Consider the following 57,671-nt stretch of genomic DNA (forward strand, 5'->3'; position numbering starts at 1 on the left):
ATGAAGCTGAACACCAGTGCGGTCACCAGCAGCCACCCGCCCCAGAGAATGAGCGAGGCACGTTGTTGATCGGTTCGGGTGAGCTTGCCGCGCAGGGTGATTCCCGCGACGAGCGCGATAAGCGCCGCCGGGATGAGCCACGCGATCTGACCGCCCTGCGCGGGCTCGAACATACGCATGAGGCCGGTGTCGCCCCACATCCCGTTGCCGCCGGGTGGAAGTTCGCCACCGGGGCCGACGCTGCCGTGCTCGTTGCCGTTCAGCCTGCCGAGCCCGTTGTAGCCGAGGGTGAGCTCCAGGATCGAGTTCTCCTGCGAGCCACCGATCCACGGCCGTGACGAGGTGGGCCACAGCTCTACCGTCAGCAGCCACCAGCCCGCGGCCACCACCATCGCGGCGCCTGCGGCGAACAGTTGTACAACGCGGGTGCCGAGTTTCGGCGGACCCGCGATCAGGTAGGTCAGAGCCAGCGCGGGAACCACCAGCAGCACTTGTAATTGTTTGGCGAGAAAGCCGAATCCGATCAGTACGCCGGTCAGTACCAGCCAGCGCCAGCGCCCGTCCGCCACCGCGCGCGTCATCGCCCAGGCCGCGGCGACCATCAGGAATACCAACAACGCCTCGGGATTGTTGTACCGGAACATCAGCGCCGCGACGGGAGTCACGGCCAGCACCACTCCGGCGAGTAAGCCGGCGGCCGGGCCGAACGGCCTGCGCACGGTGGCCCACATCAGCGCGACGGTGGCCACGCCGAGCAGCACCTCCGGCACCAGGATGCTCCAGCTGTTGAGCCCGAATATCCGCACCGACAGCTCCATCAACCACAGTGCGGCGGGCGGTTTGTCCACTGTGATCGAGTTCGCCGCATCCGATGATCCGAAGAAGAACGCTTTCCAAGACACCGAGCCCGCCTGCACTGCGGCGGAATAGAAGGAGTTCGCCCATCCATTCGCCCTCAGATTGCACAGATAGGCCACTGTTGTGCCGATCAGGAGCGCTGCCAGTGCTGGATACTCCCAGCGGGGCCGGGTGTGCGTCCGTGGTGTGTCCGCGACCGGTGGCGCGGTAAGCGTCGCCGTCATCGCCGATCTTCCTTTCTGTTCAGGTCGGCGCAGGTGTTGTCGCGAAACACCCACCGCAGCCCGACGAATCGCAAAAGTGTTGCCACCGAATTGGCGATGACCAGCACGAACAACTCCACATGCACCGAGGCGTCCGGAACCGAGTGATGCAGCGCGAACAGCGATCCGCTGGTCAGCGCCAATCCGATCCCGAAGATCACCAGCCCCTGGAACTGGTGTGCGACGGCTCCGGCCTGCCCACGCACGCCGAAGGTGAAGGCCCGATTGGCCGCGGTGTTCGCTACCGCCGTGATCAGCAGCGCCGCGAAGTTCGCCACTTGCGCACCGGCCATCGGTTGTAGCGCGACATAGAGCAGCAGATAGGCCACTGTGCTCAGCACGCCGACGATTGCGAACCGCACCAGCTGCCCAACCATGCCCAGCGGCACACCGGACACCAAGGGTTCGCGGCCCACCGACCGGCGCAGTGCGTCCAAGGGCAGCTCCCCGGTGGCCAATGCGCGGCCAAGCCGCCAGATACCGAGCAGGTCTTTGCGCGCCGTGTCGATGATGTCGACCCGGCTGTCCGGATCATCGATCCAGTCCACCGGCACCTCGTGGATGCGCAACCCGGCCCGCTCGGCCAGCACCAGCAGCTCGGTATCGAAGAACCACTCGCCGTCCCGTACCAGCGGCAACAGGCGGCGCGCTACATCGCTGCGCATTGCCTTGAACCCGCACTGCGCATCCGAGAAGTGCGCCCGCAGCGTGGCTTTCAGCAACAGGTTGTAGCAGCGGGAGATGATCTCGCGCTTGGGTCCGCGCACCACCCTGGACGCGGCATCGAGCCGGGTGCCGATCGCCAGGTCGGAATGCCCGGTGACCAGCGGAGCGACCAGGGGAAGCAGCGCGTTCAGATCGGTGGACAGATCGACGTCCATATAGGCGACCACCTGTGCGTCGGAGCATTCCCACGCGGCGCGCAATGCCCGGCCCCGCCCCTTGACGGCCAAGTGCACGACGCGGACGCCATCCAGTTCCTCGGCGAGCGATCGGGCGATCTGAAGCGTGGCATCGGTGCTCGCGTTGTCGGCGATCGTGATACGGGCCGGGAACGGGAAACCGTCGCGCAGATAGGCGTGTAGTCTGCGCGTACACCCACCGAGGTCGGTTTCTTCGTTGTAGACGGGGATCACCACGTCCAGCACGGGCGCAGCCGTGGTCTCGGTTCGTTCCGCCGTCACGACGGTCGCGGTCTCGGTCATGCGACCACACTCGACGCTCACGCTGCTATGGAGCTGGGCCTACGCTGTGAGGTTCCTGTCAGTGGATCGGTGGTGCCGGAGCACGCCGGATACTGCTATCCGCTGAGCCGATGGGTTCGTTCAGCTTCGCGTGCGTGTCTTTGCGTGCCCGCCGGATATAAAACGGTCGCGGATGCCGAGCCGGTATATCAACCCTCGGCGCCGGGCATCTGGTTACACGCCGTCCAGATCTCGATACTCGCTGCAGGGCAACCACTGTCCCTTCCCGAGACCGGTCGGTCGCAGATCCGGGACCGGAACAGGAAACCCGGACCGGGGATTCGTTTCGAAACCGCGACCAGGAATTCATTGCGGAACCGCCACCGCCAGTGGCTTACTGGGTATAACAGTGTCGCGACCGCACCGACATCTGTTGCAAGACAACCTCTTATCCCCTGTTCGGAGGTTCCCGATGGCGCCCGTGCTCACCTCGCTCAACCCCAGCTTCGGTCCGACCTCCGGCGGCAACACGGTGGAAATCTTCGGCAGCGGATTCACCGGTGCAGGCCCGCTGGCCGTGACATTCGGTGCGACGGCGACCACGTTCACCATCGTTTCCGACACTCAGATCGACGCCATCGCCCCACCCGGCACCGGCACCGTCGAGGTCACCGTCGCAGCCCTGCTCGACGGCACCAGCAACCCACTGCCCTACACCTACGACGGCGCAGGCCTGCTGTTCTTCACCGATGGCAACACTACGGTGTATTCGGTGCCGCGGACCGGCGGCATACCGACCCTGCTGACGGCAGGACTGAGTGCTCCCCAAGGTCTGGCCCGGGTCGGCAACCTCCTCTACATCTGCGAGGGTACGGCCGGTCAGGTGTCGACGGTGCCGACAACCGGTGGCGCACCGACCCCGCTGGTGACCGGCCTATCGATCCCTACGGGTGTCACCGTCTCCGGCAGCACCCTGTTCATCGCCGACCAGGGGACCAGCCAGGTGGTGTCGGCGCCGATCACCGGCACCGCCACCCCCACCGTGGTCGCCACCAGCCCCACCGGCACCTTCGGGATCACCGACGGGGCGCCCACCCAACCAGGGTTCGCGGCGGTCGCGGCGGCCCTGCTGGCAGTACCGGTGCTCACCTCGCTCAACCCCATTTCCGGTCCCGAATCCGGCGGCAACACCGTGGAGATCTTCGGCAGCGGGTTCACCGGTGCCGGTCCGTTGACCGTGCGATTCGGGGCGACGGCGACCACGTTCACCATCGTCTCCGATACCCAGATCAACGCCATCGCCCCACCCGGCACCGGTACCGTCGGCGTCACCGTCACCTCCGTGGACGGCACCAGCAATGCGCTGTCCTACACCTACGGTGGCCTGCTGTTCTTCACCGACGGCATCCCGGCTACCGGCAGTGTGTATTCGGTGCCGGTGGCCGGCGGCGCACCGACCCTGTTGGCGACCGGCCTGGCCCTTCCCCTGGGTCTCGCCCGGGTCGGTAACCTCCTCTACATCTGCGAGGGTGCGGCCGGTCAGGTATCGACGGTGCCGGTCACCGGTGGCACACCGACCCCGCTGGTGACCGGCCTGACGAACCCTCCGGATATCACCGTCTCCGGCAGCACCCTGTTCATCACCGACGCGGGTACCGGTCAGGTGGTGTCGGCGCCGATCACCGGCACCGCCACCCCCACCGTGGTCGCCACCAGCCCCACCGACGCCTTCGGGATCACGACCTGAGCGTCGGCCTGACCGCCGAATCCTGTGGCCTGATCACTGAACGGTGTGGCACGGTCGATATCTCGGACCGCTGAGTAACACCATTCGCCCCGAGAGCTCATCGCAGGCTATCGCTGCGAATCACACGTCCTAGCGTGTGAAAATCAGCGTCGATGCAGCCGCCACAGGGGGGACGCCGGTCCGTGGCCCGCGCCGAGATCGTAGGACGCGGCAAGGCAACGGCGGGTCCATTCCTTGGCGAACTCCACTGCTTCGGGAACCGAATGACCGTGTGCCAGTGCACAGGCGATCGCGGCGGCCAGCGTATCGCCGCCGCCGTGGTCGTTGCCGGTGGCCAGGCGCGGTGCGGTGAACTCGAGGAACTGATCGCCGTCGAACAGCAGGTCGGTGCTGTACTCCGAGGAACGCAAGTGCCCGCCCTTGACGATCGCCCAACGCGGCCCGAGCTTGTGCAGTGCCTCCGCCGCGCGCCGCGCCGAATTCTCGTCGTCGACATCGATCCCGGTGAGCAGTCTGACCTCGTCCAGATTCGGGGTCACCACGGTCGCGAGCGGAATCAGAATATTGCGGACCGCGTCCAATGCCTCTGCATGTAACAGCGCATCACCGTGCATCGAAGCCGCGACCGGATCGACGACCAAGGGAGTCGCGCCATCGCGGCCGATACCGACTTCCTGACATACCGCGGCCACCGCCTCGATAATCGCGGTAGAAGCCAGCATGCCGGTTTTGGCGGCGTCGACACCGATATCCCCGACCACCGAGCGCACCTGATCGGCCACGATCCCCGGTGGAATCTCGTGGAAGCCGCTGACCCCCAAAGAGTTCTGCACGGTCACCGCCGCCACTGCCACCAGTGCGTGTACCCCGCACAATGCCATGGTTCGGGTATCGGCCTGGATTCCGGCGCCTCCACCGGAATCGGTACCGGCAATGGTGAGCGCCCGGACGGGAGTCTGCCCCTCAGCGGGCAACGGCAGCAATTTCACGCCCTAGACCCTACGGATGTCCGGAAGGGGCCTCGCCGGCAACCGGACCCGGCTGCCATCCGCTTATCGGGCGCTGAGGAACAAGGTCTGTGTACTGCGGCCCAGCGGGCCCTTCTCGTCGTAGAGCGCTGATTCGGCCAGACCTATGCCATACGGTTGGGGATGGGTGACGGCATCGAGGCAGACCCATTCGCCTTCCGGTTGACGGTGCATGGTCACCGTCAGGTCAGTGTTGATGAACAAGTAGCGCGACCAGTCGAGTACCGAGCTGACACCATTGCCCGAATCAGCGGCCGCGAGGGTACGTTCCAGCGGGCTCGGTTCGGTACCCGCGACGATAGGGTGTTTGATCCTGATCCAGCAGAGTGCTGGGCCGGGTTCGATGAACGAGCCGGTGACGAAACGGTATTCGATGGCGGTGTGGAAGCCGACCGGCTGGTCGGAGGGGAACCGCGCGGATATCCCCTGTTCGGGGCCAGGGCGTATACCGGTGGGTATGCTGTGCGCGGGGATGGGCAATTCCGGATCTGCGCGTTTGAATCGCCAGGCATTCGCCCGCATTACCGGCCCACGATCGGTGGACAGGGTGGCTTCGATCAGTTCCACGCTGCGGCCGGGGCGGACGACGCGGGCCACCGCCGTCACCGGAGCCAGTGGTACCGGGCCCAGGATTTCGACGGCGACACGTCCGATCTGGAACCCGGGTCGTGGCTCACACCGTTCGATCACGTGACCGAGTAACGCCGAGGGCGGGCCGGCGTGCTGGGCGTCAGGAGACCATGGGCCACGGGTGTGCTCGGTGGAGAGGAACCGATCCGAGCGTTCTGGATCAGGCAGGTAGAAAGCGTCGGTCACGTCGTTGTCGTCCTTCAGGCCGAGCGATCGGTCGGATACTTACCGTAACCGACATTACGGTGAGGGCATCGGTCGGGCTCGGGCGAGTACGTGGGCGGGATTGTGTCCCCGGCCCGAGGTCCGGTGGGCGTTGCGCATGACTCGAGGTGCTGCCGGAGATCGTGCTGATCGCGCCGCCGCAGCCGCCGCCCGCCGGAACATGGCGGGCGGCGGGCAGCTGTTATGAGACGACCGGCAGGTAGACCGCGTTGCCGTTATCGGCGAATTCGGCGGACTTCTCCGCCATGCCCGCCGTCAGTGCCTCGGTTTCGGTCAGCCCCTGCTTGGCGGCGTATTCGCGCACATCGGCGGAGATCCGCATGGAGCAGAACTTCGGCCCGCACATGGAGCAGAAGTGCGCGGTCTTGGCCGGCTCGGCAGGCAGTGTCTCGTCGTGGTATTCCCGCGCGGTGTCCGGGTCGAGTGAGAGCGCGAACTGATCACGCCAGCGGAACTCGAACCGCGCCTTGGACAGCTCATCGTCACGGCTTTGCGCGTGCGGATGGCCTTTGGCGAGGTCGGCGGCGTGCGCGGCGATCTTGTAGGTGATCACGCCCACTTTCACGTCGTCACGGTTGGGCAGGCCGAGATGTTCTTTCGGGGTGACGTAGCAGAGCATGGCGGTGCCTGCCTGCGCGATGATCGCGGCGCCGATGGCCGAGGTGATGTGGTCGTAGGCGGGGGCGATATCGGTGGCGAGCGGGCCGAGGGTGTAGAACGGCGCCTCCTCGCACAGCTCTTCCTCCAGCCGCACGTTCTCCACGATCTTGTGCATCGGCACATGGCCGGGGCCCTCGATCATCACCTGCACGCCATGCGATTTCGCGATGGTGGTCAGTTCGCCGAGGGTGCGCAGTTCGGCGAATTGGGCCTCGTCGTTGGCATCGGCGATGGAGCCGGGGCGCAGTCCGTCACCGAGGGAGAAGGTGACGTCATAGCGCGCGAGGATCTCGCAGAGTTCCTCGAAGTGTGTGTACAGGAACGATTCCTGGTGATGGGCCAGGCACCACGCCGCCATGATCGACCCGCCGCGGGAGACGATGCCGGTCACTCGCTTGGCGGTCAGCGGAACATAACGCAGCAGCACGCCCGCGTGCACGGTCATGTAGTCGACGCCCTGTTCGCACTGCTCGATCACCGTATCGCGGTAGATCTCCCAGGTGAGGGCGGTCGGGTCGCCGTTGACCTTCTCCAGCGCCTGGTAGATCGGCACGGTGCCGACGGGAACAGGAGAGTTGCGCAGAATCCACTCGCGTGTTTCGTGGATGTTCTTGCCGGTGGACAGATCCATGATGGTGTCAGCGCCCCAGCGGGTCGCCCACACCATCTTCTCCACTTCTTCGGCGATGGAGGAGGAGACGGCCGAGTTGCCGATATTCGCGTTGATCTTGACCAGGAATTTCTTGCCGATGATGGTCGGCTCCAGTTCCGGGTGCTTGTGATTGGCCGGGATCACCGCGCGGCCCGCGGCCACCTCGTCGCGCACCAGCTCCGGCGAAACCCCTTCGCGCGCGGCGATGAACCGCATCTCCGGGGTGATGATGCCGTGGCGGGCCCAAGCCAGCTGGGTGCGCGGGCCTTCGACCCGGGGCTTGGTCCAGGTGTCGCGTAGTTTCGGTAGACCGGCTTCCAGATCGATGGCCGCCGTATCGTCGGTGTACGGGCCCGAGGTGTCGTAGACGTCGAAGTGCTCGCCGTTGGTGAGGTTGACCCGGCGCACCGGAATGCGCAGATCATCGACCTCGAGATAGTGCTTGACGCTGCCCTCGATGGGGCCGGTGGTGACGCTGTCGACGGGCGCGTGCTTGCCATCGGACGCGGTGGTGGACGCCATATCTTCCTCCCTACGCCGGCATTATCCGGTCAGGTTCATACGGTCGACGGCCCTGGCGCCTCTCGGCTAGCCGTCCTCTCAGCCCGCTGGTGCGAGCCCCCGTTGGTCGTAAATTTCCCTCCCGACCATACCGGGGCAGCTCATCTATGTGCCGGGTGCTTCGGCTGGAGCAGGGGATCGCCTGGTCGAGCGGCTGCCCGGGGTGTCGGGCGGTATCCGGCTGTCGGCGCGACCCGACTCGTCACACGGTGGACTACACGCCGATGCCCGCGGGCGGAACAGATGTGTCGGATCCGCGGAGTTCACCTGGAATTCCTCAGCGGGCTGGACGGATACGGCCGGTGACCTCGCCCAATCCGATCCGGGCCGATCGGGGGCCTGGAGCCGTTGCGGTGATGGTGACCTCGTCGCCGTCCTCCAGGAAGGTGCGCTCCTGATCGTTCACCCGAACGGGTTGGCTCCCACCCCAGGACAGTTCGATGAACGAGCCGCGTTCGTACGAGGCCGGACCGGAGATGGTGCCGGAGGCATACAGGTCGCCGGTGCGGGTCGACGCGCCGTTCGCGGTGAGGTGAGCCAGCATCTGTGCCGGCGACCAGTACATCCGGGCATAGGGCGGATACGCGACCGATTGGCCGTTCCACACCACGGTGAGATCGATGTCGAGGCCCCAGTGCTGTGCTCCGCGCAGATAAGGTAGTGGGGCAGGGGATTGGTCCGGCAGTGGTATCCGGGCGGCCTCGAGGGCGGCCAGCGGGGTGATCCACGGCGACATCGAGGTGGCGAAGGATTTGCCGAGGAACGGGCCGAGCGGCTGGTACTCCCATGCCTGGATATCACGGGCGGACCAGTCGTTGATCAGTGCGACACCGAAGACCCGGTCGGCGAATTCATCGATATCGACCGGTACGCCGAGCTCCGAACCGCGACCGATCACGTAACCGAGCTCGGCTTCGATGTCCAGGCGCAGTGCGGGTCCGAAATCAGGTGTGCCCGAATCGGTTCTACGCTGACCGCGGGGCCGCACCACATCGGTGCCCGAGACCACCACGGTGCCAGCTCTGCCGTGATAGCCGACCGGCAGGTACCGCCAATTGGGCAGGAGCGGATCACCGTCCGGGCGGAACATCCGGCCCAGGTTCGTCGCGTGCTCGATGCTCGCGTAGAAGTCCACGTAGTCGCCGATCCGCACCGGCAGCCGCAATGCCACATCGGCAAGCGGGTATACCGCGTCCGCGTCGATCTCACCGTCGACGAGTTCGCGCACCCGTTCACGTACTTCGCGCCAGCGGTCCGGGCCCTTGGCAAGGAAGGCGTTCAGCTCCGGTGCCGCGAATACCGGAGCATCGAGTGTCGCGGCCAGATCGATGACCTGATCGCCGTACCGTACCCCCACCCGGAAATCCTTTCCGGCCGGGGCGAACACTCCATAGGGCAGATTGTCCGGTCCGAACCGGGACTCGGCGGGCACCTCGATCCGGGTCCTCATGCAGGCCCCTGCCCGGACCAGGTCCACGCGTAGTTCGGGTCTTCGCAGGCCAGCGCGCCCTCACCCAGTTCGAGCGGTCGGAAGGTATCGACCATAACGGCCAGTTCATCGAAATACTCGACACCGATGCTGTTTTCGTACGCACCTGGCTGCGGTCCGTGGGCGTATCCGCCTGGGTGCACCGATACCGAGCCCTGAGTGATCCCTGACCCCTTCCGCGCCGCGTAGTCCCCGCCGCAGTAGAACATGATCTCGTCGGAGTCCACATTGGAGTGGTAGTACGGCACCGGAATCGATAGGGGGTGGTAGTCCACCTTGCGCGGTACGAAATCGCAGACGACGAAGTTGTTGCCCGCGAAAGCCTGATGCACGGGCGGCGGTTGATGGATGCGGCCGGTGATCGGTTCGAAGTCGGCGATATTGAAGGTGAACGGATACAGGCAGCCGTCCCAGCCGACCACATCGAACGGGTGCGTGGCGTAGACCATGCGGGTGCCGAGGACCTGCCCGGCGGGCCGGTGTTTGACCAGGACCTCCACTTCGGTACCGGTCGCGGTGCTCGGTTCGGCCGGGCCGTGTAGATCGCGTTCGCAGTACGGAGCGTGTTCGAGCAGCTGACCGAATCCGGACAGATACCGCTTGGGTGGGGTGATGTGACCGGTGCCCTCGATCACATACGCGCGCAATGGTTCCGCACCGCCGGGCAGCCAGCGATGGGTGGTGGCGCGTGGGATCAGCACGTGGTCGCCCTGCCGCGCGGACAGCGGTCCGAAGACGGTTTCGACCAGCGCGGTACCGGATTCCACGTACACCAGCTCGTCGCCGATGGCGTTGCGGTACAGCGGTGATCCACGTTCTGCCACCACATAGGAGATGCGCACATCCGGATTGGCCAGCAGTAGCCGCCGTCCCGTGACCACATCGGTCTCGGCCGCAGTGGCACCGGGGAACAGTTCGTGCAGACGCAGATGTCGATGGCGCAGTGGATGATTCGGTGTAGTCGACTGATCGGGCAGCTCCCATACCGTCGAATCGACGAGCGCCGGAGGCAGGCCGCGGTGATAGAGCAGGGCGGAGTCGCCGGAAAAGCCCTCTTCACCCATCAGCTCTTCGTAGTAGAGCCTGCCCTGCTCATCGCGATGCTGTGTGTGTCGTTTCGGCGGTACCACACCCACGTGCCGATAGAACGCCATGCCCGTTCCTCCGCAGGACGGTGGTCGGATAGTTGATCACCATCGTAATGATCGGGGCCGGTGGCCGGAGCGAAATCAGATGCTGTCCACATTAATTTCGCCGAATTCATCCGCGTTTGCCTGTGGAACTATCGGTCGATCTCGGTATGTGTCGAATAAATTGTTGTCAGAGCTGGACGGTGTGGCGCATCCGTGGCCCGCCGGGGTTACTCAACCCGCGGCGAACTCGGCGATCACCGGAGCGTGATCGCTGGCGCCTTTACCTTTGCGCTCCTCGCGGTCGACAGCCGCTTCGGTCACGCCCGCCGACAGCGCCGGGGAGGCGAGGATGAAATCGATGCGCATCCCTTCCTTCTTCGGGAAGCGCAGCTGGGTGTAGTCCCAGTAGGTATAGACACCTGGCCCCGGTGCGAACGGCCGCATGACATCGGAGTACCCGGCATCGACCACGGCGTGGAAAGCATCGCGTTCGGGCTGGGAAATATGTGTTTTGTCGGCGAAGTACTCCACCGACCACACATCGTCGTCGGTCGGCGCGACATTCCAGTCGCCCACCAGGGCGATCTTCGCCTGCGGGTCCTCGGCCAGCCAGCGGGCCGCATTGTCTCTGAGCGCGGCGAGCCAGGCCAGTTTGTAGGAGTAGTGCGGATCGTCCAGTGCGCGCCCGTTGGGCACATACAGGCTCCATACTCGCAGATCGCCGCAGGTCGCCCCGATCGCGCGCGCCTCGACCGTCGGATTGTCGAGCAGCGATTCCCCCGCGTCCTTGTCGAACCCCGGTTGATCCGGGAAGGCGAACTCGATATCGGTGAGGCCGACCCTGGAGACGATCGCCACACCGTTCCACTGGTTGATGCCCAGATGAGCCACTTCGTAGCCGAGTTCGTCGAAGCGCTCGAACGGGAACTGGTCATCCCGGCATTTGGTCTCTTGGATGGCCAGGACATCGATGTTCTGCCGGTCGAGCCAATCGGCGACCCGGTCGATCCGGGAGCGGATCGAGTTGACGTTCCAGGTGGCGAGACGCACGGTGACCTTTCGGGTATGTGAGGTGGCAGGTGGGTGAGCGGTGCCGGGTCCGTTCTACCCCGGACTGTCCGATTCGGCGAAAGGCGCGGGTGCCGCGTAGCGGTAGGTGTGATGTTCGAGGAAGCCGAGCCCGCGGTACATCGCGAGTGCGGCCGTGTTCGTAGCCGCCACCTGGAGGTAGGCGTGTGTCGCACCACGGTTGCTACCCCAGCGCACCAGTTCGGCGCAGATCAGCGCGCCGAGGCCGTGCCCGCGGTGCGCGGCGGCGACGGCCACGCAGGAGAGGCCGATCCAGCGTCTGCCATCCGGTGCGGTGGTGAGCGCGCCGCGGCCGATCGCCAAGGAACGGGGCAGGCCGAGTGAGGCGAAGCCGAGTTCGCCGTCGTGGATGGCGGTGAGCACATCGGGGTCGGGTACGGGGGCCGAAATCGCTTGTCCGGTGGGGTCCTCGCCGGTGTAGCGGTGTGTGTCGAGCCAGCTGTCGTCGGGTTCTGTGGCGATGCGCACCATCGAAGGCCCTTGTGGCAGGACGAAATTATCGATATCCATGGCCAGGACGAGTGTTTCGCCCTCGCTGCGCCAGCCGTGCGGGACCGTTACCAGCCGATCGGGTAGGGCGAATCGCATGGGCAGGCCTTGCGCGGTGTACCACGCGCCGATCCGATGCAGCGTCTGCGTGGACAGCACAGCGGGCTGTGCGGAGCTGCCCAGCGGTACCGCGGAATTCGCGCGCCTGGTGTAGCCATGGCCCGCGCGCGCCAACCAGCCGTCGATCCAGGTGTGTGTGGTGCCGGGCCAAGCCGAGGCGGCGGCGGCCTCCAACGCACGGATCTCGGCGGTGCGAATCGGCCTCGGGCCGATGGCCTTCAACGCGACTACGCGGTCGGAGGTCACCGAGACGACCCGCCCGCCGGTACCACGCACCGTCGGCGGATCAAGGCAGACGAGTTCGCCGATCACATCGGTCAATGGCTGGGGGTACCCCGCCGGCAGCCGGTAGCGCAGCACTACCCGGCGGCCGAGCGGGATATCCGGCAGGTGAGCGCTCGGCTCAGTCATCGTGCCCGAACGGGTCGGGGTCGGTGCCGGGCAGCCAGTTCAGTCCAGGGGTGCCCCAGCCGTTGCGCTTGATCGCCTTCTTCGCCGCGCGCGCGTTGCGACCGATCAGCACATCCACGTAGAGGTATCCATCGAGATGGCCGACTTCGTGCTGGAGCATACGGGCGAAGAACCCCTTGCCCTCCACCTCCACCGGCTCGCCGTGTTCATCGGTTCCGGTCACCTTGGCCCATTCGGCGCGTCCGGTGGGGAACTGCTCGCCCGGCACCGAAAGGCAACCCTCTTCGTCGTCGGGATCGGGCATGGTCTCCGGAATTTCCGAGGTTTCGAGCACCGGGTTGATCACCGCCCCGCGGCGGCGGGTCGCGGTACCGTCCGAGGCCACGTCCGGGCAGTCGTAGACGAACAAGCGCAGCCCGATGCCGACCTGGTTGGCCGCGAGTCCGACGCCGTGTGCCGCATCGAGAGTGTCGTACATGTCCGCGATGAGCGGCGCCAATTCTTCCGGTGATCGGGTGACTCGCGCGGTCGGGGTGTGCAGAACCGGGTCGCCGACGATCACGATCGGGAGGATTGCCATGGGCCAATTATGGCCGTGGGGCTCCGGTCACAGCGCTCCGGGTACCCGGAGCGCGACACACCCTATGCGCAGGTAGCGAACACGCCGTGGCGTAGGCAGGGACATCGGTGGCCTGCGTGATCGAATGGCTGTCGTGGTTGAATGATCCGGACGCGCATGCTCCGGATGTGCATGGTCGAAGGTGTGCGTTATTCAGCGTGTGCGTGGTCCAGGCTGCGGAGCGGTCCAGGATGACGAGCACAGATTTCGTCTGGTGGTCACTCGGCGAGGGAGCAAGATGGACGGCGCAGCGGTACGGAATCCTTCTACGGTCGAGAGCGGTTCTTCCGTGGGCGAAGAGGCCACGGCGGGGGCCGACCTCGCAGGCGACATCACCGGTCTGAGTCGCCGTGAACTCGATATCCTGGCCTTCGAGCGGCAGTGGTGGAAGTACGCGGGCGCCAAAGAAGAAGCCATTCGCGAACTGTTCGGCATGTCGCCAACCCGGTACTATCAGGTGCTCAACGCCGTTGTCGACCGGCAGGAGGCGCTGGCCGCCGACCCGATGCTGGTGAAGCGGCTGCGCAGGCTGCGAGCGAGCAGGCAGAAAGCGCGTGCGGCGCGGCGACTGGGTTTGCGGGTCTGAACGGCGATGCGGACCCGGATTCGCCCGGCAGGACTAGGCTCACCAGAGTGAGTTACCCGAATCCCACCTCCGGTGGGCCACCGTTGCGTGCGCTGGCGATGGTGCTGATCGCACTGGCTATCGTCTTCGCGGTCCTCGGCGCGATGTCGCTGTCGAATTCCGACGCGGATGTCTCCGATGCCTCGGGAACCGGCTCGGCCTCGGCGACGACTCGATCGGCGACCTCCAGCGTAGTCGCGACCACCAGTGTCGCGGCGAGTGCACCGCCGCCCGAGGTGCCGACCGCGGTCACCCCCTCGGCCCCGGCGGCACCTGCCGCGGGCCGAGCGGTCCGCTCGGTGCCGGTACGAGTACTCAACAACAGTCTGATCACCGGGCTCGCGGCCAAAACGGCCGATCGGCTCTCGGCGAGTGGCTGGACGATCGCGGAGACGGGGAACTTCTCCAGTACGAACATCCCGGAAACCACGGTTTTCTACGGTAGTTCGCCGGTAGAAGAGGAGGCGGCGCGAGCCATCGCCGCGGAGCTCGGCGCAGTGGTCGCACCGAAATCCGGGGTGGTCGGAAGCTCCGGGGCCGGTGTCACGGTTATCGTCACGGGTAACTGATTGTGCGGCCGTTATCGGAAGGTTCGCGTGGCTCGGCGTCGGCACAGCACACGGCCCTGTCGGGGCGCGGAAGGGCGGCCGTGGCATCATCTTGTCCGGTAACGAACCTGTCCGCTCAGCTTTACTCGTAAACTCGGTACTCGTAAAGGAGTTCCCCGAATGGTCTCGTCCACAACTCGTCGCCCGTCCTGGCGGACTGTGACCCCGATGCTCGCGGTCGCGGTCTTCGGCCTCGCCGCCTGCTCGAGCAATCAGGAGTCGAGCGACGTCCAGGGAACTACCCCGCCGGTATGGACCCCTTCTCCCGCTCCGGCAGGCCAGTCCGGGACCGGGCATGGCGCGCAGCACGGCGACAGCGCCAGTGAGCTGACGGTGGAACTGAAGGACCCGGCGGGCGCTTCGGTCGGTACCGCGAATTTCCGTGAGGACGGCGACTATCTCCGGGTCACCGTTTCGGCGCATGGGCTGCGCCCCGGCTTCCACGGCCTGCACGTGCATCAGGTGGGCAAGTGTGAAGCGGATTCGGTCGCACCCACCGGCGGGCCGGCAGGGGATTTCCTTTCCGCAGGTGGACATCTGCAGGTCGGCAGCGCCAACGCCCATCCGGCCAGCGGCGATCTGACCTCGCTCGAGGTGCGTTCCGACGGTATGGCCGAGCTTGTCACCACCACCGATTCGGTCACCTTGGACGACATCGAAGGCAAGGCTCTGATCATCCACGCGGATGCCGACAACTTCGGTAACATCCCAGGCCGTTACGGGCGCGAAGGCGGTGCGTCAGGCCCGGATGAGACCACCCTGGCGACGGGTGACGCGGGTGGCCGCATAGCATGCGGCGTCATCGAATAGAACTGGTGCCATATGGTCGGGGCAGGAATCGAACACGTTCCCTTCCACGGCTCGCCCCGGCCCACCATTGGGGTCGAGTGGGAGATCGCCCTGGTGGACAAGGTGACTCGCGATCTGTCGAATACCGCCGCGGCGGTATTCGACTCGGTCGGTGATCTGCGCGCGCACGACGGTACACCGCAGGTCACCAAGGAGTTGCTCCGAAACACTGTGGAAATCGTCACCGGCGTGCACGATACGGTCGGCGCGGCGGTCGAGGATCTGACCAACACTATGCGCACAGTGCGGCAGGTGGCCGACCCCCTCGGTGTCGATCTGTTCTGCGCGGGCACTCACCCGTTCGCACAGTGGTCGGCCCAGCAGTTGACCCGCTCGGAGCACTATGACGAGCTGATCGAGCGCACCCAGTGGTGGGGCCGCCAGATGATGATCTGGGGCGTGCACGTGCATGTCGGAATTTCCCATCGCGACAAGGTCTTTCCGATCCTGAACTCCCTGCTGCTGTCCTATCCGCATCTGCTCGCGTTATCGGCTTCCTCACCGATGTGGTCCGGATCGGACACCGGTTACGCCAGTAACCGGACGTTGATGTTCCAGCAGTTGCCCACTGCGGGCCTGCCGTTCCAGTTCGAAAACTGGACGCAATTCGAGTGTTTCGTATACGACCAGCTCAAGACCGGTGTGTTCACCCAGCTCGGCGGTATGCACTGGGATATTCGCCCGGCGCCGAAGTGGGGCACCATCGAGGTGCGTGTATGCGACGGGATCTCCACCCGCACCGAGCTGGCCGCGATGGCCGCGCTCATCCACTGCCTGATCGTCGAGCTGGATCAACGTGTGGAGAATGGTGAGATTCTGCCCACGTTGCCGCCGTGGCATGTGCAGGAGAACAAGTGGCGGGCTGCCCGCTACGGTCTGGACGCGATCATCATCACCGACGCCGATAGCAATGAGCGGCTGGTCACCGACGATCTCGAAGACCTGTTGAATAGGTTGGAGCCGACCGCAGCACGGCTCGGTTGTGCGGCGGAACTCGCGCTGGTCGCCGAGATCCCGAAACGGGGTGCCTCGTATCAGCGGCAGCGCCGGGTCGCCGCAGCCGCTCAGGGCGATTTGATCGCGGTGGTGGATGCGTTGGTCGAGGAGCTGCACCTGTAGTACAAGGGGCATCGCTCGGTTGTTGTTCAGTTGGCCCAAAGGGCGGTGTTCACCCTCCGTTTACTATTAGCGGCGTGCTTGTCGAGGACCCGCGTGCCGGATTAAGAGCAGTAGCGCCGAGCGGCCGGGGGTGGCGGACCGGCGCCCTGGTCGCGGTGGCGGTGGTCGCTGTACCTGTTCTGCTGATCGCGTTGCAGGTGATCGCAGCTCGGCAGGGATTCGAAGGCCCGTTGGCGAGTCTGTGGCGAGATTATCTGGGCACGCCGAAATCCATGTCGGTGCCGTGGGCTGGGCTGATTCTTGCGTTGGTGGGCATTTCGGTCCGGCGCAGGCTGTTCGCAGTAGGCATCGCGGTGGCCATCGATATGGTGTGGGCGGGCGTACGGTTATCGACGGGGGCGCCGTTCGCGATCGGCAACGGTCCGACCATCGTGCTCACTGCGCTGGGGTTGCTGGCCTGGTTGCGCTGGACAGGTATCGAGCGGCGCGATGCGTTGCGTTCGGTAGCACTCGGAGCCCTGCTCATCCTGGCTACCAAGGTCGGCGATGTATGGCTGCATATCACGGTGCTCGATAGTCCCGCGGTGCTCGACGAGTATGTGCTCTTGGCCGACCACGCATTGGGCGATCCGTCTTGGGTCCTCGGCCGGGTGATCGAGGCGCTCGGACCGGTGGCCTACGCGGTATTGCATTGGGTGTATATCGAGCTGCCGGTGGCGGCGATCGTCGTGGCCGTCTGGCAACTACGCCGGGTGCTGTCGACGCGGCAGTGGCCCGCGCATCATCTGGTGCGCACCTTCCTGGTGCTCGGGCTCATCGGTCCCCTGGTGTACGTGCTGTTCCCTGTTGTCGGTCCGATATTCGCATTCGGGCCGGATGGTAATGGGCTACAGGTAGGCAATTACTGGCCCGATATGGTGCCGCCGATCGATCGGGATCCGGAGCCACTGCTGTTCGACACGCAAACTCCGCGTAATTGCATGCCGTCCATGCACACCGCGTGGGCATTGGCGCTGTTCTTGCATACCCGGCGTGATATCGACGGCAGCCCCGCACCACGCTTGTTGCGCTGGGGCGGGACATTCTGGCTGGTAGCCACCCTGGCCGCCACCTTGGGTTTCGGTTATCACTACGGTGTCGATCTGATCGCGGGTGCGGTGCTCTGCCTCACGGTCGAGTCGGCGTTGCGTGACCCGGAGCGTGGCTGGGGATGGTTCCGGATCCGGCTGGTCGCCGGTGGCGTAGTGGTACTGGCCGCGCTGCTGTTGTCCTATCGGTATCTCGCGGTGGTCATGGCTGAATACCCGGTGCTCGCGGGCGCCATTGTGCTCGGGTTGCTGGCCGGGTCGATCGCGGCTTTCCACGCGACGTGGTTCTCGAGCGCGCGAGAGCAGCGGCAGGTCGATCCGGACCATGAGCACTATGCCCGGTGACGATCCGTTTCCGAGCCGCCCTCGGGGGGCGCTGTGTTCCGTGGCCGGAGTTTGTGTAGCGCGGCCAGTCCGACCGCACTGCCGATGGCGATAGCGAGTGCGGCACGTCCGGGCAGGGTCTCATGTATCTGCGCATCGTGGCGCCAGTCCGAGTGCATGTTCGGTATCGCCGAGACCACCGTGGGGAGGTAGAGGGCGGTGATCGCGAGAACGCCGCTCGGCGCGTAGCGCGGACGGGCCGTGCCGCAACAGTAGCCCGCTGTTATGGCGATGAAGGCACTGACCGCGGCGAATGCTACGGGTTCTGTGACTGCCGGGGTGAGCATGGCGACGATCGCGAGGATGATGATGAGCAGAATGGCAAGAGCGGCCGAGGACAACCGGGACCCGATCGCGACACCGATGGCCGTCAGCGTGAGCAGTACCACCGCGCCCCAACCGGACTGCACCGCATAACCCATCGCGCCGACCGCTGGGGTGAAGCTCACGGCCAGATATACGCCCGTGCCGTCGCGGCCGGGTAGCAGCATGGCCGCAGCCGTCGCGCTGACAAGCGTGGCTGCCACAACAACCCCGATCTCGATCGTATGGCTCGCCGCGGGCAGCTTGTCGTATTGCCTGCTGAGCCATGCGGTGCCGGCTAATACCGCCGAGGCGAGCACCATGGCGGCGATGATCGGTGCCACCGGCAGCGTAATCGACAGCTGTGGCTCTTTCGGCTCCCTGGTGTGTGCCCAGTTGCGGAAGACACTGATCACCAGCAGAGTCAGGGCTATCTCTAGCATCCAGTGCGGTGGAGTCTGCAGCATCGCGTACGGATTCCGTTCGATACCCAGAAATTCCGCGAGATCACCGAAACTGAAGAATCCGATACTGCCTACCGCGAGCGCCGCACCGGCCAGTGGTCGTCGCAGTACCGCGGCACCGAGCCCGCCGAGCACCACCCCGGCGCACATCGAATCGATGTAGTTCTGTGTGGTGAGCATCTCGGCTGTCGGAGCCCGCCCACCCGCGAAATCGTTGAGCAACTCCACCAGCATGGCCAGCATCGCCGCGATCCAGCCTGCCAGCGGTCGGGCGGTCATAGTGACCAGCACAGCCGTGGTAACCGCGATGACCACTGCCAGTGCCGCGCTGCGCGGCGCGCTGTCGAGCAAGCTGGCGATCTGATACGGCGTCGCCTCGCCATAGCTATCGATCGTGTCCGGCAGGAACAGCGTGACCCCCGCGACTGCGGCCGCTGTGCAGACCGTCGCCGCGTCGACCACCTCGCCGACTCTGCGCACGATTGTCGAAGATACCCGTGATTATCCTGGGAACCGGTGATTGCCGCAGATTTGCCAGAAAATATCTCGCAGCTAAAAGATTCGTCGAAGTCTGTTGCTGGATTCGCTCCGATGTTCGGCTCGGCTAGAGATAGCGGCTCTCGCTTCCCGCTGTCTGCTCGCGATTGCGCGCGTAGTGGCGCAGCGCATCGAGCTGAATCGGGTCGAGTGAGGGACGTGCGACTGTCTTGCCTGCCAGGACGTCTGCCGCGGTGACATCAGCGGCATCCACGTTCCGGCGCATCGCGGCGAGCGCCGCCTCGCGCAGTAAGGCGGTGCAGTCGGCGGCCGAGTATCCGTCCAGCTCCTCGGCCAGCGCATCGAGGTCGACATCGTCGGCCAGCGGCACCGACCGGCTCACGGTGCGCAGGATCTCGCGCCGGGCCGCGGTATCCGGTGGTGGTACGAAGACCAGTCGTTCCAACCTGCCCGGGCGCAGCAGCGCCGGATCTATCAGCTCCGGTCGGTTGGTCGCGCCGAGTACTACCACATCGCGGAGCGGTTCTACGCCGTCGAGTTCGGTGAGCAGCGCCGCGACCACCCGGTCGCCGACACCGGCATCGGCGCTCTGCCCACGGCGCGGAGCCAGCGCATCCACCTCGTCCAGGAAGATCAGCGAAGGTGCGGAATCGCGTGCTCGCTGGAATATTTCCCGCACCGCGCGCTCCGATGAGCCGACCCACCGATCCATGAGTTCAGCGCCTTTGACCGAGTGCACGCTGAGCTGGCCGCTGCCTGCCAGCGCACGGACCAAGAAGGTTTTGCCGCAACCGGGCGGGCCGTAGAGCAACACGCCGCGCGGCGGATCGATGCCGAGGCGAGCGAATGAATCCGGATGGCGTAGCGGCCACAGCACCGCTTCGGTCAGCGCTTGTTTGGTCTCCGCCATATCGCCGACATCATCGAGACTCAGGCTACCGATGGCGAGCTCCTCCATACCCGACCGTGACAGCGGCCGGATCACTTCGAGTGCCCCGAGCAGGTCCGGCTGAGTGAGCTTCGGTTCGCCGTGCTCCCTGGCCCTCGAGGCCGCGCGTAGCGCCGCCTCCCGGCACAAAGCCGCTAGATCGGATACTACGAAACCTGGTGTACGCGAAGCTATCTCATCCAGTTTGAGATCTTCTGTCGGTACCCGGCGTAGTAGCTGCTCCAAGAGGGCTCTGCGCACCTCGGCGGTGGGCAGTGGCAGCGCGAGCTCACGATCGCACAGGTCCGGCGCCCGCAATCGCTGGTCGATTCCGGCCGGATGCGCGGTGGTCGCCAGGAATGCGACGCCCGGTTCGGCGATCGCGGCACGCAGCTGGTCGAGAATGAGCGTGGCGACCGGCTCGGCGTCCACCGGCAGCAGGGCGTCGATATCGGTGATGAGCAGGACGCCACCCTGACCGGAACCGATCTCGGCCACCGCCTGGGCCACTTCGCGCAGCCGGGCGCCGCTCTCGGCCGCACCGATGACCGGACCGTCCAGCTCCACTATTCGCCGCGGCGAGCCCGCCGCACGTGCCAGCGTGGCCTTGCCGACCCCGGCAGGGCCGGTGATCAGCACACCGAGACGTGGTCGTGCGCCGAGTGTCCGTAATAATTCCGGCTCGTCCAAGGCCAGGCTGAGCCATTCGGTGAGCTTCGCGGCCTGGCTGCGCATACCGGCCATATCCTCGACCGATATCCGTGGTGTGCACCCTCTGGCCGCCGCTGTCCGGCCCGCCGTGGCGGCATTGGTGCCTGCCGCCGTGCAGAACGCGACGGCCTCGGTGGCTCCGCGCGATGCCTCGCCGACCGGGATCGGCGTTCCGGCCGATGCCAGGTCGGCGGCGGCCCGTGCGGCGACCGCCCCGGCACCCCAGACGACCGCGGTATTGGGTTGGATGCTCACCGGGCCGCGTGGATCGGTGGCGGTAACGGTGAGCAGTTCGGTGGTCCACGCGATGCCGAAAGTGCGGGAAAGGGCTTGGGTTGCCGCCGTGGAACTGATGTCAGGGCCGAGATCGCGCGGCAGCAGGGAGACCGCATCGCCTACCGTGACCACCTTGCCGAGCAGCGCCTGCCGCAGCGTCGCGGCTGGAATTGTGCGGGTGGCGTGCACCGAGCCGCTGACCGAGACTTGTCGCGCGCCGTACACCGTCGTTGGGGTGACCACCACCGTCGCGTTCTCGCGCAGCCCGGCGTTGGACAATGTGACATCGTCGAGCAGTGCGATCCCGGCGGGCGTTCCCCGGCCCGCGATACCGGCAACCGCAGCCGTGCGTCGCGCGCCGACCAACACGACTCCATCCCATTCCCGCAGACCGAGCGCGGTCAGTACTTCCGGATGTAACCGGACCACTCCGCGCCGAGCGTCGGCGGCGGAAGGGTTCAGTCGGGCGGTGAGCGCCAGTTCTGCCACGGTGCCATTCTGCCGTGTATGCCCGCATCAGGTCACGGCCTGAGGTCTGGGTATCCATATCCGGACGATCTCGGTCGCGGGCCAGGATACGCAAGAGCGGGAATAGCAGAAATGTTACTGTTGTCACATAAAGGGGGTGCGGGTGGTTGCGGCGTGTACCGCGGCGATCGACAGTCCGGAGCATTCATCCACTGCTGAATCTGCTCGATCCGCGGGTCGGCGAATAATGCGCTCGAATGCTGGAGCAAGGTATTTCCGCCGGATACTTCTGGTTTCGTGACAGGAAAACCGCTCCGGATACTCCGTGTGGCTATACGCGCGCAAATTGCTAATTCGGTTACGTACGCGGCAATCACGGTGGATGTCGAACGGAAAGCCCTGTGTGTCAACTACTTGCGGACGTTGTACAGTTTGCTGGCGGTCGGTCCACTGAGGGACCGTCCATTTTCCGGAGGGGAATCCTGAAATGAAGTTGCGTAAGTTCAGCACTGCCATCCTGATGCCCATCGCCGCTATCGGTATCGCGGCGGGCACCGCGCAGGCCCAGACGTTCACTGCTGATCAGCAGGTCGCGGTGGTAGCCGCTGCCCCGGTGGCCTCCGCCGCCGCGGTCTCCGCTCCGGTGCCGGTGGCCGCCACCGCGCCCACCGATACGGCGTTCCAGGCTGTCTCCGCCCCGGTGGCGGAGGTTGCCACCGCACCTGCCGCGGTCGCGCCGCAGGTCGAGCCGATCGCCGCCAGCGCGCCTGCCGCCATCGCGACCGACCCGAATGCGCAGAATCACGATCCGATCGCCAACGGCGCCGTCGCGGGCGCGCAGATCGGTGCGGTTCTCGGTGCCCTGAGCGGTGCTGTCGCTGGTCTGCCGATCGCCATCGTCGGCGCGGTGCCGTTCGCTCTCCTCGGCGCACTCAACGGCGCGATCAACGGTGCCATCGTCGGTGCTGTCGTCGGCGCGGTCGCGCCGGATGTCGTGCCGCAGGTGCTGCCCTGATCGCAGGCTGACGCGGGTAGTGGCTGAAGAGCGGACGCCGAGACGTCGGTGGCTCTTCAGTTGTTCCGGCCGCGTACCGATGGACGTAGGCACCGCGTTCCATCGGTACGCGGCCGGCCTGTATTCATATGGCCGATAGGCTACTTCGGCACGATTCCGGTCGCGATCGCGACGGGGGTGTCGTTCACACTCGACGACAGACACACCAGCTTGGCGGTGCCGAGCGCCACATTCGGGCTTCCTTCGAGCGGGTTGCCCGGATTCTCTGCCAGGATCTGCTCGATCAATGCCCGCTCGTCATCGGTGTCCAGCTCTTTGAACTTCCCGCATGTGGTGCTGGACGCGGTGCCGAGTGAGGGGGTGCTGGTATCCGCCGAGCCAGTGCGCGGGTTGTTCGCCTCGGCGGACTCCGCTGTTTCCCCGCAACCGACCAGCAGGAAACCCATCGTCCCGATGGCCGAGGCGATGACGAGATTTCGCTTCATATTCTGCTTTCCGGTGGATCGTGGTGCCGGAACGTCCGGCGTATCGGGTGCAGCGTACCGGTCGGTCCGTGGTGGGCTCCGCAGGCAGGATGTCATCGACCTACCGGGTCAGGAGTGGCCGTCCACGGTCGGTCCGGTATCGGCGCCGGTCGCGATCCGGCTCGGTTCGGGGCGGTGGAGTGGCAGCCGGACGGTAAAGGTCGTGGCGCCGGGCTCGGAATCCACTCGGATATCGCCGTTGTGCTTGTTCACCACGATCCGGAATGAGATGTCCAGTCCGAGACCGGTGCCTTGGCCCATCGGTTTGGTGGTGAAGAACGGCTCGAATATCCGGCTGCGCGCTTCGGTTGGAATGCCGGGCCCGGTATCGCCGATCTCCACGATGGCGCAGTTGTCATCGTGCCGGGTGCGGAGGGTCAACGTGCCCGCGCCCTGCATCGCGTAGACAGCGTTGTCGATCAGATTGGTCCATACCTGATTCAGTTCGGCCGCATGACACGGTAACGGCGGGAGAGCCGGATCGTACTCCTTGACCACCCGGATATCGTCGCCGATCTTGCGGTTGAGCATCACCAGGGTGCTGTCGAGCAGTTCATGGATATCGGCCACTCGAAATGGGGCCCGGTCCATCTGCGAATACTGTTTGGCGGCATCGACAAGCGCGGAGACGCGTACTGTCGAATCGGCGATCTCATTCATCAGCAGTTCGGTCTCGATGGTGTAGTTCAGCCAGCGGATAGCGCCATGGAAGACCTGCTCCGTGGCATTGTCCAGGGTCGAGGCCACTTGCTCCAGCCAGTTGATATCGAAGCCGGCTTGTACGAAATTGGGCGCGAGATTCCAGCCGTCGTCCACCCCGTGGTCGGCTAGCCACTCGCCGAGCAGATCCTCGCGGTCGGCGGCTTCCATCGGGGTGAGTTCGGGTGCCTTGGCCACCTGTACAACCGCCTCCTCTTGCAGGCGAACCAGTGCGCCGAGGGATTTCGGATCGAACGTGCCCTGCGCTACGAAGGCCAGTTTGTGCCGCATCCCGGCCACTCGATCGCGCAGGTCGGCAGTGGCGCGCACTGCGGCGGCGGCCGGGTTGTTCAGCTCATGGGTGAGGCCTGCCGATAGTGAACCGAGTGCGAGCAGCCGCTCGCGCTCACCGATACGCGCGTTGATATTGCGGCTGCCGAAGAACACGCCTTCCAGAAGGTGCACCGCCATCGGAAACCACTCGTGCATCAGCTCGGCGAAGGTCGCCGCGTCGAGCACGAAGAACTGTGAGGACCTGGTCACCTGCATCGAGTTGTTGTACGTCTGCTCGACTTTGTCACCCAGATAGGCCATCCAGGCACCCGCGTAGGCGCCGCGGTGTTCGGTGCGGACCAGCTCGATCTCCGCACCGCTCGACTGTTTGGTCAGCACCACTTCCCCGTCCATCAGCACGTAGAAGTAGGTGGCAGGCTCACCTTCCCGGAAGACCGAACCCGGCGCGATGGTCTCGATCCGGCCATCGACGCACAGCTGTTCCAGCTGTGCGTCGGTCAGTTTCTCGAACAGGAACAGGGTGCGCAGCTCGGCGGGGTCGCATACCTTTCTGCCGCGGCGCTGCGCGGACTGCTCGGTGGTCATGGCCTGCCTCTCGGTTACGCGAGATGTCTGTTGCGCGGAGGTATCTGTTACTCGAGGTATCCGCTATGTGAGGTATCGGTGTACGAGCATGACGGCCATCGCGCCCTCACCGACCGCGGAAGCAACGCGTTTGGCCGATTCGGCGTGTACATCGCCGGCCACGAATACGCCGGGCACACTCGTTTCGAGATGATGCGGTGGGCGGGACAACTCCCAGCCCGTCGGCCGTGCGTCATCGACGAACAGATCCGGTCCGGCGAGTACATAACCAGCCGCGTCACGTGTGACGACACCATCGAGCCAGCCGGTCTGCGGTACGGCACCGATGAACAGGAACAGCCGCTCCGCATCGGCTTTCTCTTCGGCGCCGGTCTTGTTGTCGCGCAGCATGATGTGTTGCAGATGCGCGGTGCCGTCGGCGGCGATCACCTCGGTATCGGTGTGCACCTCGATATTCGAGATCTGCGCGATCTGCTGGATCAGATAGTGCGACATGGACTGTTCCAACGAATCCGCCCGGACTACCAGATGCACAGTGCGGGCATGGCGAGACAGGAATACCGCGGCCTGTCCCGCCGAGTTCGCGCCGCCGACGATATAGACATCGTGGCCCGCGCATTCGGACGCTTCGGTCATGGCCGAGCCGTAGTACACCCCTCGTCCGGTGAAATCGTCGACACCGGGCGCCGGGTGGCGGCGGTAGTCGACGCCGGTCGCGATGATCACGGTGTGCGCGCATAGGCTGCCGCCGTCGGCGAACCGCACGGTGCGCGCGGATCCGTTCACCTCTAGCCCGACCACCTCACGGGTGGTGATGACCTCGGCGCCGAATTTCGCGGCTTGCCGTCGTGCCCGGTCGGCCAGTTGCGCACCGGACAGACCGTCCGGGAAGCCGAGGTAATTCTCGATCCGCGAACTCTGCCCGGCCTGTCCGCCGGTAGCGGTCCGCTCCACCAAGACCGTCCGCAGGCCCTCGGATGCGCCGTACACCGCCGCGCCGAGCCCGGCGGGACCGCCACCGACCACGATCAGGTCGTAGAACTCTCCCGTTGGGTTGACGGTGAGGCCGACATGCTCGGCCAGTTCGCTGTCGGAGGGCTGCAGCAGGGCCATACCCGACGAGGTGATCACCACCGGACAGCGCTGCGGGTCGGTTCCGGCGGCCTCGAGCAGCCGCATCCCCTCCGGCTCATCGGCCAAGTACCAGCGGTAGGGCAGTTGATTGCGGGCCAGGAATTCGCGGATCTGCGATGAGCGTGGCGACCAGCGGTTGCCGACCACTTTGGTTCCGGTGACCGGCCGCCGCTCGCTGCTACGCCAGGCGTCGAGCAGATCGTCCAGTACCGGATACAGTTTCTCCTCCGGCGGATCCCATGGTTTGAGCAGGTAGTGGTCCAGATCGATGACATTGATCGCGTCTATCGCGGCATTGGTATCGGCGTACGCGGTCAACAGGACGCGGCGCGCGAACGGGTGCAGGTCCATCGCCTGCTCCAGGAATTCGATACCGTCCATACCCGGCATCCGATAATCGGCGATCAATACCGCGACCGGCTGACCGCGCAGCTTCATCTCGCGCAGTGCTTCCAGAGCCTGGTGCCCCGATTCCGCACGCATGATCCGGTACTCCGCACCGTAGCGGCGGCGTAAATCGCGTACGACCGCTCTGGACACTCCCGGGTCGTCATCGACGCTCAGGATGGCCGGCTTGGTAGCAGCGGGTGAAGTCACCTGATGAGTATCGCGCCTTTCGATACAGTCCGGGCTGGATGTTCGCGGAGAGCTCAGAGCCGGTGATGCAGGACGAGATCGAGTTCGGTCGGAGTGAGCAGTCGTTCCAGACGCTCTTCTTTCGCGGCTACTCCGAAGCCATGCGATGACACCGATGTGTCACAGGACCGCCGCCCATCCTCGGATTCGGTAGCAGGCAGTAACGGAACCTGTTTGGCAGGTCGACGATGCAGCAGGGAACGCAGTTTCACGGCCGATCACCTCACGTTGGGACGCCGAAAGTCGGAGGCAGTGTCTGATGCTTCATCTATCTGCCATTGTGCGCCGCGCATTACACCGGCCGCCGTCCCGGCAGTGAAAATGTGACGTAAACGTCTTCCCATCTAAAATGTGTGTTAGTAGTCAGACCCCGTCTGGACGGACCTTCGGTGGCCCGTCGCAGGTATCCCCGTCGTACGTATCTCGGAGGCAGTCTTGCCGAACAATCTCGAAGCCGCCATCGATATCTCCGCACCGCCGGAACAGGTATGGGAGGTGGTTTCCGACTTGAAGCGGATGCCGGAGTTCAGCCCGCAGTGTGTGCGCATGCTGGCACTCGGTTCCATCAAAGCGGGCACCTGGATTTTCAATCTCAATCGTGACGGCAGGAAGTACTGGCCGACCACTGCCCGCATCGTGCGGTACGAGCCGAACCAGGCATTCGCCTTTCGGGTCAACGAGAACCGCACGGTGTGGAGCTACACCCTGGAGCAGACCGATACCGGTACCCGGTTGATCGAACGCCGGGATGTGCCCAACGGCACCACCTGGTTCTCGCGCACGGCGATCGACACGGTGCTCGGCGGTGAACTCCCGTTCGAGGACGCACTGGTCCGTGGCATGAACCAGACCCTGGACAAGATCAAGCTCGCGGTCGAGGCGCGCGCCTGATCACGGGATATGGCGAGATCTGCTCCGTAGCGAGCGCCACGGAGCAGATCGGCGTTCTCCGCGGCGTGTGTTATCGCCAGTTGGGCAGGTGCACGACCTGTGCCGCGTAGGACAGGCCCGCGCCGAACGCGATGAGCAGCGCCGCGTCTCCCGGCTTCGATTTGCCTGTGCGCAGCAGCGCCTCCATGGCCAGTGGGATCGATGCGGCCGAGGTGTTGCCCGACTCCTCGATATCGGTGGCGATCGCGCAGTCTTCTGGCAGTTTCAGCACCCGCGCCATGATCTCGATGATCCGGCCGTTGGCCTGATGCGGGATCATCGCATCCAGATCGTCGGGGGACAGGCAGGCGCGGTCGATCGCATCGCGGCATACCTTTTCCAATGAGTGTGCCGCCCAACGGAATACCGCGGTGCCCTCCATGGCCATATAGGGACGGACCGCGTCGAGGCCCTTCTCGTCGATTTCCGCGAAGAACTCCATCCAGTCCTTGTCCTGCCGGATGGCATGGTGCTGTGTGCCATCCGAGCCCCAGACCGTCGGGCCGATGCCCGGCTCGTCGGAGGGGCCGACCAGCACCGCGCCTGCACCATCGGCGAAGAGGAAGGCGGTGGCGCGATCGGTGGGGTTGACGGTGTTGGTCAGCTTCTCCACACCTATCACAAGGACATGTCCGGCGGTGCCTGCGCGGACCAGGTCCGAGGCGAGGGCGAGCGCGTGACAGAAGCCCGCGCAGCCTGCCGAGATATCGAAAGCGGCGGCACCATTCATGCCGAGTTCGGTGGCGATGGGTGGGGCCGCGGCCGGTGTCAGCAGTAGATGCGTCGATGTAGCAACGATGAGGCAATCGACTTGATCGACTGCGATGCCAGAAGATTCCAGTGCGTCACGGGCAGCCGCGACACTCATGCTCTGAATCGTTTCCGATTCGTCGGCGAACCGCCGGGTCTTGATACCCGACCTGGTCCGGATCCACTCATCGCTCGAATTGATCGGCCCCGCAACCTCATCGTTGGTGACCACCCGAGCCGGGCGGTAAACGCCGAGCCCGAGAATTGCCGTATGCTCTGCCCCGGTGGTCTGGGCGATGCGAGCAGCCATCTGCGTCTCCTATATACCCTGCGGCAGCGGTACCCTGCGGCGGCGCCGTCAGGTTTCCCGAAGCATCGGATTCCATGACTCTCCGGCCTCTGCCTGCGCGACGATGGACATGAGGCTTCCTCATATTAGCCCGAGAGTCGCCCAAATGGCGCGCGTATTTCGACAATCTCTGGGTATCCCCTCGACGCACGCCGCTGTTGCCCGCGGCGTGGTCCAACTAGTGATGTGAGGACACCATGCTCGGTCTCGGGATTATCGGATGGATCATCATCGGCGGTCTGGCCGGATGGATCGCCAGTAAAATCATGAAGACGGATGCTCAGCAGGGCATCCTCCTCAATATCGTTGTCGGGATAATCGGTGGTCTGCTCGGCGGGTTCCTGTTGAAAGTGCTCGGAGTCGACGTCGAGGGCGGTGGCCTCTGGTTCAGTTTCTTCACCTGCCTCGGCGGTGCGGTTATCCTGCTGTACCTGGTAAAGCTGGTCACCGGACGCAGAGTCAGGTCCTGACGCCGCATGCCACAGGCTCCTTTCCCGTAAGGTGTGAACGCTTGCGCTGGTCCTATTGTTGAGGGGCGCAACCCGTCTGCATCGAGCACGAAAGAGGAGCCTGTGGCCCGCCGTCCCACCCCGCCCGGCACACCTGAACGCACCGGGGTCGGTCATTTCGCTGACCTGATCCGTCACGCGATCCCCCCGTTGCATCCCGCCGGGCTCCCGTTCGTCGCCGCACCGGCCGCGGTCGCTGTACTCGGCGGCAGGCGCCGCTGGGTACGTCGAACCGGATTTCTCGTCGCGGCGGCCTGCGCGGCGTTCTTCCGGCACCCGCACCGGGTGCCGCCGCACCGGCCCGGCGTCGTGGTCGCTCCGGCCGACGGTGAGATCGCCCTGGTCGATACCGCCACTCCCCCTGCCGAATTGGGTCTTGGCGAGCAGCCTCTGCCCCGGGTCAGCATCTTCCTTTCCGTGCTGGACGTGCACGTGCAGCGCACGCCGGTCTCCGGCACCGTGCGCACGGTATCGCACCAGCCAGGCCGCTTCCGTTCCGCGGATCTGCCAGAGGCCAGTTCGGTGAACGAGCGCACCAGTATGGTGCTGGAAACGCCGGAGGGACGGCAGGTCGTCGTGGTACAGATCGCCGGGCTGCTCGCCCGACGGATCGTCTGCGACGCACAGGCCGGTGATGTGCTCACCCTCGGCGATACCTACGGCCTGATCCGCTTCGGCTCGCGGGTCGACACATATTTCCCGCTCGGTACCGAACTTCTCGTACGGCCCGGTCAACGTACTGTCGGCGGTGAGACCGTGCTCGCCGCGTTCGGCTCGATCGCCGACGCCTGATGGAAGCGGCGATCCCTACACGGCGGCGGCAGCGAACCATCCGGCTGTTGCCGAGCATGGTCACCATCCTGGCGCTGTGCGCGGGGCTGTCGGCAGTGAAATTCGGGCTCGACGGAAAACTCGATATCGCGTTGGCGATGATCGGCGCGGCAGCCGTGCTCGACACTCTCGACGGCAGACTGGCCAGAATGCTTGCCGCTACCACCAAGATGGGCGCCGAGCTGGACTCGCTATCGGATGCTATCTCCTTCGGCGTGGCCCCCGCGCTTGTGCTCTATGTGAGCTTGCTGGACAGCAATAGCGCGGGGTGGATCGTCGCTTTGCTGTTCGCGGTCAGCATCGTGCTGCGATTGGCTCGGTTCAACACCCTGATGGACGATGACACCCGGCCGGACTGGTCGCGGGATTATTTCGTCGGTGTGCCCGCGCCGGCGGCCGCGCTCATCGCGATGGTGCCGGTGGGGTTGATGGTGCAGTTCGGCGATGGCTGGTGGGTCGGCTTCTACGAGGTCGCGGCGTGGACGATAGGCGCCGCCGCGCTTTCGGTCAGCACGATTCCCACGTTGGCGATGAAGTCGGTGTCGGTGGCCCCACAGGCGGCGGCAGGCTTGCTGGTTCTGGTCGCGCTCGCCGCGGCGGCGCTGGTCACCTATCCGATCGTGCTGCTGCTTGTGCTGGTCGCGCTGTACCTGGGCCACATTCCCTTCGCCTGGTATTCCCAGCGTTGGGTAGCCGCTCGTCCGGAGACCTGGCAGCACAAACCCGCAGAGCGGCGGGCCCAGCGTCGTGCGGATCGGCGCCGGCCCGCGCTTCGGCGCCCGGTGATCCGAGGCTCATCGGCACGGCTACGGTTGCGCAGGCCGGGCGGTAGACGTCCGGACGAGAACTCACCTCCTGGCGCGGATATGGATATTTTGTAGTCGGGGGCACGGGCAGCCTGCGTCGGCCTCGCGCTTGCCACGGCGGTGCGTGGCACCTGGCGTATGCCGGATGGGTACGGTCATATCCGGCGAGTACAGGAGAAGGTGAGTGCGTGGAGCCGGATGGACTGCGAGAATTCCAGGAGCAGCGACCGCGGTTGTTCGCATTGGCCTACCGGATGCTCGGCTCGGCGAGTGCGGCCGAAGACGCCGTGCAGGAGACCTATCTGCGCTGGGAGAGCGCCGAGCGTGAGCAGATCCGCTCCGCCGAGGCGTGGTTGACCACCGCGCTGGTCAACCTCTGCCGCACCTGGCTGGTTTCGGCCAAGGCCAGGCGGGAGAGTTATATCGGGCCGTGGTTGCCCGAACCGGTGTCGACCGCGCACGGCGAACTCGGTCCGTTGGAGCGCGCCGAACAGCGTGAGCTGGTTTCGCTGGCCTTGCTGACCGCGCTGGAACGACTGACCCCGGTCGAACGCGCTGTCTTCGTGCTGCGTGAGGCGTTCGGATACGCGCATCGCGAGATCGCCACCATGCTCGAGCTGACCGAGGCCAACTCACAGCAGATCTTCCGGCGCGCCGGGCTGCGGGTGCGAGAAGGGCGGGCCCGTTTCGGTGTTCCGGCCGAGCACGCTCGCGAGCTGATCGAGCGGTTCCTGCAGGCGGCGCATGAAGGCGAGATCGGATCGCTGGAGCGGATGCTCGCCGCCGATGTGCGCGCGACGGCCGACGGCGGCGGTCTGGTCAGCACGGCGCGGCGCCCAGTGGTCGGCGCCAACCACGTGGCGCGGTACATCACGGGTCTGCTGCGCCGGGAGGTACCGGGGATGCAGCTGTTCATCGAAGAGGTCAACGGTGCGCCTGCGGTGGTGGCACGAGTACACGGCGCGCCGTTGCTCGTGATGGGGGTCGATCTGACGGACCGGGAGATCACCGCGTTGCGGTTGATCGTCAACCCGGAGAAACTGGCGTATTTCGCCGGATCTGGTGGTATCGACCGGTCGTTGGGTACGTCGCCGTCTCGGTAACACCGCCCGCTGTGATCTGTTTCATCGTGCCGATCTGTCAGGATTCTCGTGGCTGTGCGGTCTAGAGGGTGTCGGCCTTTGGAAGGGAGCCACATCATGACCGGACAGCATCGGATCGTCATTCTCGGCGCCGGGTACGCGGGGTTGGCGGCGGCCCGCAGGCTTGTGCGTACGGCACGGGACGCGCAGATCACCGTGGTGGATGCCAAGGCGAAGTTCATCGAGCGGGTGCGCTTGCACCAGCGAGCCGCCGGCCAGGCGATTCCCGAGTGGGATCTGCGGGAAATGCTGGAGAACAAGAATATTCGTTTCGTACGTGCGGTGGCCACCGATATCGATACGGCCAGGAAGCGGGTGGTACTCGCCGCGGCACCTGCCCTCGATTACGACACCGTGGTCTACGCTCTCGGGAGCATCGCCGATACCGAGAGTGTGCCCGGCGTGGCCGAACATGCCTATTCTGTCGCGACACCAGCAGATCAGATGGTTGTGCCCGCCGGATCGGTGGCGATCGTCGGCGCGGGCCCGACCGGGATCGAACTCGCGGCCGAACTGGCCGAATCGTTTCCTGACCTGCGCGTGCGGCTGCTCGGTGCCCAGGAGCCCGGCGCGTGGCTGTCGCCGCGCGCGCAAGAGCACCTCCAGCGGACATTGGCGCGTCTCGGGGTCGAGATCCACGTGGGAGCCAAGGTGATCGAGGTGACACCCCATGGCGTGCGGTTGGCCGACGGATCACTGGTCGAGGCCGAAGCAACCGTATGGGCTACGGGTTTCCGGGTGCCGGAGCTCGCCGCACATGCGGGTCTTGCGGTGGATCACACCGGTCGGGTACTGACCGACGCGACCCTGCGTTCGGTATCACACCCGGATATCTATGCGGCGGGTGACGCCGCGGTCATCGCGGGCCCCGGTGATCGTGAGCTACGTATGGCCTGTGCGACAGCATTGCCGACCGGTAAGTATGTGGCCGATGCCGTCACCGCGCGAATGCGCGGCAACGAACCGGGTCAGCTGCGCTTCCGGTATGTATTCCAGTGTCTGAGCCTGGGCAGGAGAGACGGGCTGATCCAGTTCGTCCACGCCGATGACGCGCCGAACCGGATGGTGCTGACCGGGCGGAAAGCCGCATGGGTGAAGGAGCAGGTGGTGCGCGGCGCGGCCAGGGCGGCTCATCCCTGATCGCTGGTCGGCTGATCGCCGATGCGTGCGAGAGCGGAGCAGGACCGGTTTCGGGCGGAATATCCAGCACGCTCACGCACCATCGGCCGACCGAGTCCGCCGCACCTACCGAGGCTGTCGCGCTCATACTGCCTATCGCCATGTGACGTGAGGTGGCAGGCATCGGATCTATCGGTGGGTGACAGTATCGGTGAACCGTCCATCATGGTGGTTCGGCATTCATCAGGTGGTATTGCTCCTCCTCCCACCGGCACCCCTCGTTCCGGTGGGAGGAGGAGCAATATCACTCGATGACGCCTACGACTGCCAGTAGCTGCCGGGATGGCCATTGGCATCGTGGTTCGACGAAGTGGGATGCTTTCGATGCGTACCGCTCTTCCTTCGGGCGCGGAATTCCTCTGGGCATACCGACGATCCGGATTGTCGTGGTATTGCGAACCCGTAATCGATTGCCGCGTCGGACGGGCACGACTATCCTGCCGCGCAGGCTCGGTTGCTTCTCTCGTGTCGGCGTTTTCCCGCTGATGTGTGCGGCAGAGTGATGCACGCTCACCCCTTCATTTTTATCGTCGTGTTGCTGTGTGTGGCAGATCTTCCTCGTTTACTTATTCGGCAGTACAGGAAGCATTCGGTGTGCGGCCTCGCACTGTCAATGACCTAGCTCTTCACAATCTGTGAAGTCCAACCCTCTGCCGTTTGCGCCGAACCCCGCTAACCTCGGAGCGAGATCGCCGAACCAACTCATGAGGAGCGATAGCAGCAATGGATACACCCGCTCCTGTCCCGGCGCCCTCCAGTTCGACCGCGGGTCTTCTGAACGGCAAGACCGTGCTGGTCACCGGAGCAAGCCGGGGTATAGGCCGTGCGATCGCCATCCGGTGCTCCGCGGCAGGCGCGAATGTCGCCATGATTGCCCGCACCCAGGAACCGCATCCCAGACTGCCCGGCACCATTCACACTGCCGCTGCCGAGGCCGAAGCCGCAGGCGGGCAAGTGCTGCCGATCGTCGCCGATATACGTGACGATAAAGCGATAGCCGGTGCGGTCCAGCAAACCGTCGAACGGTTCGGCGGCATCGATATTGTGGTCAACAATGCCGGATCGGTGCATCTCGCTACCGGCGAGGATATTTCGATGCAGCGCTATGACCATATGCAGGCGATCAATGCCAGGGCTCCGTTCCTGCTGGCGAAGTCGGCACTGCCCTATCTTCGCGCGTCCGCTGGTGCCGGACGTAATCCGCACATTCTCACACTCAGTCCGCCGATCAATCTGAATCCCAGTCTGATCAGCCCTGGCGTGGCCTACGCGGTCTCCAAGTATGGTGTCAGCGTCGCTACCATCGGTTTGGCGCACGAGTTCCGCCCCTACGGCATTGCCGTGAACTCCTTGTGGCCACGAACGAAGATCGATACCGCGGCAGTGCGCAATCTGCTCGGTGGCGAAGAAGCCGTCGCGGCGTCCAGGACCGCCCATATCTGTGCGGATGCCGCTCTGCTGCTGGTGACCAGTCCTGCGTCGACATATACCGGTCAGTTGCTGTTCGATGAGGATGTGCTGGCTGCCAACGGCATTACGGATCTGGACCGCTACCGAGTGGTGCCAGGTAGTGGGCCGCTTGCCGATGATCTGTTCGTAGACGCCTAGCGCACTTCGAACGGGCCTGTCCATGTGGGATTCGTCGCTACGCGTTACTTCAAGATCGAAATGTCCCGCACTTCGTTAGGATAGAGCCGCAACCGGAGTTCGTCCCTGATCGGCGTACGTACATATCGTGCTGTGGTGCGCGTATGCCGCGTGGAGAGAGTTACGTGGCAGCCGCGAAGAAGAAGACGAGTACACCCAATCGACTGTTATTCGCCGAACTGCTCACAGTGGAGCGTGAGACAGCGGGGCTGACCAGGTCTCGGATCGCAGGTATGTGCCACGTCTCTTATGCTTTGGTTTACGCTTGGGAAACTGCTCAGCGCATCCCGGACGGGGAGCATCTACAACTGTGGTTCGAGGCAGTGCAGATGCCTGCATGGAAACGGCCGAAGATCATCTCGGTCTTGCATGAGGCGATTTCTCTGGTCGATCGGCAGGCGCTGGAAACCATCAGCTGGCCTGTGCTGCCGGTATGGACTCCGGAAGATCAGGTTGCCGTCGATCGTATTCTCGATCCCTGCTGCTGCCATGACCGGTTCACGTTCGATCTCTGGGGCTGCAATCAGAGGTTTCTCGATCGATTCCCAGGCCTTGTTCCCGCCTCTTCCGATTCAGATCCGTCCAACCTGCTCATCTGGACTTTTACCAATCCCCTTGCGCGCAAGGTTATCCAGAACTGGCCGCTACGAGCACGTCTCATGGCGGCCAGCTTCGGAACTCTTTCCCCGGGGGAAGTGCCGCAGCGTCGCATCGATGAGATCAAACAAGCATGCAGCAGCAATCCTGAGTTCGAAGCGATGTACCGCAGCAGACCCACGGATGCCGAGATCACCAACCAGGAAGTTGTGCTCTACGACCCTGATATCGAACAGTTCGTGACCTACTCGATGCGGGCTTCTGCGCCCAAGTACCCGCCACGGCCGTGGGACCTGCTCGTTTTACAGGCCCCGATATAGCAGGCGCGGTGGTGTGCGGTTCGGCTCAGGAGTCCGGCACGTTCTGGGCGAGTTCCGTCAGCCAGGCCGCTGCCGAGGCATCGCTCGGTGCGCGCCAGTCGCCACGGGGAGAGAGGGAACCGCCGGAGCCTACCTTCGGGGCGTTCGGCAGTGTCGAGCGCTTGAACTGGCTGGTTTGCACGAAGCGCCGCAGGAATTCGGCCAGCCAGTGTTTGATCGTGCCGAGATCGTAGGCATTGCGCTGGTCGGCGGGCACGAGGTCGGGCCAGCGGCCGGTGCTGGGATCGGACCAGGCGTGCCGGGCCAGATAGGCGATGCGGCTGGGGCAGTAGCCGAAGCGCAGCAGGTAGTACAGATGGAAGTCCTGCAATTCGTAGGGACCGACCGTGGCTTCCGAACTCTGGCTCGGTTGTGCGGACGACGCCGAATCGGTGTGCGGGATCAGTTCAGGGGAGATCTCGGTGCGCAGAATCGATGACAACACCTCGCTCGCCTCGGGACCGAACTGCTCGGTGTGCACTGACCAGGCGATCAGGTACTTGATCAATGTCTTCGGCACCGAGGCGTTGACGCTGTAGTGCGCCATATGGTCCCCGACGCCGAATGTGCACCAGCCGAGTGCGAGTTCGCTGAGGTCGCCGGTGCCGACCACGAGTGCGTGGTGTTGGTTGGCGAGCCGGAACAGATGCGAGGTCCGGTCGCCTGCCTGCACATTCTCGTAGGTGATGTCGTACTCGGCCGCCCCGTCGGCAGCCGGGTGGCCCAGGTCGCGCAGCATCTGGGTGGCCGAGGGGCGAATATCGATCTCACCCGCTGTGACACCGAGCGCGGACATCAGGCGGTGCGCGTCGGTTCTGGTTCTGGTGCTGGTGCCGAACCCGGGCATGGTGTAGGCGAGCACGTTGGTCCGCGGCAGGCCGAGCCGGTCCATGGTCTCGGCCGCCACGATCAGCGCCTGGGTGGAGTCCGATCCGCCGGACACTCCGATCACCACCCGCTGGGTTCCGGTGGCACGTAATCGTGTGCTCAGGCCCTCGACCTGGATGTGCTGTACTTCGGCGCAGCGTTCGTTGCGCACCGCGGGGTCGGCGGGAACGTAGGGGAAGCGTTCGATGACCCGGCGCAACGCGACCTGGCCTTCTGGGATCGGTAGCTGTACTTCGATACGGCGCATCGCGGTCAGCCGGTCCCGATGATCGTGCACGGTGTCGGCGAAGCTGGTGGTGCGCAACCGGTCCGCGGCAAGGCGGCGCAGATCGATATCGGCGGTGATCAGCTGAGGGTCATCGCAGAACCGTTCGCCTTCGGCGAGCAGGTCACCGTTCTCGCAGATCAGCGCCTGCCCATCCCAGGCGAGGTCGGTGGTCGACTCACCGTGGCCCGCGGCGGAATACAGATAGGCCGCGAGGTAGCGCGCCGAATGCGAGGTGCACAGTGCTCGCCGGTAATCGGCCTTCCCGATCACGATATTGCTCGCGGACAGGTTGACCAGCACCGTCGCCCCGGCCAGCGCGGCGAAACCACTCGGTGGTAGCGGAACCCACCCGTCCTCACAGATTTCCAGGTGAAAGGTGAAGTCGTCCAGATTGCTCGCCCGGAAGAGGAGATCGGAGCCGAACGGCGCCCGCTGCCCAGCGATGGTGATGTGGTCTTCCATGCTCTCCCGCGCCGCGGCGAACTGCCGTTTTTCGTAGAACTCCCGATAGTTGGGCAGGTAGCTCTTCGGTGCGACGCCGAGCACGAGGCCGCGGTAGATCGTGATCGCGCAGTTGAACAGCCTGCCCTGTGCGCGTACCGGGGCGCCGACCACGAGCACGGTGCCGATATCCGTGCTCGCCACGACCAGCTGGGTGAGCGCCGCCTCGACCGCGGTATGCAATGCGTCCTGGTGGAACAGGTCGTCCGCGGTGTAGGAGGACAAGCCCAGTTCGGGGAATACCGTCAGCACCGCCCCGGCTGCCGCGGCCCGCCTGGCCTGCTCCAGGGTCTGCTCGACGTTGTAGGCGGGATCGGCCACCCGGACCAGGGGCACCGCCACCGCCACCCGGGCGAACCCGTGCCGGTACAGCGAATCGAACGGCAGGTCGGCCACTGCGGCCCCCTTCGGGATAAGCCTGATCATGGTCCCCCGGAATCTACGCCGTTTCGGCGGTCTCGGTGCGTTCCGGTATGGCCGTTCAGCCTTTGTCGAACACGGTGAACTGCTCTTTTGTCATTCCGAATCGGTGGGTCGATTGCCCGGCCTCAGTCGGAGACCGGCGGCGGCTAAGCTATAGCAATGGCGGATGAATCGGATTCCGACCTAATCGCGGGGGAGCGGCGCGTAGATCTCCTGCGCGCGCTTTCGTATGTGTCCACCGAGTCCCAGCCGGATGGCAGCTATGTGGTGAACGGCGATCTGCCGCCGGATGTGGCGCCACCGTTCATTCGCGCCATCATGCGGGTGGAAGCCGAGCTGCTGTTGCACGATGCCGAACTCGTCACGGTCGAGGACGGTGAGCCGCGTACGCCCGAGGAACGTCGTACCGACGCGTTCGTCGCGTTGGTCCTGCGGGTCGATGATCATCCTTGAGTCCGACTGCCCTCCAGCCCGACGCGGTGGCTCCGCCGGACCTTGCACTCGGCATCCCTGAGTGCTAAAAAGGCTCTTGGCACTCTCGACCTGTGAGTGCCAGGTCGGGACGGTGAGACCGGGTTCCATCGACACCCTCGGTCGTCCGTCGCGGGCACCGCACCTGGCCAGCGTAACTGGGGCGACCCAAACCTGGGGTCGTCCTGTGTGTCAGCCATACACATGGAGGATCTCAACAACGCCATGGCCAAGACAATTGCGTATGACGAAGAGGCCCGCCGGGGTCTCGAGCGGGGTCTGAACAGCCTCGCCGACGCGGTCAAGGTGACGCTGGGCCCCAAGGGTCGCAACGTTGTCCTGGAGAAGAAGTGGGGCGCCCCCACGATCACCAACGATGGTGTGTCCATCGCCAAGGAGATCGAGCTGGAGGACCCGTACGAGAAGATCGGCGCTGAGCTGGTCAAGGAAGTCGCCAAGAAGACCGACGATGTCGCGGGCGACGGCACCACCACCGCGACCGTGCTCGCCCAGGCGCTGGTGCGCGAGGGCCTGCGCAACGTCGCGGCGGGCGCGAATCCGCTCGGCCTGAAGCGGGGCATCGAGAAGGCGGTCGAGGCCGTCACCGCCAAGCTGCTCGACACCGCCAAGGAGGTCGAGACCAAGGAGCAGATCGCCGCTACCGCCGGTATCTCGGCGGGCGACGCGTCCATCGGTGAGCTGATCGCCGAGGCCATGGACAAGGTCGGCAAAGAAGGCGTCATCACCGTCGAGGAGAGCAACACCTTCGGCCTCCAGTTGGAGCTGACCGAGGGCATGCGCTTCGACAAGGGCTACATCTCGGGTTACTTCGTCACCGACCCGGAGCGTCAGGAAGCGGTCCTGGAGGATCCGTACCTCCTGCTGGTCAGCTCGAAGGTCTCCACAGTCAAGGACCTGCTGCCGCTGCTGGAGAAGGTCATCCAGGCGGGCAAGCCGCTGCTGATCATCGCCGAGGACGTCGAGGGCGAGGCCCTGTCCACCCTGGTGGTCAACAAGATCCGTGGCACCTTCAAGTCCGTCGCGGTCAAGGCGCCCGGCTTCGGTGACCGCCGCAAGGCGCAGCTGGCCGATATCGCCATCCTGACCGGTGGTGAGGTCATCAGCGAAGAGGTCGGCCTCTCGCTGGAGACCGCTGGTATCGAGCTGCTCGGCCAGGCGCGCAAGGTCGTCGTCACCAAGGACGAGACCACCATCGTCGAGGGCGCCGGCGACGCGGAGGCCATCAAGGGCCGGGTCGCGCAGATCCGCACCGAGATCGAGAACTCCGATTCGGACTACGACCGGGAGAAGCTGCAGGAGCGGCTGGCCAAGCTGGCCGGTGGCGTCGCGGTGATCAAGGCGGGCGCGGCCACCGAGGTGGAGCTCAAGGAGCGCAAGCACCGCATCGAGGATGCCGTCCGTAACGCGAAGGCCGCTGTCGAAGAGGGCATCGTCGCCGGTGGTGGCGTCGCCCTGCTGCAGGCCGCGCCTGCGCTGGACGCGCTGAACCTGACCGGTGACGAGGCCACCGGCGCGAACATCGTGAAGGTCGCGCTGTCGGCTCCGCTGAAGCAGATCGCCTTCAACGCGGGCCTCGAGCCCGGTGTGGTCGCCGAGAAGGTCGCCAACCTGCCCGCGGGCAGTGGCCTGAACGCCGATTCGGGTGAGTACGAGGACCTGCTGGTCGCGGGCGTCGCCGATCCGGTCAAGGTCACCCGCTCGGCGCTGCAGAACGCGGCGTCCATCGCGGCTCTGTTCCTGACCACCGAGGCAGTTGTCGCCGATAAGCCGGAGAAGGCCGCCGCTCCTGTGGCCGATCCGACCGGCGGCATGGGCGGCATGGACTTCTGAGTCCAGCCACCAGGCACCGTATGTCGAACCGGAAGCCGGTCCACCTTCGGGTGGGCCGGCTTCCGGCGTTCTTCGCCGGATCACCCCGACGGTGGCGGTAGTGCACTGCATAACTGGCTAATACATCGCAACTGATGCGGCACGCTGAACCGAAGCGCCAGCGGTGTTCCGCGATAGCTGTCCGCAACCGTGCAGGGTGCGGGGTGAGCCAGTGGGCGACGATGGTATCCGGATCGTTGTCGAGTTCGCGCTGCCGAGTTCTCCGCTATGGGGACAACTTTCGGCTAACATGTTCTGACGTCGGTGGACGTCGCGAAGGGCCGGAACCATGCCACTGCGATCGGGGCCTTCTGTATTGTCTGCCCCAATGTCACAGGATGCGAATACGGGTCGAATGTATGCCGGGCAACCCGTGGAGGACCGGCAGCGGCAGCGGCGTGCGCGTTTTCTGGAGTCAGCTCTGACGGTCTTCGCGCGGGACGGCTACGCCAATAGTTCGGTCGGCGCCATCTGCAAGGATGCCGGACTCTCCTCACGACAGTTCTATGAGGAGTTCACCGGCCGCGAATCCTTGCTCCTCGAGCTCTACGAACAGATCGATCGAGAGTCACGGGATGCCGTGAAGAGGTCGCTGAGCTCGAAGTCCGATGTGGGCACCTTGGAAGGTATAGACGCCGCTGTGCGCGCCTATGTCGAAACCATCGGTTCGGATCCGCGTAAAGCGCGGGTCGCCCTGGTCGAGGTGGTCGGTGCGGGGCCGAAGGTGGAGAAGTTCCGGCTCGAAGCACGCCGGGAGTGGGGTGCGCTGCTGGCCGGTGCTGCCGAGGACGCTGCCCTGCACGGTGAGATCCCTACCGGCGACTACGAGATGCGGATGCTCGCGATCATCGGCGCCGTCAACTATGTGGTCGATGTGTGGAGTGGTTCGGCTCCTCGTCCGCCACTCGATGACGTGATCCGAGTACTGAGCCGGATGATCGTCGGCGCGGTCGGCGCGTAGCCCCGTAGCGGGGCGGCATCGGCACGGTAACGTGCGTACATGCGGACAGTCCCGATCCAGATGCCGGACGGCACCGTGGTTCCGGTCCGGTTGATTCCGGCTGAAGGCGCGCATCGGCATTCGGTCACACCGGATACCCCGCGTCCGGTCCTGGTGATCGTGCCGGGACTCGGTGTTCCGGCCGGTTACTACGAACTGTTCGCTTCCAGTCTGGCGGCGCGTGGGTTCGATATGGCGATCGGTGAACTGCGCGGCAATGGGGACAGCAGACCGAAGCCGAGCTCTGCCAGTACTTACGGTTACCACGAGTTGGTCTCGGTCGACTTTCCCGCGATCTTCGAAGTAGTGCGTGAGCAGTTTCCGGACAGCACGCCCTATCTTCTCGGCCACAGTCTGGGTGGACAGCTCGGTCTTATGTATGCCTCGCGCATACGCGGCAGGCTGGGTGGACTCATTCTGATCGCTTCCGGTACCCCGTATTACCGGGGTTATCCAGGACTTTCGCGACCGGGCATGCTGTTCGGCACCGCGGCGATCTCCTTGACCGCGAATCTGGCAGGTTTCTGGCCGGGGGATCGGCTCTCCGGTGGGTTCGGCCGCCAGTCCAAAGTGCTGGTCTCGGACTGGGCCCGTTTGGCACGCACCGGCCGCTTCATCCCAGTGGGCGCGGATATCGACTATGAGGAACGGATCGCGCGATTGACTCTCCCCGTGCTGTCCATCACGATGACCGACGACGATCTCACTCCACTCAGTTCCGCGGAGCACCTGTTGGAAAAGCTACCGAACGCGGAGATAACACGCTGGCGGCAGCAGGAAGAGCTGGGACACAACGGCTGGATTCTCCAGTACACCGACACCGTCGATCGGATCGAGAAGTGGTTGCGCGACCGGTAGTGCGCCGTAGGTGCGAAAGCCGGGACCGAAACCGATAGGGCGTCCGGGGTGCTCGACTGCAAGATCGAGAATAACGAGAAAAGCACGAAAAATATCGCAGCGACTGTTTTGAGATTTTTAGAAAACTTTATCGAAGTATTGCAATACTCCGGGCTGATGGTAGATTCCCTTCAACACCACACAGGAGATTCGCTTCGACGTCGGATAAGCGCTGAATCTCTCTGGACTAATCGATGGAATGTCCGCGTCAGGGAGATCCGCCATTGCAGCCGGGCTGGGATACGCGGTCGTATAAAAATGTGCCGTCCCAGGAGGCGTAATGTCTGATATTGCCATTATCGGTATCGGCTGCCGTTATGCCGGTGGTATCGAATCCCCGGAAAAATTTTGGGATTTCGTGGTCAACAAGCGCGACGGGGTGTGTGAGATCCCGGCAGAGCGCTGGGATTGGCGGCGCTTCTACGATCCGGACAGGCGTACTCCGGCCCGTATGTATGTGAAACGGGCGGCGTTTATGACCAGTGATCCGTGGGCGTTCGATCCGGACTTCTTCGGTATCTCTCCGCGCGAGGTGGAGGGGATGGATCCACAGCAGCAGTTGGTGCTGGAGGTGGCCTGGGAGGCGTTCGACGACGCCGGGATCGCGGGCCGGATCGCGGGCTCTTCACTGGGTGTGTATATCGGCGCGTTCACTCTCGACCAGCTGGGCATCATGGCGATCCCGCGGGCGTTGCCGCATGCCGATATGCATACGGCGTCGAGTGCTTCGTACACGATGATCTCCAATCGGCTGGCCTATGCGTTGAATCTGGTCGGGCCTGCGTTGACGGTGGATACCGCGTGTTCGTCGTCGCTGGTGGCATTCCATTTGGCGTGTCAGGGCATCGAGAACGGTGATTGCGAGATGGCTGTCACGGGTGGGGTGACGGTACTGGGGGAGCCGGAGATGTTCGTGTCGATGTGTAAGGGCGGGTTCTTGGCCGCGGATGGGCGTAGTAAGGCGTTCGATGCCGCCGCGGATGGGTATGGGCGTGGTGAAGGTGTCGGGATGGTGGTGTTGAAGAAACTCGACGCCGCCGAGCGGGACGGGGATCGGATCTACGCGGTGGTGAAGGCGACCGGGTCGAATCAGGATGGGCGTACCACCGCGATCACGGTACCGAATGCCGCTCTGCAGGAAGAGTTGTCTCGGGAGGTCACCCGGCGGGCAGGTATCCAGCCGCATGAGGTCACTTATGTGGAGGCGCACGGTACCGGGACTCCGGTGGGGGATCCGCTGGAGCTGAAGGCGATCGGTCGTGCGTATGGGGTAGTGGAAGGACGTACCAGGCCGTTGGGGGTGGGGTCGGTGAAGACGCAGCTGGGGCATACCGAGGCCGCGTCGGGGATCGCGGGTGTGATCAAGTCCGCGTTGGCGATCTCCCACCGGACGCTGCCCCCGCAGTATTGGCTGGATACCCCGAATCCGGATATCCCGTTCGACGAGTTGAATATCCGGCTGCAGCTGGAAGCCGAACCCGTAGGCCCTGAGGTGGAACGGGTTGTTATCGCGGTCAACGGCTTCGGCTATGGCGGTACCAACGCCCATGCGATCCTGCAGGAATACCGGTCCCCTGCGCATCGCGGCGGGAACGGGCAGGTACGTACGCCAAGGCATTTCGGGGTATTGCCGCTGTCGGCGCGCAGCGAGCAGGCGGTGCGGGAGCTGGCGTGCGGGTTCGCCCAGCGGCTCGTCGACGGAGCGGATGCCGGGTGGCTGGCCGAGGCGGCGTGGACGCGGCGTAATCATCATCCGTTCCGGGCGGGGATCACCTTCACCGACGGCACCGAGTTGGTGCGGGGGCTGACCGAGTTCGCCGAGGGCACCGGGCGGGTGAGCAGGGCAGTGGTCGGTAAGGTGGCCGAGCCGGTATTCGTGTTCACCGGAATGGGTCCGCAGTGGTGGGCGATGGCCCGCGGACTGCTGGATGCGGGCGGGGCGTTCGCGGCCGAGGCGGCGCGGGTGGACGCGGAATTCAAGAAGATCGCGGGCTGGTCGATCATCAAGGAGCTGCGGCGCTCGGAGAAGCGATCGCGGGTGACCGGTACAGTGGTGGCGCAGGCGGGGAATTTCCTGGTTCAGGTGGCGTTATGCGCCGAGCTGGAGACGCTGGGGATCCGCCCAGCGGCGGTGGTCGGGCACAGTGTCGGTGAGGTGGCCGCTGCCTATATATCCGGGATGCTGTCGCTGCACGATGCGCTGCTGGTGGGCCATCACCGGGCCCGGTTGCAGGCGGGTACCGCCGGATCAGGGGGGATGCTCGCGGTCGGTGTGCCGGTGGCAGAGGCGGAAGAGCTCATCGCAGGGGATGCCAGGGTGCATATCGCGGCGGTCAACAGCCCCTCGGCGGTGACCTTGGCCGGAGATATCGCCCGCCTCGACGAGATCGCCGATACCTTCGTCGAAGAAGGGGTGTTCGCCAAGCGCCTGCAGGTGGAGGTGCCGTATCACAGTCATCTGATGGATCCCATCCTCGATGAGCTGCGCAACGCGCTGGCGCGACTGCGGCCATCGGTACCGCGGATCCCGCTGTATTCCACGGTCACCGGCACCCAGGTCACCGCGGCGGAATGGGATGCCGACTACTGGTGTGACAATGTGCGCCGGACGGTGCGGTTCGCCGATGCGGCGCGTGAACTGGTCCGCGCGGGCAGCCGGGTATTTCTCGAGGTCGGCCCGCATCCGGTGCTCGGCGCAAACATTCGCGAGATCCTGCGTGCGGCCAATGAACAGGGCGCCACCGTCGCGACTCTCAACCGTAAACAGGAGGATGCCGAGAGTATTCGGCGCACCCTGGCCGGACTGTATGCCGCCGGGGTACTTGATATCGAGGGATTGTTCGCCGATCTGCCGTCGCCGACCCCGCACCTGGAGCTGCCTGCCTATCCGTGGCAGAACACCCACTTGCGTACCGTACTGCGCCACGACCAGCTCCGCCGTCACGGTACGCCCGAAGGGTACGCCATGCTGGGCGAGCAAGATCTGGATGAGGCCCCGAGCTGGGAGCTGCAGTTGAGCACGCAGCTGCTGCCGTGGCTGGCCGATCACGTGGTCGGCGGCGTCAGGCTGCTACCGGGTACGGCCTATCTGGACGCGGCGTTGAGCGCCACGATGGTACGCACCGGATCCTTCGGGATCGGGGTGGAGGATGTGCGTTTCGTGGCTCCGCTGATCATCAACGAGGGTGAGTTACCGTTCATGCACCTGGATCTGGAGGAATCGACCCGCCGATTCACCATTCGTTCCCGTGGCGCGGCCGGCTCGGTGTGGACGGTCCACGCCACCGGACGGCTGGTGGAAGGTACCTACGAACAGACAAAGATCGATGTCCCGCCCACCGATACGATGACCGCGTTCGACGCGGCCGGTTTCTACGCCATGCTGGCTACGAGCGGGCTCGAGTACGGGTCGGAGTTCCAGCGCGTCACCTCGCTGTGGGTCTCGGATACCACAGCGGTGGCCACCTTGGACGGCACCATCGCCGAGGAGGGCCGATATGCCGCGCATCCGGCGATCGTCGATGCCGCTTTCCACGCTGTCGCCACCTTGTTGGCAGGCACAGTGGACCCAGGTGATGGCGCTCTGGTACCGGTGGAGGTGCAAGGGGTGCGGTTGTTGGCGCCGTTGCCGGAGGAAGTCACTGTGGTAGCGCGGTTACGACCGGCCGATACCCGGATGACTGCTTCGGGTACGCCAGTTGCGGATATCGACCTGTTGGATGCTGATCACAATACGTGTGTGCAGGTTGTGGGATTGAAGTTCGGGGCTATTGCGCCGAGGCCCGCACCGATGCAGCGGATGACCGATTTCTTCTACGAAGAGGTCTGGCAGCAGCGTGATCCGATAGACCAAGCGGATCTGCCTTCGCTCGAAGATCTGCGCACGCTGGTTGTCGTGATGGATGCTGCGCCCAATCCCGCGGCACAGCAGATCATGCGGGTCAGTATGTCGGGTTCGGCAGGGGCGGAATTGTTCGTGGTGGGTGATCCGGGTCGAGCGGATCTGGAATCTGCTCTGGCCGAACAGTTGCGGGCGGCTCGGGCCTGCGTAGGTGCCGAGCGGTTACATCTGGTGGTGGTCGCGGGTAATGGCTATTCGGATGTGGATAATTTGTGGACGCTGCGCCGTATCGCGGTGACGACTGAGGAGTTTCTCGAAGCGTGGCAGGCCGAATCCGGGGTGGATGCGGAGTTCCTCGGTGATAGCAGTTTCTATGCCTCGCTGGTGACCGAGAACGCGTTTACCCAGCCGCAGGCGGATAGTGTGCCGGATCCGAGTCAGGCCGCGCTGGTCGGTGCTCATCGAGTGTTGCTCAATGAACAGCCTCGATTGCGGTGGCGGTTGATCGATCTCGATGGTGTGACCGCCGATGCTGTTCTTGCCGCGGAGCTGATGATTCCCGGTGCGTTCGCGCATGACTACGCCGATGAGGTGTTCTTGCACGGCGGGCAGCGGTGGGGCACGGAGGTGTCTCGCACGTTGCCGGATCATCTCGATGCTCTTGACGAGCCCGTGCCGTTGACTGATCCGGAGGCCGATTTCCGTTTGGAGCTGCCGAAGACCAAGACCAGGAATTTTGCTCAGCTGGGGTGGCGGCGATGCGACCGGCGTGCCCCCGGTATCGGTGAGGTCGAGGTGAAGATGGTCTCGATCGGTCTGGAGTACAAGGACTCGATGAAGGTCATGGGGGTGCTGGGGGAACGTGAACTCGCTGATACCTATTTCGGTACCGAACTGGGTATGGAAGGTACAGGGGTGATCGTTCGTCGTGGCCCTGATGTCACCGGATTCGAGGTCGGCGACAAGGTCGCTGTGTTCTGCAAGGACATGATTCGCCGATACAACACTCTCAGCGCGGATATGGCGTTCCCTCTCGCGGACGATATCGACCCCGGTGTGGCGGGTAGTTTCACCGCCTTCCTGTCCGCGGTGTCCGCATTGGGAGATATAGCCCGGGTGCAGTCGGGGGAGACAGTGCTGGTGCACGGTGCGGCCGGTGGGGTGGGTTCGGCAACAGTTCAGGTCGCGAAGCTGTTCGGGGCCAGGGTGATCGGTACCGCGAGTACCGATGCACGGCGTGCTTATGTGCTCGAGCAGGGCGCCGATCATGTGGTGAATTCCCGGTCGCTGAACTTCGTCGACGATGTGCTCGCCCTCACCGATGGGCGGGGTGTGGATGTGGTGGTCAGCTCGGCGCCTGGTGAGATCCTGATCCATAATTTCGACGCGGTCGCGGAGTTCGGGCGGATCGTCGAGCTCGGCAAGGCCGATATCTACTTCGGTGGGGTGCTCGAGCTACGGCATTTCACCAAGAACGTGACATACTCCTCCCTCGATCTCGACCGGATGATGCTGCAGCGGCCTGAGCATTCTCTGCGGTATACCGCAGAGGTGAGCAAGCTGCTCAGCAACGGGGTATACCGGGCATTGCCCTTCGAGATGTATGGCACCGCGGATATCGGGCGGGCTTTCGAGGAGGTCGCGCGGTCGACCAAGATCGGCCGGGTGGTCCTGGATATGACCGAAGCGGCGCCACTGGTGCGGCCGCGGATCCAGGAAGTGGTCATCGCTGCCGATGCGCGGTATCTGATCACCGGCGGGTTCGGCGGGTTCGGCCTATCACTCGGTCGCTGGTTGGTGAGCAAGGGAGCGGGTCACCTCACGTTGCTCGGCCGCAGCGGTGCCACCACCGACGCCGCCCGCGACCAGCTCGCCGCATGGAAACAGCAGGGCATCGAGGTGGTCACGGAAGCAGTCGATGTATCCGATGCCGAGGCGATCGCGGCGGTGATCGCGCGGGCGCACACCCCCGAGCATCCGTTGCGCGGTGTCTTCCACGCCGCCGGCGTACTGGACGACAGGCGGATCGAGAATACCGACCGTGCCGGTATGGCCAGAGTGTTCGATCCGAAGCTTACCGGGGCTCGTGCACTGTGGCGCGGTGTCGAGGCGGCCGGAGCCCGTCTCGAGCACTTCGTGTTGTTCTCCTCCGGAAGCAGTCTTTTCGGCACTATCGGCCAGTTCTCCTATGTCGCGGCCAATCTCGCGTTGGAAGCGTACGCGGAGGTACTGGCCCGACAGGGTGTGCCCGTACGGGCGTTCGGCTGGGGACATATGGTCGGTGCCGGCATGCTGGCAGACGATGAGAACCTCACTCGTTATCTGGACAACACCGGGTTCATCCCCATGGATATGGCCGAGGGGCCGTTGTATCTGGAGCAGGCGCTGCACCTGGATGTGACCCGGGCCGATATCTTCCCGATCGATTGGGCTCGGGTGGCGGCGACGGGAAAGCATCTGATGATGACGGGCCGAATCAGGAAGATGATCACGAATGCGGCACAGCAGGATTCGGCTGCCGCTCGGTTACGCTCCGAGCTGGCCACCCTCGATGAGGCCGAGCGGAAGGACACGGTCGCGCATATGCTCGCCGAGCAGCTGGCGACGGTGATGGGGGTATCGTCCGAGTCGATCGATCTCACCGTGCCGGTGCCGGAGCTGGGCCTGGACTCGCTCATGGCCGTCGAATTCAACACCTTGGTCAACCAATCTCTCGACATCGACCTCATGACCCTCAAACTCGGACGATCCTTCAGCTTGGAACAAGCAGGACTGAAAGCGGCTGAGGTGATCGTCGGCGGCAGCGGTTCGGCACCATTACCGACCGGCACCTCGATGGCAGCCGAGGTTCCGGCATAGTTCACCGCACTCGACGGGGGCGAACACGTGGGCATGACGCAAGACCATCGGTAAAAGCTTCGGCGGCAAAGGGATCCGATGATGCCCGTTGTGGATCGGTCGGGGAGTTCATTCGAATGCAAGATCGAGAGCAACGTCAGAATAACGAAATACTTCTCGGTAACCGTTTCGAGATTTTCTCGGCATCAATATTGCAATAGGTGGGCAGTGGTAGATTTTCCACTATCACCAGGAATGAATGGACCTTCCCGGGGTTCGTGATGAGTGCTCGATCAAATATTTCTGCAATCAAATCTACCTATCAAGGATATCCGACGCCGCAGGGCTGCGGTGCCGGATATCCGGGCATGTATCCGTTCAGGAGTCATAGTGTCTGATATTGCTGTTGTCGGTATCGGCTGCCACTACGCCGGTGGTATCGAATCCCCGGAAACCTTCTGGGATCTCGTGGTCGACAAACGAGACGGGGTGCGGGAGATTCCGCCGGAGCGCTGGGATTGGCGGCGCTTCTATGACCCGGACAAGCACACACCCGCTCGGATGTATGTCAAGCGGGCGGCGTTTATGACCAGTGATCCATGGGCGTTCGATCCGGACTTCTTCGGTATCTCGCCACGCGAGGCATCGTCGATGGATGCGCAGCAGCGGTTGGTGCTCCAGACGGCTTGGGAGGCCTTCGACGACGCTGGGATAGCGGGGCGGATCTCCGGCTCCTCTTTGGGGGTGTACATGGGTGTGTTCACTATGGATCAGGCAGGTATCGTGGCGAACCCGCAGGCGGTGCCGTATGCCGATATGCATACAGCTGCGAGTACGTCGTACACGATGGTCTCCAACCGGTTGGCCTACGCGCTGAACCTGGTTGGGCCTGCGATCACAGTGGACACCGCGTGCTCTTCATCGCTGGTGGCGTTCCATCTGGCCTGTCGAGGCATCACCGACGGCGATTGCGAGTTGGCTGTCGCGGGCGGGGTGAGCGTAATGGCGGAGCCGGAACCATTCGTGTTCATGTGTAAGGGGGGATTCCTGGCCGCGGACGGGCGCAGCAAAGCGTTCGACGCCTCCGCCGACGGCTACGGCAGGGGCGAGGGGGTCGGGATGGTGGTGTTGAAGAAACTCGCCGCCGCGCAGCGGGACGGCGACCGCATCTACGCGGTGGTGAAGGCGACCGGGTCGAATCAGGACGGACGCACCACCGCGATCACGGTGCCGAACGCCGACCTGCAAGAGGAGCTGGCCGAAGAAGTCGCCCGGCGGGCGGGGATCGCGCCGGATGAAGTCACCTATGTCGAGGCGCACGGCACCGGTACCCCCGTGGGGGATCCGTTGGAGCTCAAGGCGATCGGGCACGCCTACGGGGCGGTCGAGGGACGCACTACCCCATTGGGGGTGGGGTCGGTGAAAACCCAGTTGGGGCATACCGAGGCCGCCTCGGGGATCGCCAGTGTGATCAAGTCCGCGCTGGCGATCTCCCACCGCACCATCGCCCCGCAGTATTGGTTCGATACCCCGAATCCGGATATCGCGTTCGAGGAGTGGAATCTGCGGTTGCAACTGGAGGCCGAGAAAGTCGGGCCCGAGGTGGATCGTTTCACTATCGCGGTCAACGGGTTCGGGTACGGCGGCACCAACGCGCACGTCATCCTGCAGGAATACCGGCCACCCCACCATCAGGGTGGGAACGGGCAGGTGCGGAAACCACGGCATTACGGGGTGCTGCCGCTCTCGGCGCGCAGCGAGCGGGCGGTGCGGGAGCTGGCCAGCGGATTCGCCGAACACATTGCAGAAGGCGCAGATCCGGGCTGGTTGGCCGAGGCGGCGTGGACACGGCGTAACCATCACCCGCTCCGAGCCGGGGTCGCCTTCACCGACGATGCCACTTTGAGTCAGGGATTGTTGGAGCTCGCCGAGGGCGCTGGGCGGGTGAGCCGGGTGGTGGCCGGCAAGGTGGCCGAGCCGGTGTTCGTGTTCACCGGGATGGGCCCGCAGTGGTGGGCCATGGCCCGCGGCCTGCTGGAGGCCGATGGGGTGTTCGCCGCCGAGGCCGCCCGCATCGATACCGAGTTCCAGCAGATCGCCGGCTGGTCGATCATCGCGGAACTATTGTGCCCGCAGGAGCAGTCGCGAGCGACTGGTACGGTGGTCGCGCAGGCGGGGAATTTCCTGGTACAGGCCGCGTTGTGCGCCGAGCTTGCGCAGCTGGGTATCCGCCCTGCGGTGGTGGTCGGGCACAGTGTCGGAGAGGTGGCCGCCGCCTATATATCCGGGGCATTGTCGCTGCAGGATGCGCTGCTGGTGGGGCATCACCGGGCCCGCTTGCAGGCGGCCACCGCCGGGTCGGGGGGGATGCTCGCGATCGGGCTACCCCTGGACAAGGCACAACAGCTGATCGCAGGGGATGCCCGGGTGGATATCGCGGCGATCAACAGCCCCTCGGCGGTGACCCTGGCCGGAGACATCACCCGCCTCGACGAGATCGCCGAATCTCTCACCGAAGACGGGGTCTTCGCCAAGCGCCTGCAGGTGGAGGTGCCGTATCACAGCCACTTGATGGACCCCGTCCTCGACGAACTACGCACCGTGCTGGCTGATCTACGACCGTCGGCACCACGGATCCCGCTGTATTCCACTGTCACCGGCACCCGCCTCACCGAGGCCGAGATGGACGCCGACTACTGGTGCGGCAACGTGCGTCAGCCGGTACGCTTCGCCGACGCGACCCGCGAGCTCATCGCCGCGGGCAGCCGAGTGTTCCTGGAAATCGGCCCGCACCCGGTACTCGCCGCCAATATCCGCGAAATCCTGCGCACGGCAGGCGAGACCGGCACCACCATCGCGACCCTGCACCGTAAACAACACGACACCGACAGCATTCGGCAAACCATCGCCGGACTGTATGCCGCGGGGGTGCTGGACATCGAGGGATTGTTCACCGACCTACCGTCTCCCACTCCACACCTCGACCTACCGGTCTACCCCTGGCAGAAAACCCACCTACGCAATGAACTGCCGCATGACCGAATCCGCCGCCACGGCCCCTCCGATGGATACGTCATGCTGGGCGATCAGAATCCGGACGACACCACGCGCTGGCAGCTGCCGGTGGGTACCGGCGTGTTGCCGTGGCTGGCCGATCACGTGGTCAATGGCGCTCGGATCCTGCCAGGTACTAGCTATCTGGATATGGCATTGAGTGCAGTGTTGATGCGCACCGAATCGACACAGGCAGGCCTAGCGGATGTGCGTTTCGTGGCACCGCTGTTCATCAACGATGGCGCGCTACCGCTCATGCGCCTGGATCTGGAGGAATCGACCCGCCGCTTCACCATTCGCTCTCGTGGTGCGGTCGGCTCGGTGTGGACGATCCACGCCACCGGGCGCTTGGTGGAAGGCGCTTTCGACCAGACAAAGAGCGAGGTACCGCCCACCGACACGATGGCAGAGGTCGATCCGGCGGGTTTCTATGCCATGATGGCGGCGAGCGGGCTCGAGTACGGGCCGGAATTCCAGCGGATCACTTCGCTTCGGGTTTCGGACACGGTGGTAGTGGCCACCGTGGACGCTACTGTCACTCATCCGGCCCGTTATGCCGCGTACCCCGCGGTTGTCGATGCTGCTTTCCAGGCCGTGGCCACTCTGTTGGCGGGTACTGCCCACCGTGATGGCGCCTTGGTCCCTGTGGAGGTTCGGGGGGTGCGGTTGCTGGCGGCGTTGCCGAAAGAAGTCACCGTGGTGGCACGGTTGCGGTCCAGCGAAGAACGATCGGGTTCTTCCAGTGATCCGGTCGCCGATATCGCCTTGCTCGATGCCGAGCACAACACCTGTATGCGGGTGATCGGGGTGAAGTTCGGGGCTATCGCGCCGCGGCCGAGCCCGATGCAGCGGATGATCGACTTCTTCTATGAAGAGGTCTGGGAGAAGCGCGATCCCATCGATCCCGAGACTCTGCCCGCGACCGGGGATCTGTCCACCCTGATCGTAGTGTTGGGCACTGCGCCGAATCCGGCTGCGCAGCAGATCCTTCGGGTTTCCACGCCTGGTTCGGCGGGCGCGGAATTGTTCGTCGTCGGCGACCCGGGGCGAGCGGATCTGGAAGTCGCATTGGCGGAACGGCTGCGCGCGGTATATACCCGCGAGGGGGTGGAGCGGTTGCACCTGGTAGTGGTTGCGGGCACCGGTTATGACGAGGTGGATGATCTGTGGGTGTTGCGGCGGGTCGCGGTAACCGCCGAGGGCTTCCTCGATACCTGGCTGGCGGAGCACGACATCGAGAAGCCATTCATCGGCGATGACAGTTTCTATGTTTCGCTGGTCACGGAGAACGCATTCACTCATCCGGACGGGGATGTCGCCCCGGACCCGGGGCAGGCCGCATTGGCCGGTGCGCAGCGCGTGTTGCTCAATGAGCAGTCGCGGTTGCGATGGCGGTTGCTCGACCTCGATGGGCATGTCGCTGATGTCGCTCTTGCCCGGGAGTTGGCGGTTCCCGGTGCGTTCGGTGGTGATCGTGCCGATGATGTGTTCTTACACGGCGGGGCGAGGTGGCGCACGACGGTCAGCCGTACGTTGCAAGATCGTCTCGATGCCCTCGATGAGCCGGTACCGCTGACCGATCCCGAAGCCAACTTCCGGTTGGAGCTGCCCAAGAGCAAGGTTTTCTCCCAGCTGGACTGGCGCCGATGCGACCGCCGCTCTCCCGGCCCCGGCGAAGTCGAAGTTCGGATGACCGCGATCGGCCTCAACTACAAGGATTCGATGAAGGTCATGGGTGTGCTCGGCGAACGCGAACTCGCCCCCACCTACTACGGCCTCGATCTGGGGATGGAAGGCGCAGGCGAAATAGTCCGTGTCGGTGCCGACGTCACCGAGTTCGAGGTCGGTGACAGGGTCAGCTTGAGGTGCAAGGACATGATCCGCCGCTACAACACCCTCAGCGTGGGCCGCGTATTCCATCTCGCTACCGATCTCGAGCCCGGTACGGTCAGTAGTTCCACCGCGTTCATGTCCGCGGTGTACGCGCTGCGGGATGTGGCCAGGGTGCGGCCGGGGGAGATGGTGCTGGTGCACGGCGCGGCCGGTGGGGTGGGTTCGGCCGCAGTGCAGATCGCGAAACTGTACGGCGCCAGGGTGATCGGCACAGCGAGTACCGAAGAACGACGCGCCTACGTGCTCGAGCAGGGCGCCGACTACGCCGTGAATTCCCGCTCACTGAACTTCGTCGACGAAGTGCTTGCGCGCACCGATGGGCAGGGTGCGGATGTCGTGATCAACTCAGCGCCGGGTGAGGTCCTGGTGCAGAATTTCGACGCGGTCGCGGAATTCGGGCGCATCGTCGAGCTCGGCAAGGCCGACATCTATTTCGGCGGTGTGCTCGAGCTGCGACACTTCGACAAGAACATGTCCTACTTCTCGATCGACCTCGACCGGATGCTGAAGCGACGGTCAGAGTTGATGGACGAATTGATCGCCGAGACGAATCACCGGTTCGCCGAACATACGTATCGGCCGTTGCCCTACGAAACGTATGGCACCGCGGATGTCGGACGTGCTTTCGAGGAGGTCGCGCGTTCCACCCGGATCGGGCGGGTGGTGCTGGACATGACCGAAGCGGCGCCGCTGGTGCGGCCGCGGATCCCGGAGGTGGTCATCGATGCCGGTGCGCGGTATCTGGTCACCGGTGGGTTCGGTGGGTTCGGTCTGGCCGTCGGTCGTTGGCTGGTCGATAAGGGCGCCCGGCATCTGACGCTGCTCGGGCGTCGCGGCGCGACCACCGATGCGGCCCGTGCCCAACTCTCCGCATGGGAAAAGCAGGGTGTCGAGGTGATTGTCGAGTCGGTGGATGTGACCGATGCGGAAGCGGTTACCGCGGTAATCGCGCGTGCGCATACCCCGGAGCATCCATTACGGGGTGTCTTCCATATCGCGGGTGTGTTGGACGACAAGCGTATCGGTGCTATGAGTCGGGACGACCTGGGTAAAGTGTTCCGGCCCAAGCTCGCCGGGGCTCGTGCGTTGTGGCGAGGGGTCGAGGTAGCCGGGGCGCAGTTAGACCAGTTCGTCCTGTTTTCTTCCGGTAGCACCTTCTTCGGTAATATCGGCCAGTTCGCTTATTGTGCTGCCAACCTCGCGGTGGAGGCTTATGCGGAGATCTTGGCGCGGCAGGGTGTTCCCGTATGGGCGGTGGGCTGGGGCCATATGGTCGGCGCGGGCATGTTGGCAGACGATGAGATCCTCAGTCGTTATCTGAGCAATATGGGAATACTCCCCATGGATATGGAGGAGGGGCCGCAGTATCTGGAGCAGGTATTGCGTCTGGATGTCACCCGGCCGGTAATTTTCCCGATCGACTGGACCCGGATCGCGGCCGGCGGATCGAGTGTGTCGTTGACCGGTCGGGTCGCGGATATGATCGAGGCTGCGGCACAGCACGATTCGGCTGCTGCGCGGTTGCAGGCCGAGCTCATCGCTCTCGGCGAGGCCAAACGCAAGGACGTGGTCGCGCATATGCTCGCCGAGCGGTTGGCGTCGGTCATGGGAGTATCGGTCGAGTCGCTCGATCTGACCGTGCCGGTGCCGGAACTGGGGCTGGACTCGCTCATGGCCGTCGAATTCGGGACCCTGGTCACACAGGCATTGGATGTCGATCTGATGACCTTGAAACTCGGGCGGTCGTTCACCTTGGAACAGGCCGGTGAGGCAGTGGCCGAGTCGATTGTCACGGGCACCGGTGGCACGGTACCGGCGCCCGCCACACCAGCCGACTCCCCGGCGGCGGTCGATGCTCCGATCGCGGTACCTGAGAATGCTCAGTTCCCGAAGAAGATGCGGCGTGCTCTGTCTCGGCGCAGGTGAGCGAGCCGACCGGTTCGCTTCGATGCATTCCATCGGTCTCCACCGGGACGGCGATGGTGTGGTGGATTATGCCGGACACTGACCAGGTGAACAGCATGCGGGCGCGCCAAACCAACGGTCGACACACCTACAGCCAAGTGTCGAGGGTGGTTGTGGTGAGGAAGTGCTCCAGGTCGGCGCGCCAGGGCGCCGGGGTGGTCTTCTCGGGCTCGATAGCGGTGTACTGGCCGCGGTAGAACAACAAGGGCCTGCCGGTGGCGGTGGTCTCGGACAAGGTCCGCACCCGGCCGATCACGATGTAGTGGTCGCCGCCGTCGACGACGTTGTCGACCTCGCACTGGATGGTCGCCAGCGCGTCGTCCAGAACCGGAAGCTCCAGATCGGAGATATGCCAGGCGGTTCCGGCGAACTTATCGGTTTCGCGGGAGCCGAAACGGGCGCACAGTTCGCGCTGCTGTTCGGCGAGAACGTTCACACAGAAGCGGCCGGACTTCTCGATCGCCGCCCAGGATCGGGATGCCTTGGTGGGGCAGAACAGCACCAGCGGCGGTTCCAAGGAGAGGGCGGCGAAGGACTGGCAGGCGAACCCGACCGGGGTTCGCTCGCCGTCCAAGGTGGTGATCACGGTGATGCCGGTGCAGAACTGGCCGAGCACATTCCGGAACTGCCGCGGATCGATCTCGGCCCCGTCCGAGGTCATCGTTTCGCTCGCCCTCTCGGTCATCGTTATCGCTGCCCGACGGTGAAGTCGTGGCCCCACAGGCTCACCGCGGTGGATTCCCGCGCTATCCAGTCACTGTCGTCGACTTCCAAACCCTCACAACCGAATTCGACATCGAATCCGCCCGGTGTCTTCATGTAGAAGGAGAGCATCTTGTCGTTGACGTGCCGCCCGAGCGTCGCCGACATCTTGACCTTCTTACGCAATGCGCGATCCAGGCACAGTCCGACATCGTCGGCATTCGCTACTTCCAGCATCAGGTGCACGATCCCGCTCGGCGTCGGCATCGGAAGGAACGCCAGTGAGTGGTGACGCGGATTGCAGCCGAAGAAGCGCAGCCAGGCCGGTTCGCCATCGGCCGGTCGTCCGACCATCTGCGGTGGCATCCGCATCGAGTCGCGCAGCCGGAAGCCGAGGACATCGCGGTAGAACTCCAAGGCCGCCTTATCGTCCTTGGTACTGAGCACCACGTGCCCGAGCCCTTGTTCTTCGGTGACGAATCTGTGCCCGTAGGGGCTGACCACCCGACGATGCTCCAAGGCGACACCGTGGAACGCCTCGAGGGTGTTGCCGGAGGGATCGTCGAACCGGATCAGCTCGTAGACGCGCCGATCGGCCAGTTCGGCGGCGGTACCCTCCTTATAAGGTACGCCCGCCGTATCCAGCCGGTCGCGAATATCCTGCAGCTCTGCCGCATTGGCGGTTTCCCAGCCGGAGACCTGTAGCCGGTCCTTCTCGCCGGGGACGATCACCAACCGAGCCGGGAACTCGTCCATGCGCAAATACAGCGCCTCCGGATCGGTGCCCTTGCCCTCGACCATGCCGAGGACCTTCAGCCCGTACTCCCGCCAGGCGACCATATCGGTCGCCTCGATACGCAGATATCCCAGTGAGCGGATTCCCATCACTTCTCCCCTGTCTCGCGGGGGTTCCCGCACCCCGTCGGTGCGATGAGCGCTGCGCGATTATGTCTCATCGCCCCTCCTTGACACCCGCGAGGAAATCGATGGCCAGCCGATTGAACTCGTGGAACTTCTCCAGCTGTGCCCAGTGTCCGCAGCCGCCGAAGACATGGAGTTGGACGCGCGGGATCACCTTGGTCGCCACCAGCGCGCCGTCGAGCGGGTTGACCCGGTCTTCGCGACCCCAGATCAACAACACCGGTTGCCGCAGCTTGTAGGCGTCGCGCCAGAGCATGCCCTTCTCGAAGTCAGCGCCCGCGAACGACTTGCCCATCGCGCGGGTCGCGGCCAGCGCCTCGGGGGTACTCGCCGAGGCGAACCGTTCGTCGATCAACTCATCGGTGATCAGCGACTGGTCGAAGACCATGATGCGTAGGAATGCCTCCAGGTTCTCCCTGGTCGGCTGATAATTGAACGTGGAGAGCAGCTTCACGCCTTCGGTCGGATCGGGCGCGAACAGATTGGTGCTCAGCCCACCGGGCCCCATCAGGACCAGTTTTCCGGCCAGCTCCGGGTAATCCAGTGCGAATCGCACCGCGGTGCCACCGCCGAGCGAGTTGCCGAGCAGATGCACTCGCGTGGTGATCTGCAGGTGGTCGAGCAGATCCTTCAGCGCCGAGGCGCTGTGTGCGA

General features: G+C 64.6%; 42 protein-coding genes and 1 riboswitch (2 of these 43 running past the window's edge). Of the genes, 21 read left to right on the forward strand and 21 right to left on the reverse strand.

Translation table 11 applies throughout. From position 1 onward, the window contains the following. On the reverse strand, positions 1-1,082 hold the beginning of the coding sequence (locus ACL02S_RS06375; RefSeq protein WP_412801357.1) for a glycosyltransferase family 39 protein. 1,162 nt of this gene lie to the left of the window's left edge; only the first 1,082 of its 2,244 coding nucleotides appear in the window; its start codon is at positions 1,080-1,082; the stop codon falls past the left edge of the window. Then, on the reverse strand, positions 1,079-2,326 hold the full coding sequence (locus ACL02S_RS06380; protein WP_412801358.1) for a bifunctional glycosyltransferase family 2/GtrA family protein: 1,248 nt from the start codon (positions 2,324-2,326) through the stop codon (positions 1,079-1,081). Before ACL02S_RS06380 ends, ACL02S_RS06375 begins: the two co-directional genes overlap by 4 nt. Positions 2,327-2,777: 451 nt before the next feature. On the opposite strand from ACL02S_RS06380, the gene ACL02S_RS06385 reads away from it, so the two are divergent. After that, positions 2,778-4,052 (forward strand): IPT/TIG domain-containing protein, encoded by a 1,275-nt coding sequence (locus tag ACL02S_RS06385; RefSeq protein WP_412801359.1) that lies wholly within the window; start codon positions 2,778-2,780, stop codon positions 4,050-4,052. Between the two features lie 143 nt (positions 4,053-4,195). Here the strand turns inward: ACL02S_RS06385 and thiD are convergent, their stop codons facing one another. The 8 genes from thiD to ACL02S_RS06425 all read right to left on the reverse strand — a co-directional run bounded on the left by thiD (position 4,196) and on the right by ACL02S_RS06425 (position 13,119). Then, entirely contained in the window at positions 4,196-5,041 is an 846-nt protein-coding gene (gene thiD / locus ACL02S_RS06390) for a bifunctional hydroxymethylpyrimidine kinase/phosphomethylpyrimidine kinase (protein WP_412801360.1), read from the reverse strand. 63 nt (positions 5,042-5,104) lie between these two features. Beyond that, the gene (locus ACL02S_RS06395) at positions 5,105-5,896 is read right to left on the reverse strand and encodes a thioesterase family protein (RefSeq protein ID WP_412801361.1); all 792 of its coding nucleotides are present in this window, start codon (positions 5,894-5,896) and stop codon (positions 5,105-5,107) included. A 220-nt stretch (positions 5,897-6,116) separates the two neighbouring features. Then, positions 6,117-7,769 (reverse strand): phosphomethylpyrimidine synthase ThiC, encoded by a 1,653-nt coding sequence (gene thiC, locus ACL02S_RS06400; RefSeq protein WP_412801362.1) that lies wholly within the window; start codon positions 7,767-7,769, stop codon positions 6,117-6,119. Then, positions 7,760-7,883, reverse strand: a riboswitch (TPP riboswitch). It overlaps the preceding gene by 10 nt. 202 nt (positions 7,884-8,085) lie before the next feature. Further along, complete coding sequence (gene fahA / locus ACL02S_RS06405) at positions 8,086-9,258, reverse strand: fumarylacetoacetase (RefSeq protein ID WP_412801363.1); 1,173 nt, start codon at positions 9,256-9,258, stop codon at positions 8,086-8,088. Further along, positions 9,255-10,451, reverse strand: coding sequence for a homogentisate 1,2-dioxygenase (locus tag ACL02S_RS06410; protein ID WP_412801364.1), 1,197 nt, complete (start codon positions 10,449-10,451; stop codon positions 9,255-9,257). Before ACL02S_RS06410 ends, fahA begins: the two co-directional genes overlap by 4 nt. Before the next feature lie 210 nt (positions 10,452-10,661). Continuing rightward, positions 10,662-11,480, reverse strand: coding sequence for an exodeoxyribonuclease III (locus ACL02S_RS06415; RefSeq protein ID WP_412801365.1), 819 nt, complete (start codon positions 11,478-11,480; stop codon positions 10,662-10,664). Positions 11,481-11,534: 54 nt separating this feature from the next. Further along, positions 11,535-12,539 carry an N-acetylglutamate synthase, CG3035 family gene (locus ACL02S_RS06420; protein WP_412801366.1) on the reverse strand — a complete coding sequence of 335 codons (1,005 nt, stop codon included), beginning with the start codon at positions 12,537-12,539 and terminating at the stop codon, positions 11,535-11,537. After that, the gene (locus ACL02S_RS06425) at positions 12,532-13,119 is read right to left on the reverse strand and encodes a peptide deformylase (protein ID WP_412801367.1); all 588 of its coding nucleotides are present in this window, start codon (positions 13,117-13,119) and stop codon (positions 12,532-12,534) included. Before ACL02S_RS06425 ends, ACL02S_RS06420 begins: the two co-directional genes overlap by 8 nt. A 277-nt stretch (positions 13,120-13,396) precedes the next feature. On the opposite strand from ACL02S_RS06425, the gene napA reads away from it, so the two are divergent. From napA to ACL02S_RS06450, 5 genes are all read left to right on the forward strand, one after another. After that, positions 13,397-13,744: a nucleoid-associated protein NapA gene (gene napA, locus ACL02S_RS06430; protein ID WP_412801632.1), complete on the forward strand. Its 348-nt coding sequence runs from the start codon at positions 13,397-13,399 to the stop codon at positions 13,742-13,744. A gap of 47 nt (positions 13,745-13,791) precedes the next feature. Further along, entirely contained in the window at positions 13,792-14,352 is a 561-nt protein-coding gene (locus tag ACL02S_RS06435) for a LytR C-terminal domain-containing protein (protein ID WP_412801368.1), read from the forward strand. A 159-nt stretch (positions 14,353-14,511) separates the two neighbouring features. After that, the gene (gene sodC, locus ACL02S_RS06440; protein WP_412801369.1) at positions 14,512-15,201 is read left to right on the forward strand and encodes a superoxide dismutase[Cu-Zn]; all 690 of its coding nucleotides are present in this window, start codon (positions 14,512-14,514) and stop codon (positions 15,199-15,201) included. 12 nt (positions 15,202-15,213) lie between these two features. Continuing rightward, entirely contained in the window at positions 15,214-16,359 is a 1,146-nt protein-coding gene (locus ACL02S_RS06445; RefSeq protein ID WP_412801370.1) for a glutamate--cysteine ligase, read from the forward strand. A gap of 65 nt (positions 16,360-16,424) precedes the next feature. Further along, positions 16,425-17,792: a phosphatase PAP2 family protein gene (locus tag ACL02S_RS06450; protein ID WP_412801633.1), complete on the forward strand. Its 1,368-nt coding sequence runs from the start codon at positions 16,425-16,427 to the stop codon at positions 17,790-17,792. Here the strand turns inward: ACL02S_RS06450 and ACL02S_RS06455 are convergent. Together ACL02S_RS06455 and ACL02S_RS06460 are read right to left on the reverse strand one after the other, a co-directional pair. Continuing rightward, a complete protein-coding gene (locus ACL02S_RS06455) occupies positions 17,780-19,078 on the reverse strand; it encodes a hypothetical protein (RefSeq protein WP_412801371.1) in 1,299 nt (432 codons plus the stop codon). The genes ACL02S_RS06450 and ACL02S_RS06455 overlap by 13 nt on opposite strands. Positions 19,079-19,202: 124 nt before the next feature. Beyond that, positions 19,203-21,500 carry an AAA family ATPase gene (locus tag ACL02S_RS06460; RefSeq protein ID WP_412801372.1) on the reverse strand — a complete coding sequence of 766 codons (2,298 nt, stop codon included), beginning with the start codon at positions 21,498-21,500 and terminating at the stop codon, positions 19,203-19,205. Between the two features lie 466 nt (positions 21,501-21,966). On the opposite strand from ACL02S_RS06460, the gene ACL02S_RS06465 reads away from it, so the two are divergent. After that, on the forward strand, positions 21,967-22,494 hold the full coding sequence (locus tag ACL02S_RS06465; protein ID WP_412801373.1) for a hypothetical protein: 528 nt from the start codon (positions 21,967-21,969) through the stop codon (positions 22,492-22,494). Between the two features lie 140 nt (positions 22,495-22,634). On the opposite strand, the gene ACL02S_RS06470 is transcribed toward ACL02S_RS06465, so the two are convergent. The 4 genes from ACL02S_RS06470 to ACL02S_RS06485 form a co-directional block, all read right to left on the reverse strand. Continuing rightward, positions 22,635-22,979, reverse strand: a complete 345-nt coding sequence (locus ACL02S_RS06470) for a hypothetical protein (RefSeq protein WP_412801374.1) — start codon at positions 22,977-22,979, stop codon at positions 22,635-22,637. A 108-nt stretch (positions 22,980-23,087) separates the two neighbouring features. After that, positions 23,088-24,596, reverse strand: a complete 1,509-nt coding sequence (locus tag ACL02S_RS06475; protein WP_412801375.1) for an ATP-binding protein — start codon at positions 24,594-24,596, stop codon at positions 23,088-23,090. Between the two features lie 63 nt (positions 24,597-24,659). Continuing rightward, on the reverse strand, positions 24,660-26,327 hold the full coding sequence (locus ACL02S_RS06480; RefSeq protein WP_412801376.1) for an NAD(P)/FAD-dependent oxidoreductase: 1,668 nt from the start codon (positions 26,325-26,327) through the stop codon (positions 24,660-24,662). 53 nt (positions 26,328-26,380) lie between these two features. Continuing rightward, positions 26,381-26,578, reverse strand: coding sequence for a hypothetical protein (locus ACL02S_RS06485; RefSeq protein WP_412801377.1), 198 nt, complete (start codon positions 26,576-26,578; stop codon positions 26,381-26,383). Positions 26,579-26,801: 223 nt separating this feature from the next. On the opposite strand from ACL02S_RS06485, the gene ACL02S_RS06490 reads away from it, so the two are divergent. Continuing rightward, positions 26,802-27,257, forward strand: a complete 456-nt coding sequence (locus ACL02S_RS06490) for an SRPBCC family protein (RefSeq protein WP_412801378.1) — start codon at positions 26,802-26,804, stop codon at positions 27,255-27,257. 70 nt (positions 27,258-27,327) lie between these two features. Here ACL02S_RS06490 and ACL02S_RS06495 read toward each other — a convergent pair whose 3' ends face one another. Then, on the reverse strand, positions 27,328-28,356 hold the full coding sequence (locus tag ACL02S_RS06495) for a beta-ketoacyl-ACP synthase III (protein WP_412801379.1): 1,029 nt from the start codon (positions 28,354-28,356) through the stop codon (positions 27,328-27,330). Positions 28,357-28,592: 236 nt separating this feature from the next. On the opposite strand from ACL02S_RS06495, the gene ACL02S_RS06500 reads away from it, so the two are divergent. From ACL02S_RS06500 to ACL02S_RS06530, 7 genes are all read left to right on the forward strand, one after another. Further along, complete coding sequence (locus ACL02S_RS06500) at positions 28,593-28,865, forward strand: GlsB/YeaQ/YmgE family stress response membrane protein (protein WP_412801380.1); 273 nt, start codon at positions 28,593-28,595, stop codon at positions 28,863-28,865. A gap of 102 nt (positions 28,866-28,967) precedes the next feature. After that, the gene (locus ACL02S_RS06505) at positions 28,968-29,696 is read left to right on the forward strand and encodes a phosphatidylserine decarboxylase (protein ID WP_412801381.1); all 729 of its coding nucleotides are present in this window, start codon (positions 28,968-28,970) and stop codon (positions 29,694-29,696) included. Further along, on the forward strand, positions 29,696-30,616 hold the full coding sequence (locus tag ACL02S_RS06510) for a CDP-alcohol phosphatidyltransferase family protein (RefSeq protein ID WP_412801382.1): 921 nt from the start codon (positions 29,696-29,698) through the stop codon (positions 30,614-30,616). The genes ACL02S_RS06505 and ACL02S_RS06510 overlap by 1 nt, the downstream gene beginning before the upstream one ends. 113 nt (positions 30,617-30,729) lie before the next feature. Continuing rightward, positions 30,730-31,644, forward strand: a complete 915-nt coding sequence (locus ACL02S_RS06515) for an RNA polymerase sigma-70 factor (RefSeq protein WP_412801383.1) — start codon at positions 30,730-30,732, stop codon at positions 31,642-31,644. 96 nt (positions 31,645-31,740) lie between these two features. After that, positions 31,741-32,823 carry an NAD(P)/FAD-dependent oxidoreductase gene (locus ACL02S_RS06520; RefSeq protein WP_412801384.1) on the forward strand — a complete coding sequence of 361 codons (1,083 nt, stop codon included), beginning with the start codon at positions 31,741-31,743 and terminating at the stop codon, positions 32,821-32,823. Between the two features lie 762 nt (positions 32,824-33,585). After that, entirely contained in the window at positions 33,586-34,470 is an 885-nt protein-coding gene (locus ACL02S_RS06525; protein WP_412801385.1) for an SDR family oxidoreductase, read from the forward strand. Positions 34,471-34,634: 164 nt separating this feature from the next. Further along, on the forward strand, positions 34,635-35,426 hold the full coding sequence (locus ACL02S_RS06530) for a helix-turn-helix domain-containing protein (protein WP_412801386.1): 792 nt from the start codon (positions 34,635-34,637) through the stop codon (positions 35,424-35,426). Between the two features lie 25 nt (positions 35,427-35,451). On the opposite strand, the gene ACL02S_RS06535 is transcribed toward ACL02S_RS06530, so the two are convergent. Further along, on the reverse strand, positions 35,452-37,548 hold the full coding sequence (locus tag ACL02S_RS06535; protein WP_412801387.1) for an NAD(+) synthase: 2,097 nt from the start codon (positions 37,546-37,548) through the stop codon (positions 35,452-35,454). A 156-nt stretch (positions 37,549-37,704) separates the two neighbouring features. Between ACL02S_RS06535 and ACL02S_RS06540 the strand changes: the two genes are divergently transcribed. The 6 genes from ACL02S_RS06540 to ACL02S_RS06565 all read left to right on the forward strand — a co-directional run bounded on the left by ACL02S_RS06540 (position 37,705) and on the right by ACL02S_RS06565 (position 55,355). Then, positions 37,705-37,998 (forward strand): hypothetical protein, encoded by a 294-nt coding sequence (locus ACL02S_RS06540; RefSeq protein WP_412801388.1) that lies wholly within the window; start codon positions 37,705-37,707, stop codon positions 37,996-37,998. A gap of 243 nt (positions 37,999-38,241) precedes the next feature. Next, the gene (gene groL / locus ACL02S_RS06545; RefSeq protein ID WP_412801389.1) at positions 38,242-39,867 is read left to right on the forward strand and encodes a chaperonin GroEL; all 1,626 of its coding nucleotides are present in this window, start codon (positions 38,242-38,244) and stop codon (positions 39,865-39,867) included. Between the two features lie 367 nt (positions 39,868-40,234). Continuing rightward, positions 40,235-40,867, forward strand: a complete 633-nt coding sequence (locus ACL02S_RS06550) for a TetR/AcrR family transcriptional regulator (protein ID WP_412801390.1) — start codon at positions 40,235-40,237, stop codon at positions 40,865-40,867. Between the two features lie 39 nt (positions 40,868-40,906). Next, a complete protein-coding gene (locus ACL02S_RS06555; protein WP_412801391.1) occupies positions 40,907-41,764 on the forward strand; it encodes an alpha/beta hydrolase family protein in 858 nt (285 codons plus the stop codon). A 319-nt stretch (positions 41,765-42,083) separates the two neighbouring features. Further along, entirely contained in the window at positions 42,084-48,503 is a 6,420-nt protein-coding gene (locus ACL02S_RS06560) for a type I polyketide synthase (RefSeq protein ID WP_412801392.1), read from the forward strand. A gap of 369 nt (positions 48,504-48,872) precedes the next feature. Beyond that, on the forward strand, positions 48,873-55,355 hold the full coding sequence (locus ACL02S_RS06565) for a type I polyketide synthase (protein ID WP_412801393.1): 6,483 nt from the start codon (positions 48,873-48,875) through the stop codon (positions 55,353-55,355). A 127-nt stretch (positions 55,356-55,482) separates the two neighbouring features. Here the strand turns inward: ACL02S_RS06565 and hsaB are convergent, their stop codons facing one another. The 3 genes from hsaB to hsaD all read right to left on the reverse strand — a co-directional run. Next, complete coding sequence (gene hsaB, locus ACL02S_RS06570; protein ID WP_412801394.1) at positions 55,483-56,055, reverse strand: 3-hydroxy-9,10-secoandrosta-1,3,5(10)-triene-9,17-dione monooxygenase reductase subunit; 573 nt, start codon at positions 56,053-56,055, stop codon at positions 55,483-55,485. A 26-nt stretch (positions 56,056-56,081) separates the two neighbouring features. Continuing rightward, positions 56,082-56,981, reverse strand: a complete 900-nt coding sequence (hsaC, locus tag ACL02S_RS06575) for an iron-dependent extradiol dioxygenase HsaC (RefSeq protein WP_412801395.1) — start codon at positions 56,979-56,981, stop codon at positions 56,082-56,084. 67 nt (positions 56,982-57,048) lie between these two features. Beyond that, positions 57,049-57,671, reverse strand: partial view of a 4,5:9,10-diseco-3-hydroxy-5,9,17-trioxoandrosta-1(10),2-diene-4-oate hydrolase gene (gene hsaD / locus ACL02S_RS06580; protein ID WP_412801396.1) — the 3' portion only. 259 nt of this gene lie beyond the right edge of the window; 623 of the gene's 882 nt are visible here — the last part of the coding sequence; the start codon falls outside the window, past its right edge; it ends in the stop codon at positions 57,049-57,051.

The organism is Nocardia spongicola, assembly GCF_047200775.1.
Classification (GTDB): Bacteria; Actinomycetota; Actinomycetes; order Mycobacteriales; family Mycobacteriaceae; genus Nocardia.

Excerpts from the sequence above, each read along its gene's own strand:
- ACL02S_RS06380 (WP_412801358.1), bottom strand. The coding sequence starts at position 2,326 with ATGACCGAGACCGCGACCGTCGTGACGGCGGAACGAACCGAGACCACG.
- ACL02S_RS06465 (WP_412801373.1), top strand. The coding sequence starts at position 21,967 with ATGAAGTTGCGTAAGTTCAGCACTGCCATCCTGATGCCCATCGCCGCT.
- ACL02S_RS06560 (WP_412801392.1), top strand. The coding sequence starts at position 42,084 with ATGTCTGATATTGCCATTATCGGTATCGGCTGCCGTTATGCCGGTGGT.
- ACL02S_RS06470 (WP_412801374.1), bottom strand. The coding sequence starts at position 22,979 with ATGAAGCGAAATCTCGTCATCGCCTCGGCCATCGGGACGATGGGTTTC.
- ACL02S_RS06420 (WP_412801366.1), bottom strand. The coding sequence starts at position 12,539 with ATGACTGAGCCGAGCGCTCACCTGCCGGATATCCCGCTCGGCCGCCGG.
- ACL02S_RS06550 (WP_412801390.1), top strand. The coding sequence starts at position 40,235 with ATGTCACAGGATGCGAATACGGGTCGAATGTATGCCGGGCAACCCGTG.
- ACL02S_RS06500 (WP_412801380.1), top strand. The coding sequence starts at position 28,593 with ATGCTCGGTCTCGGGATTATCGGATGGATCATCATCGGCGGTCTGGCC.
- ACL02S_RS06495 (WP_412801379.1), bottom strand. The coding sequence starts at position 28,356 with ATGGCTGCTCGCATCGCCCAGACCACCGGGGCAGAGCATACGGCAATT.
- ACL02S_RS06510 (WP_412801382.1), top strand. The coding sequence starts at position 29,696 with ATGGAAGCGGCGATCCCTACACGGCGGCGGCAGCGAACCATCCGGCTG.
- ACL02S_RS06520 (WP_412801384.1), top strand. The coding sequence starts at position 31,741 with ATGACCGGACAGCATCGGATCGTCATTCTCGGCGCCGGGTACGCGGGG.
- ACL02S_RS06525 (WP_412801385.1), top strand. The coding sequence starts at position 33,586 with ATGGATACACCCGCTCCTGTCCCGGCGCCCTCCAGTTCGACCGCGGGT.
- fahA (WP_412801363.1), bottom strand. The coding sequence starts at position 9,258 with ATGAGGACCCGGATCGAGGTGCCCGCCGAGTCCCGGTTCGGACCGGAC.
- ACL02S_RS06385 (WP_412801359.1), top strand. The coding sequence starts at position 2,778 with ATGGCGCCCGTGCTCACCTCGCTCAACCCCAGCTTCGGTCCGACCTCC.
- ACL02S_RS06535 (WP_412801387.1), bottom strand. The coding sequence starts at position 37,548 with ATGATCAGGCTTATCCCGAAGGGGGCCGCAGTGGCCGACCTGCCGTTC.
- sodC (WP_412801369.1), top strand. The coding sequence starts at position 14,512 with ATGGTCTCGTCCACAACTCGTCGCCCGTCCTGGCGGACTGTGACCCCG.
- hsaB (WP_412801394.1), bottom strand. The coding sequence starts at position 56,055 with ATGACCTCGGACGGGGCCGAGATCGATCCGCGGCAGTTCCGGAATGTG.
- ACL02S_RS06475 (WP_412801375.1), bottom strand. The coding sequence starts at position 24,596 with ATGACCACCGAGCAGTCCGCGCAGCGCCGCGGCAGAAAGGTATGCGAC.
- ACL02S_RS06425 (WP_412801367.1), bottom strand. The coding sequence starts at position 13,119 with ATGGCAATCCTCCCGATCGTGATCGTCGGCGACCCGGTTCTGCACACC.
- napA (WP_412801632.1), top strand. The coding sequence starts at position 13,397 with ATGGACGGCGCAGCGGTACGGAATCCTTCTACGGTCGAGAGCGGTTCT.
- thiC (WP_412801362.1), bottom strand. The coding sequence starts at position 7,769 with ATGGCGTCCACCACCGCGTCCGATGGCAAGCACGCGCCCGTCGACAGC.
- hsaC (WP_412801395.1), bottom strand. The coding sequence starts at position 56,981 with ATGGGAATCCGCTCACTGGGATATCTGCGTATCGAGGCGACCGATATG.
- ACL02S_RS06540 (WP_412801388.1), top strand. The coding sequence starts at position 37,705 with ATGGCGGATGAATCGGATTCCGACCTAATCGCGGGGGAGCGGCGCGTA.
- ACL02S_RS06555 (WP_412801391.1), top strand. The coding sequence starts at position 40,907 with ATGCGGACAGTCCCGATCCAGATGCCGGACGGCACCGTGGTTCCGGTC.
- ACL02S_RS06445 (WP_412801370.1), top strand. The coding sequence starts at position 15,214 with ATGGTCGGGGCAGGAATCGAACACGTTCCCTTCCACGGCTCGCCCCGG.
- groL (WP_412801389.1), top strand. The coding sequence starts at position 38,242 with ATGGCCAAGACAATTGCGTATGACGAAGAGGCCCGCCGGGGTCTCGAG.
- ACL02S_RS06410 (WP_412801364.1), bottom strand. The coding sequence starts at position 10,451 with ATGGCGTTCTATCGGCACGTGGGTGTGGTACCGCCGAAACGACACACA.